A 50,157-nucleotide genomic window follows, 5' to 3' on the forward strand; every position below is an offset into this window, starting at 1 on the left:
GCGCCTGCCCCGAAGGAAGAGGCGTATTCTACCGGCTTTTTTTCATTCGTCAAGCGATTAATTAAGTAATTATTCGTATTGTTATCTTCTTACTTTTTAGAAAAAATAAAATCAAAAGATAGCATGTATCAATTAACTTGCTATTTCTGCACATAAATTTGAAGATTTATTTCTGGATAACATATTTCCGATATGCTCAGCTTCCAAATTTTACCTTATAAAATCATAGTCGTTACTTCATACTGATCTGTAACTAGGAGATAAAATGAATAATAAGAAGTCTATTGAAACAGAAAGCAATATGCGACAGGAATTTATAAGTCAATTAAGCGAAGCGTTCCTTGCAACCAAAGGTTACGGCATCTATGCTTATTTAAACCCAGTAGATGTTAATGACTTGTTTAATCAGTATATTGATCTTGATATTTCCGCCAAAGATTTTGCTCGAAAATTTGTTAAATCAAAATAAGTTAAGGAGCCACCAGCCGCCTTTCACAACATTTTGCAAATCTGATAAAAATAATCGATTAGCGTTTAATCGCAAATCAACAGATCGACTACATTGTTTGCAAATTTTGCAAACCATACTTTGCTATGGAAGCAATTTCCTCATCCTGGTCATGAACAAATTTTTCTAACGCATGCCCTCGCTTCACTAGAATAAAGCGAACATAATCATTTTCGTCCTTAACTAAGGCATCCAGCAGCGTTTTATCATCGCAGTATTTTGCCACTGTCGCACGAACACGCCAATTATCATCATTGACCAATATTTCATGCCCCACCTTTTTGCGAGCTACCGCAGCCCTTACTAACGCAGATTCATCATTGATCAATGTATTTAAAGCAAAACATAAATCGATACATTCTAATTTGATATATTCATCAGACTCTTTCAATATATCTTCTTCGCTGTAACTTCTACCTGAAATTGTCACTGTTTCATAGTTTGCCATTTTTTCGCCGCCATTAACCTCTGCACTGATTGCACATTTTATTTAAAATAGCCCTATAATTCATTAATTTGTAAGTTTTTTGTGAAAGAAATCACTTTTAATTCTGTTCCAATTTTTTAAATCTTATTTTTATCATTTCTCTTTTGGATAATTTTTAATTACTAATAATGAGGAGGCGTCTGATCAATGTTCTCTTCTGTATTTACAACATTTAACAGACTCTTAATGCGTTCATTAAGCAATTTGCAAGTTGATTCTAGTCGACTAATTTGCTGTTGGTGTTGACTAACTATTTTATTTAGCTCTTGAATAAGGTCTTCTTGATAAGCTACTTTTATTTCTAGTTCTATTATTCGATCTTTATGCATAATTTATTTATTGAAATTCCTGATTGGCATTGCAATTTTTCTCCCAATTTATTTGATTCATGAGCTTTATTGCCGAGCTAGAATGAAAGACTTGTACTTTCAAATATGCGCTAAATTACAATAACTTTTTTATTCACATGCAGAGTTAGAGAGATAATTTGCATGATCTAGTCTGCCTGAAAAAAATAACGTTTTATTGAATTTATGGTCAAAGAATCACTCACTCAAGCTCAAAATGACTTAATGTTTTAATCTTAATTTTTGAAATGTCCACTCTACTATTTCGACTTACAAATGTTCCCGAAGACGAAGCCGATGAAATTCGTGCATTATTACAATCAAACGGGATTGACTATTACGAGACATCTGCTGGAAACTGGGGCATATCCATGCCTGCACTCTGGCTGATAAAAGATGAAGATCTTTTCAAAGCCCGGCAATTGCTTGATGAATACCAGCATCAAAGGCTGATCACCGAGCGTGAAAAATATCTGCAACTAAAAAAATCGGGAGCAAATGTCTCATTTATCAGCAGCATCAAAGAAAGGCCATTGCGATTTATTGTTTATTTAGGAGCTATCCTGTTTATTCTATATATCTCCGTTAAGATGGTGTTTGAATTTGGCTTGAAATTCTAGCTTTTATCATTCTCATTTCGCCTGAACTTATTAAGCCTCTGCTTGAATTTCTCTTTATTGGAACAGTGGTACAGTAAAATCAAAAGCATAGGCCAAACTAAAAGAAGCAGTAGTTTAAAAACAGTTCCAAAGCCCATAATCGCCACCTTATTTAGTAGGTCCGAAATCTAGTGCGTTGCGTGCTTCCCCATAAACCTATAAATTTTCAAATCAACAAATAAAAACCTAGACCCACCCATGTCAAGATTATCAACCACCAAGACAACCTCAATACTAATAAAAAACATGCCCGCCAATGCGTTTGATAAATATGTAGTTCCTGTATTTGCTGGCTGTCTAGCTCCGCCAACCCTGCATATTGACTTAAAACTTTTTTAAGTTTTCCATTTAGGCATATAGCGCTACCTTTCTGTTGCCTTCTATACGAATCAATCCTTTTTCGAATACCTTGGACAATCAGTTTGATTTCGCTGGGCAACCGGACCTCCCTAATTTCTTTTACTGCTTCATCCTGAACCTTTCGCGATGGCTCTTGATAATTCTGTCTGATCATAATTTATTGATTTCCCATTCGCTTAATGAAAAAAACAATTTTTACAAAACGAAAATCATCAAAGCAAAGACAAAAGCTATAGTCCAAAATAGAGTAAAAACTCTTTTATTGGCAAGCCCTGCTGTTGCTTGCTTCAACTCGACCGGTAATTCATATTTAGTATGACCCGACCTTATGATTCTTCTACATTGTCCGCGTAATGAGCTTCTTTCTTCCAATGCCAATTCTTCGGCAATAAGCTCTTAAATTTTCGAGCAAAACGCCGTATTCCGAACATTTCAACTCATAGTCACTTCGTCCATGAATACACAATCGTTACTCATCCACCAACTCTTCATAAAACCTTTTTTCACACTCATTTCCTGCCCCTTTAGGCAATTGATACGGTTCCATTTGCATTGATTCAATCCGATATCCTAACATTACAATTTGTCCGTTATATCGCTCATTTCCGGTTGAAGAAAATTCAAACTGAAATAATCGGCACAAATGCATTTTCCCTGTTTTATCTCTTCTTAACTTGAGATCATTTAAAGCAATATAGTCATCTAGCATTTGAACATCCATATCCAAGCAATGCTGCCTGGTCGCTTTAATCGCTATTGATTTTATCTGCTGAGCACTAGACCAGTACAGATAAGCCATGATTAATAAGCTGATTAAAACAATATCAATTACCATGCGCTATGGACAGTTAAAGTTCCGGTATGTTGCGCTCATTATATGAAGATTTATCATAACCTATTGTTTCTGGATACATTATGAAACTCCCTATTACTGGTGGTTGTCTTTGTGGTGCTGTCAGGTATGAAATTTCAGCCAAACCCATAAGCGGTTTTAATTGTCATTGCCGATCATGTCAAAAAGCGCTGGGCGCCCCTTATTTAGCAGCTCTGCTTGTGCCAGCGCCAGCTCTTAAGATAACCGGCAACTATAAAGAATACGCAACTATTGCTGCCAGCGGCCATACTGTTTATCGAGCCTTCTGTCCCGAATGCGGGAGTACACTGTTCGGCAGAAACAGCGTCTTTACCGAATTAAGACCAATTACTGCGGCAACACTGGATGATCCAAGTATTTTTCAACCGCAACGGGATATCTGGGTAGCCGATGCCCAACCATGGGACTACATGAACCCTGATGTACCAAAATTTGACGGCAATCCATGGCATTGATCACTCATTCTATAAATTTACCAATTTTTAGGCTTATCCATATCATTGTCGAGATAATTTATGACTTCTCAGCTTAATGTAATTGAAACATAGCCTAAATCAACTGTTAAATATCTATCTTCACGGTTTAAAGGCATAGCTTGAGATGAAATCATATATCCGCTTTTATGAATCCCATCCTTAGGCAAGCTTGTTGTTCAACAGAGATTCTAACAATTTATGCCCAATAGTTATGGATAAGCCCGTGAAAACCCGAAAAACAGCAATTCAATAAAGCTTCGGGCCTTCACACATTTAAGACCAATTTCCGCAGGTTTTACCTCGATCATAGTATTGAATAAGCGATCCCATATTGAAAATACGGCGCCATAGTTGCGATCATGCTCTTCTCGCCGAACTGAATGATGAGCCCTATGCAAATAGGGAACAATGATAAACTGGCCCAGCCATTTTTCGCCTGGAACTGAAATATCCATATGATGAAATATGACAAATACAGTAATAACAGCTTCACTGATGATCACTACGGCCTTATCCACACCTAATACAATTATATAAAGTGCTTTTATGCCGGTAGTCAGCAACAACTCAACAAAATGCAAGCGAAATGCTGTTGAAGTATTAAAGAAAGGATCGCTATGATGCACTTTGTGAAACATCCACAGGAAGCCAAAGGTATGATTAGCCTTATGCCAGAAATACAAAGTCAAATCGAGAAGCATGAATGACGCCACTATCTTAATAATGGGATTAGAAATCTGGCTCAGCAATCCTCCTGTAGAATACTGATCAGCAATAGTCAATAAAGAGCAAACCGACAAGAGCGACATCACTGCGCTATTGAAAATAAACAGAACGATGTTAGTTAAATAGCTTCGCCGAAAAGTTTTTAACGGCTTCTCACGGGTATAGAAGCCTTCAAATATCAACATGGCGATGAAAGCTATCAGGATCACAAGCAATTGTAGTTGCTCGTAGGTAATTTCAGGTAAGGACAATTGAACAATAGGAAATGAAAGTTCGGAACAAAATTTTCGCAGCATCATATCCTCCTTATATTTTAAGTACGAATAAACTTACAATTTAAGAAAATTTGACGTCTTAACTAACAATTCACTTGATGCTCTAAAGCTATACTAAAATTATTTACCCTTAAAATTCAAAAGGTTAATATTACAAAAAACGCTTAATCTCTTCAATCCCTCTCTTCTACGTTGCGTCATTAATATTACCATTCAATCTAGCAAGCGAACCTTAGTCGCGCCTTATGAGTGAACAGAAAACCTGAATAATTTTTATGCCTTATACTCAAGATGCTGAGGCATAAAAAATGTCCTGCAAATTGACTGCCATTTCATGAAGTTTTCATAATTTGGCAAACAAGTTTTCTATATTCTGCAATTTATCAGTGATTTCTGAGATAAACAGATCTGTCGACAATGGGTGATTCTACAATTGATTATTGCTTTCTAAAGTCAACCGAAACAAGTTAGGAAAATTTTGAGCCTGATTTTATGAAACAACAATCACTCTAAGGCTCAAAAACACCCATTAAGATAACGATATGATCAATTTGCGTTGATTTACCTAGGTATTTGCACCAATTCTACTGCTTCAGAAAATACGCTACATTTTGTCTCAGGAAAAAACTAGAACCTTTGCTTAAGCTTTGGAATTTTTCTACAAGTTCTGGCATTGATTCACTTCATCCAGATTATCTGCATGAAGATTTTTTCCGCTGTATTTGTCAGTTGTGCATAGTTAGGACGAAATTTATGAGAAAAGATAAAGACAACGATAAGGATATCGCTAAAGCAATACCAACCTCGTCGCTCCTGGGCATTGGGTTGATTGCTTTTGATGACTTGGATCGTTGGTTTGACAATCTACTTTCTTGCCGCTGGCCGCAACCGGACCGGAAATTTCCAATTTGGCTGGAAAGAGAATGCTCTCTAAGCCGAAATTTTTCAAGGATTGATATTATCGAGCACGATAATGAAATAAAAGTTCGGGCCGCCCAGTCAAGCGTAAAGAAAGCAAATCCGGACGTTTCAATCAGCAATCAGACTGTCACTATCCGTGCATTTTCCAAGCAGGAAAATGAAACAAAAAACGAGGCTTATTACTGCCAAGCAATAAACCACGGTGAGTTTCAACGGACTTTATCTTATCTACTCGTGTGGATGGCGAGAAAGCTAAAGCATCATGCAAGGATGACATACTTGACATTACCATACCCAAATCAGAACAAAATAAGCGCAGAAACATTGAAATTATGTGATGTCTGCTTACTTTGAGCTGCTTTTTTCGAAAAAACACTTTTTTTAATACTTTAGGATTCTTGAATTATGTCTACTAATACATCATCTACTACTTCTATTACTGGCACTGTTAAATGGTTTAATGCTGACAAAGGCTTCGGCTTTATTGAGCAGGAAAAAGGCCCGGATGTTTTTGTCCATTACAGCAACATTAATAACCCAGGCTTTAAATCGCTCAATGATGGACAAAAAGTACAATTCAACGTTACAAAGGGACAAAAAGGCCTTCAAGCTGAAAATGTAATTGTCATTTGATTTGCAGCCGGGTGCTTTTTATATCCGTTCCGCGTCCGATTTAATGGCGCTAATTTCATCGCCTGAAAGGAGGGTCTGGGTCAGATGGAGACAATAAGAAAAAAAAGCTTATTTATCGCACTCACCCCGACCCGCTCTAGTAGCGAAAGGCAATATCTTCTAGCTGAACGATAGAAAATAGGCGTTGTACCCTGAAGAGAAGATTATTTTATTTAATTCAACTGCGTTATAGGCAATTAATTGAATAGCAACAAAGCTTATCGGCTTTATCTTCTCGAAGGGGGACTTTTATAAAAGACGGCGTTGAATAGATCAACAATAATTACAAGCATCTGCCAATTCCAATAACCGAAGCCCATCGTAAAAGGATTCCTTAACATTTGAAAAAATGGAGTGAAAATGACCCGATCACAATTCATAGGAGTCCCCATTGAGTTAGATGTAGATTTGCATGATGGGGAAGAATTTCTGGGGCGATTCAAAACCAGCGCAATCAGCTTCAATGAAATCAAGCTTGCCACCAGAGAAAAGGTACTAGGCGGTCGCCATTGCGTTGACATTACTTTTACGATTAATCACGGCATCAATAAATATTTCAGGATGAAAGGCATACTTTCACATCAACCGGAAAACAGTCTAAAACTGTCTTTTTCTCGCTCTTATCTGAAATACTTTGAGGCAATTAACCAGTTGCTGATGACTATTGACGAACCGGACGCGCAGCCGGTCATAGAGCCAACCAGAAACTTTGATGTGTGCAAAGACTGCACAACCTATTCATCCTGCCTTATGTCCAGTTTGGAAGCCTCCGATCGCCAACAACTGCAAAGCATCATTTCTCAACAATATTATCTGGACAGCGGCCAACATATCTTTCATGCAGAACAGCCATTTCGATACCTGTATCTGGTCCGTTCCGGCACGATCAAATCCTGGTGTGTTTTCGGAGATGGTCACGAACACATCATTCAATTCCATTTTCCTGGCGATATCATAGGATTAAGTGCGATCAGTTCCGGTTTTTATGACTGTAACGCGACAACGCTGAATACTTGCAGTCTTTGTAAAATACCGTTTGATCAATATCAAAAGCTGGCTGACAACGCCCCTTCACTCGGCCATCAATTTGTCAAGCTGATGAGTCGCGAAATCGTTCAGAACAAGCATTTGATGGAATTACGGGGCAATAGAAGCGCGCCCGCACGCCTCGCCATTTTTTTGAATGATCTGTCTCGAAATCTCAGCGAGCGCGGATTCTCCGCAAACTCTTTCAATTTGCCTATGAGCCGACGTGACATAGCTGATTATCTTGGTCTCGCTGAAGAAACGGTAAGCCGGGCTTTTAGTCAACTTCAGGATGAAGGGCTGCTGGACGTCCAGCGCAAATATATCCGCATACTCAACAATAACAATGATATGAAAAGCTTCAATGTCCAATAGCCGCTCCATAATAAGGTATTAACTGCATACTCCTCATCCTGTTTTGGCCGATTCTTTAGATATATGCCTGGAACAGTTCTTACTTAACTATTGGATTAAATACCGCTCAACTGAGCTGAATCAGCGTATAAATTCTAACGAAAAGCATAATTAATTTAGAATTTTTGCCCGCATACCGGTTCTAATCTTCAACTTAGAATAAATTTGCCACTAGCAATGAGGTACGGAGCAACTATGAAAAAACAGTTTTTCATATATTCCCTGGCAATTGCTCTAATGACGGCAATATCAGCTCATTTACAGGCAATAGATGCATGGGCTCAAGTTCCTATGAGCAATAACCCTCTGCCGGAAATGCTAAAAAAAGTCATTCCGGCTGTCGTCAATATCTCCACTCGTATACGATTCAGTCAAAGAGAAAATCCTTTATTGAAAGACCCTTCCTATCGTCATCTATATGACAAGTCAAACAAAGCGATGGAATGGGAAGTCCAAAATCTTGGATCAGGCGTTATCATCGATGCCAGCAAAGGCTATGTCATTACTAATCATCACGTTATTGACAAGGCCGACCAAATAACAGTGACATTGCAAGATAACCGAAGCTATAACGCGACTGTGGTAGGCAGCGACCCAAACACAGAAGTCGCCTTGATTAAAATCAAATCCGACAAATTAGTCGCGCTTCCCCAAGGTAATTCTGATGTATTGCAGGTCGGCGATATCGTCGTTGCGATAGGCAGCCCTTTCGGTCTTGGCCAGACAGTCACCTCCGGCATAATCAGCGCCTTGGGTCGTTCCAGCCTGGGCCTGGAAGGCTATGAGGACTTTATTCAAACTGACGCATCAATCAATCCCGGAAATTCCGGCGGCGCTCTGGTTAATTTGCAAGGCGAATTGATCGGCATCAATACAGCCATAGTCGGCCCTAATGGCAGCAATGTCGGTATTGGCTTCGCGATTCCTATTAACACGGCTTATCACGTTGTCAATCAAATCATCCAATACGGCAATATTGAGCGAGGCCAGCTAGGGATTCAGATTCAAAGTCTCACCCCGAGCCTGGCTCGGGTGTTTAATATTGATCGACAGGATGGCGCTGTTATTTCGGGTATTGTTCCTGGCTCCCCGGCCGATAAAGCGGGGTTGAGAAAAGGGGATATCGTCATTGCCATTAACGGTCAACCGGTGGATACCTCAACCAAGCTGAGCAACAGCATTGCATTGATGCGAGTGGGCGATAAGGTCATTCTTCATATCTTCCGCCAAGGCGAAGAAAAAACCATAGAAACCCGAATAGCAAAACCCAATAATAAAACGAAACTTGTTGATCAATATTAGGCCTTTTCCTGACCAGACTTACTCACAAGTTGGTTTAAAAATACTAAGGAATCCGGTTATGAAAATAATAGAGCAACGGTCCATGAATATAAACCAATACCTTGAATCAATGAGTGAAGTTCGGAAAAGCTTTCTATTGATGGCCTGCATTTGGTTTATTTTTATGATAGCGAGCGGGGGACGCATGCCGCTTACCGCTCTACTGATTCAGCATAATCGATTTTTTGCGCTCTTTACCCTGTTCCTGGGTAGCGCCATGGATGCGATTCTAATAGTGGAACTGCTGCGATCGGCATTCCCGAGGACCCGGATATGGAGCGACATCAAACACTTCAGCATTATTGTCATTGTCTGGTTGATTTTGTTGCCGTTGTCGGTTCATGTACTGCTATTACACGCCAGGCCCAGCCTTGGCAGATCATCCGGTGCTCTACCGGGTTCAAGCCAGAATACCGGTATCTATTTTGTAGCCCAGCCACACAGCAGCTATTTCTGTCATTCATACTTTATCTGAGCAGGTGAATAATCATGCAAATCCCATTACAGATTACCTTTCGCGGCATACCTCATTCTGAGGCCGTAGAAGCCAGAATCCGCGAGAAAGTAGCCAAACTGGATAGATTCCATAGCCATATCATGAGCTGCCGGGTTGCCGTAGAGTCAGAACACCAGCATCATCACCAGGGCAATCAATACCATATTCGTATTGATATCACGACTCCCCGAAAAGAGCTGGTCATCAGTCGGGAACATCACGATAAGCAAGCCCATGAAGACATTTATGTTGCCATACGGGATGCTTTCAGGGCAGCTGTAAGGCAACTCGAAGACTATGCCCGTGTTCAGCGTGGTGAAGTCAAAACTCATGACCTGCAGAAAACAGGAACGGTAGCGCGCTTGCTGCCGGAGCAGGATCATGGCTTTATCGAGACAGTAGACGGCCGTGAAATTTATTTCCATAGAAACAGTGTTGTGGGTGAATTTGATCAGTTAGAGTTAGGCAGCCCAGTTCGCTATGTATTAGAAGAAGACGATATCGGCCCTCGGGCCAGCACTGTTTACCCGTAAACTACTGTTATTGAATAACCTCCCCTTTTGATCTGATCGGCAGAAATATTTTTAAACAGCCGATCAGCCCTTTTCTTGGCATCTGGCAGTAGCTTATTAAAAATAGGCTTTCTATCTTAACTACTTAACTTTTGAGCTCTTGCCCATCATCTTTACAAACTCGTCATCGTAGAATCTGATTGTCTTGTCTGCTAGTGTAAAAAACTCCGCAGTTTTCATATAAGACAATGCATGGACGCATGCATAAACCCGAAGCAAAATAATTAAACTATGTTAAATGACTTATTTTTTATGCGCCATATCACGCATTTTTATTTAATGTCCCCGATATATCGACTCTCCAGTAAAGGCAAGTGCTGAAAATCAGGGCATATCACACAAAAAACTATTACATTGGCTAAATACCCAAGTCGTTTTTTGAGAGTTTCTACTTATATCATGTGAAAGCGGCCGCTTCTCTACATGCACCAGAGACGTTGCAATCTCGGTATGCTAATCAGTAAAAATCATACAGTTAGAGATTATTACAATCCATTCAGTTGAAAACCGCCCTTCTCCTAATACCAGCAATTCTTATGGCACGTTTTGTGCTTTTATCTTGAAGTACTTTAAACACAAGGCAGACGGAGCGATTCGGTACTTCTGCCTTTCACTAATAATACTATTAACAACAATAAAATGTCCTCGGAGGACTTCAATGCTAAGCTCGACACAATTTAAAAAACTGGCCCTTTGCTCAATGACAACCGCTATATTGGCAGCCAGCCAAAGCGGCTTTGCCCATACGCGGCTGCAAACTTCGACCATTCTTGAAAACACTCGAGTCTACAATAATGTAGTGATTGGACACGGTTGCGGTGAGGCGCCAGTGATGGGCACGAGCGTAGTATTTCCCGACTCAACCGCTACCGTTACTTCCAAACCCGCTGGATCGGCTGCCAATGTTGAACCCAAGGACGCCGGTGCCGTAACGGACTGGATTGAAGGCGCCGGAGAAGGTTATGCCAAGAAAGTCTATAGCAAAGAAATCTTTTCAGCCGAAGGCCAAAAAACTAATCCACAAACAACCAATACGGTCGGATTCTGGACAGGCGGCGGCGCTCTGCCGGCTCACAACTATGTGGGACTGGTCCCCTTTAAGACAGACGCCATCAAGATCAAATCAGCATCTTGCGCCAAGACCGTCACTTTCGTAGTACCTGTCGCCGATGTTTGTAAACTGACCAATGTTGCCGGATTCAGCGACCAAACCGTCAACCTGTGGTCGCCTATGGTTGGTTCTAATTTCGACGGTACAGCGGAACATACCCCGGCTACGCTGAAAGTGGTCAGAAACATAACAGGCACTCCGGCTACCGATACAACTGTTGCAGTTGACCCTAATCCACTGGATCCAAAGTGCGGTGAAGGACTGGACATCACCATCACGCCAACTGCCGACCAGCTTAACCGCGATATGCCGGCTATAGATAACGGCGTGCAAGTATGGCCTGCGCAATAAGGCTGTTTGAGTAACATCCTGTTACCTGCAACCGTACGGCTCAGTTCCTTTATTGCAAGAGCGGTCTGAGCTTTTACCAATCTACGGCGGTGGACATCGCCGTAGATTTTCATTTTAAAGTAAGGCCCTGCCCTTCTTAAAATGCATTGAACTTTTTTCCTGATTTTTCCCTAACGAGGAAAAGAGCCAGATCCTGCGGCCCACGCTACCAAAATTAGCAGCAAGTACAGGTGCTTTATGATTTCATTCCAGTGCTTCAGGCTTTTTATATAATTAGGCATTTGCTCTTTGACGAATAGAGCGTTGTAATGTTTGCCATATTGTGCGAGAGGCTGCCTTGAATTCAACTAAAACCTGGATAACCTGTTTGTTCTTGCTGATTCCCGGAATATTATCAGCTGCCGGGAACGCCAATAGACTGGAAGAGCAAAATATCCGGGTAATCATGACCGAAGACACAGGGGCCGAGCTGCAACTGGAAGCCAGGCAAGCGCCATTGGCACAGGTGCTTAACCGTATCTCAAACCAAACAGGCGTGCGGATAAATTACTCGGTTCTGCCCGAGAGACTGGTGACAGCGACCTGTGTGGGGCCAACCGTAAAACAGGTTCTGGAATGCCTGCTGGCTCGAAAAGCCGACCTTATTTTCCGATACCCATCCCAGGCAGAAAAAACCGACTCGCCCAGACAACCCGCCGAAGCCTGGATTCTCGGAGCGAAATTCGACGCAAACCGGACCAATCCCGAGACGTGCTTATCCACTGAAGCTCAGCAACAAACAATGCTGAAAATGAATGAGGCCAAAACGCATGCTTTCCAGATCGAGCCCGAGCCGGATAAAACCGATGAGCTGGTAAAAATGGCAAAGTCAAAAAACCCGGCGGAGCGGGCAGAAGCTGTCGGGCGTCTGATGGCTGCCGGCCGGAAAGGCGACGCCTCCGTCAAAGAAGCGCTGGAAACGGCGCTCACAGATGAAGATGCAACAGTAAGAGTGCGGGCTCTTACCAGCTTATCGTATCGGGAAGGCGCCGGAGCGGCCGCCGCAGTGCGGGAAGCGATTCACGATAAGGACGAAAGGGTGCGGCTGACAGCTGTCGACCGGGCAGGAGACGATGCCGCACTGCTCCAGCAGGCACTGACTGACGAGGCGGAAATGGTGCGTAAACTGGCCGCAATAAAACTGGAATCGATCTCGAAAACAAATGTTTCTCAATGATTATCCTAATAAACGGCCCTGCTCTTTTCTGAAAACCATGCCCAAACAAACCCATAGTGGATGCAGGAAAATCACATAGGAGAAGAGAAACAAAATAGGTTAGAATCGTCTGTTTACCCATGCCTTTCTATTTTTAAGAAACGATGGGCTATTAAGAACAGAAATGTTTATTTTGAAACAACTGCATTAATCTGCTAAGTCAAAAAATAAACTGTTAATAAATACCAACAATTATTTAACTTTAGTTGGCGGCTGTTGATAGTAGATCACTGGCATTAACATTTCTTTTTTCAATAAGAAATGGATTAAAGGGGCAAAAAGATAAATTCCGGTTGCCCAAACTAATAGATCGGTGACGAAATGAGCAGCACTTGCTAAATTAATTTTCCGCTAGCAGCCTGGCGGCACGAGGAGGATATATGAAATTTGCGTCTTTAAAAAAAGCTTTTATAACGGCATCAATTCTGGCCGCTGCCGGCCACATGGATCTCGCCTTGGCTCATGAATATACGGGTATAACAATAGGTACGGGTACCGTTGATTCAGGCGCATCCGATCTGGCTGTCGTCAATTGTGCTCCGGGTACGGATTATTTTGAAGCCCAGGTCAAAGACAGAACCGACCCGGTGCCAGGATTAATGGTTAATCTCCACATTGTTAACGGCACTCAAATGAAGACCATTGCGGATACCGTATCCGGAGATGCAAACTACACCCCTTTTATCAAAGTTAGAGGCGGCGCAGGCATGTACTACGTAGCAGTCACTACAACTACTGTAGGGACAAGAGTATTCGATTTAAACTACCATTGCATGGCTGATAACGGAGATCATCCAGATACGGATATCTCAGTGCTGCAAGCCCAATAATTGCTAAATTCGGCGGCCCCTTGCCTGACCGCTGGCGCCGCCTTAAATCATTCATTGCCTGAATGAGCAATTGTCCCAACGCCTATAAAGCAAAAAATCAACAGATGAACCAGCGGATATTCACCTTACTCTGCGCCATGCTGGCGCTCGGTCCAGTTCAAAAGGCAATCGCGGCCGAAGCCGGCAACAAGGCGCCTGACTGCACCTTAGCATCGATCGGCGACGGTAAAAGTTACAGCTTGCAGCAATTTCAAGGCAAGGTCCTTTACATCGATTTCTGGGCCTCCTGGTGCCCGCCCTGCCTGAAATCCTTTCCTTTTCTGAATGAACTGGAACAGGACCTCAAAGATCGAGGACTGCAGGTCATAGCCATCAATATGGACGAGTCGGCCGAAGATGCCAAGGCGTTTCTGGCTAAAACCCCGGCACAGTTCATTGTAGCGGCCGATTCAAACGAGCAGTGCGCCAGGAGCTTCGATGTCAAGGCCATGCCCTCCTCCTACCTGATCGACCGCAACGGCGTCATTCGTCATGTCCAGTTGGGTTTCCGGCAAGGAGAAGCCGAGGAGCTTCGAAAACTGGCAGAACAGTTGCTGGCGGAAAGCTCAGAGAAGAAATAACGAAGATAGCTACCAATAAACTGCCTTCATTGCGGGCCGCTCTATCGTCTTCTATGTCCTCGGGTATTGTGGTATAGCTGAATATAAACTCTGACTGTGTTTTATGAACTGGCGGCAGTGCGGTTTGTACAGTTTGATCAGCTGTACCGATCTGATGAGAAACAATAAATGAAAATAATAAAACAAGCGCTACTTCTCGTCGCATGCGCCAGCGTGTCGGGCTGTGCGCAAGTGGCGCCGTGGGAGCGCGGCAATCTGGCGAAACCGCACATGGCGCTGGATCCCACTCCCTTGCAAAGCGCATTCCGGGCACATATCTACGGCAGCCGTGAGGCCGCATCAGGCAGCGGCTCCGCTGAGGGAGGCGGCTGTGGCTGTTATTAAACCCAGATCAGCCAGGAACATGTGCAAAAAACAGCGCAAGCCGTCATCACCCATAAACGCTTCGTTACAGGCACTGACCGCCGCGGCCCTGGCCTTGCCGGGCCTGATGCCCGCATCAGCCAACGCCGCCGAGGAAGAAGCCAGCTTTCAATACGGCCACTACCAGGAAGGCAGGCGTGATCTTGCCGGCGTGAACAGCCGCTTCAATCCTATCGAGGTGGACACCATTCAAGGCAGCGGCAAAATCAAACTGTCCGACCGGATCAAGTTCGCATTCGACTACATCCAGGACACCTGGAGCGGCGCCACGCCTGTCGCGACCGCGCCGCTGTCTTTCGGCGGCAATAGAGAAGGCGGCATAATTGCCGGAGCAACGCCCTTTCTGCAAAACAACACGGTCTACTTTGACAGGCAACTGAATCCGCTCAAACGGGATCCATCAACCGGCCAGTTCACAAAAGACACACAATTAGTTCATACGCTTTCCACCGCCTCGCCGGAAACCCGCAAGCAGGGAAACTTCAAGCTGGGTTATGAATGGGATGAGGCGGCGCTGGACGTGGGCGGCGGCATTTCCACAGAGAGAGACTATGAATCTCGGTTCGGCAGCCTGGCAGGACGTCTGGACTTCAACCAGAAGCGGACCAGCCTGAATCTGGGGTTGAGCTACACCAACAGCGACACCGACGCCATACTCGATCACGATGCCACGCCCTATATCTACGATACAGCCGCGGGTTTGCGCGCCTACAACAGCACCTCCACCAACAGCCAGATCGAACTCGAAGGCGGCAACAAAGTTCTGACCGGCAACCGGCAGGACTGGGCCACGACGCTCGGCTTGACCCAGGTGCTGAACAAGAATGCCCTGATTGAGACCGGCGTAGGTTACACGCGCAGCACCGGCTATTTGGCCAATCCTTATAAAGCTGTGGAAACCGCTTTCATCAATCCCGGACAAACGGGCGATGTATTGAGCGGGCTCTCCATCGGCCTGCTGGAAAAACGCCCCGATGAGCGCGACCAATTGACCGCCAACATGCGTTATGTTCAGTACATTGAAGGCCTGGACGCGGCGGTGCACTTCGATTACCGCTTTTTTCACGACGACTGGGGAATCAACGCCCACACTTTCGAAGCCGACTGGAGCCAGCCACTGGGCAACGGCTGGACTGTTACGCCCAGGATACGCTATTACTCGCAGGACGCCGCCGACTTCTATACGCCTTACCTGGTCTCCCAGCAGGCCTACAGCCGGCCCGCCGTCGACGCGAACGGCAACAGGATTCTGCTGAACGCCAATGCGCCGAACACTGGGCTGGAGTATGTTTACGATGCCGGCAGCGGCAATTACGTCGACCAGAACGGCGGGCGGATTCCTGAATCCCAGTTTAACCCGATACCCAAGACCGCCTATTTTGATCCTAAAAAGCTGCCCGCCCATTACAGCAGCGACCAGCGCCTGTCGGGCTATGGCGCTTTGAGCGGCGGCATCACCGTCAGCAAGCAATTCACCAAAGGCGTCAGCCTTGAGGCAGGCGCCGAATACTATACGCACGCCGGCTCACTGAAACTAGACGGCGGCGGCGAAGGCGCCTATGCAGACTTCGATTTTTATATGGTCAACGCGGCGCTGAAAGTGGATCTGTCGGCGCTTTCCCTGTCCGGCGGCGAACATGCCCACCATCATCACGGCCACCACGGCGGCCACGCGCCGGCCGGCGTCATGTTCGACCACATGCTGAGCAAATCCGGCGACTTCATGGTTGGCTACCGCTACATGTACGGCACGCAGGCCGGCACCATGCTGCATGGCTCAAGCGAAATCAGCGACCCGACCATCGTCAGCAACGGCTGCGAAGGCAATCCCTGTTTTCTTGCCCCCAGCGGCATGAACATGCATATGCACATGCTTGACCTCATGTATGCACCGACCGACTGGCTGAATCTGATGCTCATGCCGCAGTTCGTCGCCATGGATATGACCATGCGCAGGCTGGACGGAGCGCCTGCACCTTCTACCGAGACCCAGCGCGAGCTCATCACGCATCACACCCTGCATCAAAGCGAGACAGGCGGCGTCGGCGATACGGGCCTGTATGCGATGTTCAAACTCTTCGACAGGCCCAACCATCACCTGCATGCGACCCTGGGTCTCAGCGCGCCGACTGGCGACGTCGGCATCAGGCTCAGGGACACCCATCGCATAGAAGCCGGCTTTATCCATTACGGCATGCAGCTAGGCAGCGGCACCTGGGATTTCAAGCCGAGCCTCACTTACACGGGCCAGATGGACAAGTGGTCCTGGGGCGCACAACTTAGCGGCACCAAACGCCTTGAGGACAAGAATGATTCCGGCTTCGCGTTCGGCGACATCTTCCAGTCCACGGCCTGGGGCAGCTACAGCCTGCTGAACTGGCTCTCGGCATCGGTGCGCGGTGTCTACACCATTCAAGGATCGATCCGGGGCCAATACAATGGCGTATTCAATCCGCTGGGGCCGATGGATTCCCCTTCCAGTCATGGCGGGCGGTACTGGGATGTCGGCTTCGGCCTCAACGCCGTCGTGCCCAGCGGCAGTCTTGCCGGCAACCGGCTCGGCGTCGAATGGCTCCAGCCTGTGCATGATGACGTCAACGGCTATCAGCTGCCGCGCGATGGCGCGCTATCCGCCACCTGGAGCTATGCATTCTAATCCGGGTTATCGAGCGCCTTGGCTAGCATGAAATTTCATCACTGCACATTCAAGGCCATGGGCACGCCATGCGACATCCAGCTCTACGCCAAAACGCAGGCAGAGGCCGAAGAGGTTGCGGACACGGCCATCGCCGATGTCCACCGGCTGGAAGCGCGTTATTCCCGTTACCGGGATGACAGTTTTCTGTCCGCGATCAACCGCGCGGCAGCCGCGGGCGGCCGCATTAAGGTCGACGAAGAGACGGCCGGACTGCTGAATTATGCGGCGACCTGCCATGACCAGAGCGACGGCCTGTTCGACATCACCTCCGGCATTCTGCGCCGCGCCTGGCGCTTTGATCAGGACAGCCTGCCGGGCCCGGCGCAGATTCAGGAACTGCTCGAAAAAGTGGGCTGGCGCAAGCTGCGCTGGACACCTCCGGTGCTCGAATTCCCGATAGCGGGCATGGAGATCGATTTCGGCGGTATCGTCAAGGAGTATGCGGTCGACCGTGCGGCGGCGCTATGCCAGGGCGCCGGCATCCGGCATGGCGTAATCAACCTGGGCGGCGACATCAAAGTCATCGGCCCTCGCGCCGACGGCAGCCCGTGGCGCATCGGCATACGCGACCCTCGGTGCAAGGAAGCTGTCATGCAGACGCTCTTATTGCGGGAAGGCGCGTTGGCCAGCAGCGGCGATTACGAGCGCTGCCTCATGGTGGATGGCGTTCGCTACGGCCATATACTCAATCCCAAGACCGGCTGGCCGGTGCGCCACTTGACCGCCGTCAGCGTGGTTGCCGATTTCTGCGTCGTCGCCGGCAGCGCCTCGACTATCGCCATGCTCAAGGAAGAGGATGGGCCTGCCTGGCTGGATAGCTTGGGCCTGCCGCATTTGTGGGTGGATGCGCAGGGCAAATCCGGCGGATCGATTGAGATAAGCAACGACCTCTGAACAGCTTGAACAGCAGACTTTTATCGGCTGGATGACTATCAGGCCTTGGCAGTAAAGCTCAGTATTTTTTCGCCAACCAGAGCCTTTTATCCAAACTATGCCAAATAGCCATCACCGAAGCCCTGCGGTTGGACTGAATCTCACGCCGTTTACGCCACATTTTCGGGATGCCTTTCAGCGAATCCCGCTTGGCCCTCACTATCACCTTGCCTTTCCCATGTATTGAAAAATAAATAATACTGGCAAGATTTAAAAATACATGAACCGGCAGCAAAATCCAAAATAAGCTTCCCGGCATGTTTTTTATATAGGTCCAAACCAGATTCCGGTGGCCGTGATAGACAGAAAAATCACTATGCTGCCCGCCTGTGCTTGCAGACCCGGCATGATACACGACAGCATCAGGCACATACATCGCGCTGTATCCCGCCAACCTTAAACGGAAACCCAGGTCGACATCTTCGACATAACAGAAAAAGTCCTCATCAAACCCGCCTGTATTCACGAGCGCCTCACGGCGATAAAGCGCTGCGCAGGCGCAAGGAGAGAAAATCATGTCCGGAACAGCATCGGCAGCGCGCTCAGTGCGCCCATAACCGTTACGCCACACCAGGCCGGATACATGATAAACATCCCCCAGCCCATCAATTACCTTCGGAAAACGTTGATTCATTTGGCGCGAGCCAAAAGCGGCAACGCCAGGACAGGCTTGAGCAGCATTGACCAAGTTCATCAGCCAGTCCTTGCCGGGCGAGGCATCCGGGTTCAACAAAGCCACGAATTCGGTGTCACATTCGCTCAATGCGCGATTGTTTGCCGCCGCAAAACCGAGATTATCGCCTAGAAAACGAACCGTTATTCCAGGCATTTGCCGGGCGCGCTGAGCGGAACCATCAGTGCTGCCGTTGTCCATCAGTAAAACCTGGGCGGGCGGATAGGACTGCTGTGCCAGGGATGCCAGACACTCATCCAATAAAGTGCCTCCGTTCCAGTTGACAATGATGACGGTAACTTCGCCCATGCGGTTATGACACCTCCATTGACTGCGCCGCTGATTCCCGTCCAGGGCGAGATACCGTTAAGCCTTTCTGCGTTCTTGGCGGCCAGGCCAAGCTGAAATCCTCAAAGTCTAACGTCAAGTTGGGGCTGTAGGCAGGATCGTTTAACAGAAGATTTCCCCAGCGCTGCTTCATATACTGAATCTCTCTGGCGAAGCGCGCCCGTTTTTCAGGCGTGTCCTCGTAGCCGCGTGTTGCAGACTCATGATGAAATAACTCCGCATAAGGAGTCCAGACATTACGATAGCCCGCTTTTCGTACACGCAAGCAGAAATCCACGTCATTGAAAGCAATCTGCAGATTCGTCTCGTTAAATCCTCCAACTTCCTCATAGATAGCCTTGCGAATCACCAGGCAGGCAGCGGTTACAGCCGAAAAAGACTGCATGAGATTTGCGCGCCCGAAATAACCATATTGGTGACGCAGCAGATGCTTATGAGCATGGGATGCCACCCCGCCCACACCTAAAATTACGCCCCCATGCTGAAGAGTATTATCAGGATACCAGAGCTTTGCGCCTACGCTCCCCACATCAGCTTGTAACGCATAGCTGACCATTTCCGACAACCAATCCGGCGAGATGACTTCGAGATCATTATTGAGCAATCCCACAATCTCACCCTGTGCCAGTTTCACGGCGGCGTTATTAAGTGCTGAATAATTGAAAGGACGGTCATCGCGCACCACCTTTATCTTTGTCCCCGCTTCAGCTTGCAATTCATCGAAATAGCGAAGCGTTGCGGGATCATCCGAGCCGTTGTCAACGATCAGGATTTCATAATTCAAATAGGTGGTTTTTTTTCTAATACTTTCTACACATTGCCGGATCAGCTGCAGTCCATTTCTAGTGGGAATAATCAGGCTAACCATAGGCAATGAGTCTGGCAAAGCGTAGCGCACCCGGTACATCCCAAAATCCAGCGGACTAGCTGTAGCATTAATGCCTTGCCGTTGGAAGTGTTCATTCAAGGCCCTTTCTCCTGCAAGCAAAGCATAGGGTTTGGCATTTATGGATTGTGCCGCGCTTTCAGCATGCTTACGCCAGTGATAGAGCACTCGGGGAATATGGTGAATCTGCTTCGGTTGGATTCGCTCAATGCAGCGGAGGGCAAGATCATAGTCCTGCGAGCCTTCCATTCCCTTTCTGAATCCGCCGATTGAATTCAAAAGACCGGTCCGATAGACGCCGAGATGCGAAATCATGTTTTGCGAATAAAACAAATCTACGTTCCAGTCGCATTTAAAATAAGGATCAAATCTTTTGCCGACTTCATCTAGCTTGTCCTCATCCGAATAAATCAGATGCGCATCGGGATTTTGATTGATAGCATCAGCCACCCAGAACAAAGCATGTTCGCTCAGGAGATCATCATGATCCAACAAAGCCACCCATTCTCCGCTAGCCAGTGCAAGCGCACTGTTGGACGCTTCAGAAATATGGCCATTGATTTCGCGGAATGCAACCTTGATGCGAAGATCCTCACTCGCATACCGCTCCAGTACGGAACGAATCGCTTTATCGGTGGAAGCATCATCGGCGATGCACAATTCCCAATGCGGATAGATTTGCTTGCGGACCGATTCTATGGCCTCAATCAGCCATTCCGGTTTAGGGTTATAAGTAGGCATCACTACGGAAATCAAAGGCTGATGAGCAAATTCGGCGATGGATGCATTCATGGTGGCGCGTGTATCATCGGTGAGCGTATCGTAACGTCGAATCCATTCCGCATAATCGTTACGATCAAATCCACCGGAACCCCAAGCCGGAGAAATCTGCTGCGATAAAGCGACAATCCTGAACCCATGCCTGATCCCGGTCAGTCCCTCATGGCGGTATAGATGCATTGCTTTATTGAGCGTGCTTCTTACCCCTCCGCCACGCCGGATAGCCGGCCCAATCAACTCTGCGGCGCGTCGGCCTCGCTTCAGTTGGTGGGAAACGACACGCAACGGCTGTGTAATTCTCCAACTTGTCGTGTTATACAATGCAGCAATATGTGCGTCACGCCCGGCAACCGCCGCATCGCGTTCGGCAACTACCGCATCACGCTCAGCAACCGCCGCATCACGCGCGGCGATGGCTGCATCGCGCTCGGCGATGGCCGCATTCAATTGTGCCTTATGCTCCCGCACATGCGCCATGATATCCAACAAATCTTCACGCTTCCATGCCTTGCGCCACTTTTCAAACAAATCCGCGCTGGCCTGTTGCGCGACCGCAGCATCCGGCCTGACGCCCTGCCCGTACGGCCCCCCAATTCGATAATAAGCGCTAAAGTGCGCTACAAAAATGAAATCACCGAAAGCCGCGGCCTGCAGCCAAAAATCCCAATCCTCATACAAATCAACCGACTCATCCATCCGGCACCCGGCATCCACAATCGACCGTGAAAACAATGCCGAATGGATTGGAAGGTAATTTCCGGCCAGTAATAGCGTTCGATCAAATGGCTGGCAAAAATGGCTGCCGCAGGGCTCCTTTTGTTCATTGACGCCCATCACACAGCTGTAAGCGACTTTTTTGTCCGGATTCCGTATCAGAGCATCCATCAGCATGGCTATATGCTCCGGCATGAACCAGTCATCATCGTCAAGAAAGATCAAATAGTCTCCAGCGGCATTGCTCAAGCCGATATTGGCGGCAAGGCTTCTCCGCAGCATGCTTCCTGTATTCACCACGCGCAACGGAAAATGTCCGCACCATTCGCCGAGCTCAGCATGTCCTTCGCCTTTCGCATTCACCACAATCACTTCGATATTGGGATAGGCCTGCTGGGCAACTGAATCCAGCGCTTCCGATAAAGTGGGCCTGTCCGTGCTGCGGATAATAACAGTCACCAATGGCAAATTCTCGCCCCTGTCCATGGAAAAATCGTTGTTTTTTTGCATAGTTATAGATTATTTGGAATGATTTGAACAAAACGCGGCCGCACCGATCATGGCTTCAGCAGTTTTTCAACATAAGTTCGCAAGGTAAGCAGTCTTTCCGGCATGCCGCGCCAAATGCCATCCTTTTCAGCCTCGACAAAAGCCTCCGCGAATCCGGATTGCCCGTTTCCGGCCAGATAAAGCCCCCGATAGGCGGCCAGGCCCATACTGGCGGAGAGATAATCGCAATGCGCGAGCGGCAGTTCATACCGGGAAAGCGCCGATCGCTTAAGCTCGGCCACGCTGCTGATATCGACTATCCAAGTGGCAGGAAGCGGGCTCCAGATTTCGTAGAAAAAAGCCCTGGCAGTTCCCTGCCAGCTGCGCCAGCAGGCGCATATCGCCTGACCGGCTGCGACATGATCGCGGTGATAATCGAGCATCGAAGGCATAAACAGCCAGTCCGGCTGAAACTGATCCAGCATTGCCATGATTTTCCGCTCGAACTCGGGCGTATTGCGAAAATGACCGTCGGGTTCATCGAGAAACACAATGTCCCCGATGCCGAGCACTGCCAGAGCCGCTATCGCTTCCTTTTTGCGGACAGCTACGGTGCCTTCGGGCAAGCTCCCGGCCCCGCCGCCGTCGGTGACAAAAACCACTTTGATTTCGCAGCCCCTTTGCCGAAGCAATGCCAGAGTCCCGCCGCATCCTATGGTTTCATCGTCCTGATGCGGGGCGAAAACCAGTACCCTGCCGTTTTCGGGCAACGCTAATACTTTCGGCAACGGACACGGCCTCAGCCTGGCTATCCGGGCTTGCCGCCATCTATTGATAAATTTTTTCATAATCATTTGCGATTTCCGCAATGTCCGGCCACGCACTGGCTCTTGCCAAGCCTTTCTGCGCGATTGACTGTCTCAACGCTTTATCGTCCAGCAAGCGCTGCATAGCATCCGTCAGCGCTTCCAGCTCTGGCGGAACCAGCTGCGCACCGTCGCCGACCACTTCCGGCACACCGCCCACCGCCGTGCATAACACCGCCAATCCGGCCGCCATGGCTTCAAACGTGGCAAGCCCGAAAGACTCGGAAGCGGAAGTACTGACATATAAATCGGCTGCACATAAGTACAGGCCAACGTCATCAGTAGCGGCGAATTGAATAGCTCGCGCAAGTCCCTGCTGCCGGCCCATCGCCAGAAGGCTGCCGTACTCGCCTTCCCCCAGGATCACCAGCTGAACATCAGCCTGTTTTTCCAGCCTGGCACAAGCGTGGATCAGCATGGGAAACTGCTTGACCGGCGCAATGCGCCCTACTCCTAGCACATACAGTACATCATCCTGCCAGCCTAACTGCCGCCGCGCTTCTTCGCGGCTGTAGCGGTTCAATGTTGGCCGTGCATGATAGATATGCCGCCATGTCGATGGAACAGGGGCAATATCGAGGCTGAGCATCACCTGTTCCATGGCTTTGCGCGTCGGCGATACGACCCAGGATGCGGCCCGCAATGTGCGCGCCTCCCAGCGCCGCATCCAGTGCATCACACGCGGTCCCATCCGGACGCCATCTGCGCAAATGGCATCCGTATAGCAGCCAAAGCCGTGCTCGGTCACGCCCCAGCGGACATTAAGCCTTGGATAGAAATGCGAAAAGAAGCTGAATCCTGCGGCAATGATAGGATCATGGCAATGCACATGGGTATGCCCATGCTTTGCCGCTATCTTGGCGGCAATCCGCCCCATGTTCCAACGCTCCAGAATCACATGAACTAGTGTTGAAAAATCGGTATCCTTATTAAACTGTGAAAGCAGACCGGATAACAGGCGATGAAGCCTTTGCTGCCATGCCGTAGCCCTTACGCCTAAATCGCTCTGACAGGCGTAATCGACCACGATGTTTCTTCGCTGAAATTCGTCGACTAAAGGCGCAAGGCTGCGCCCGAGTCCATAACGCCTGTCGGCTTGAGTTTCGCGGGTAACCATGAGGATTTTCAAGATTCAGTCCCCAATGGCTGCCGCGACATTATGGCGGCGAGAATGAAATACCGATTTTTTCGTCATCTGAAATCCGTATCGCCGCCCATCAGCCACCAGCGATCCATCACTTTATCGGCAGAAATGCCCGGCGTCCAACGGTTATAGGGAATGACGATTCCGGTCGGGACGATCTCGCCTGTATCTCCGGCCAATGCATGAGCGTGTTGCTTTGTGATCCAGGCATAAGTCCGAGGCTTGCCGAGATTCCAGGTCAGGCGGCGCAAGCAATGTGTCAACGTAGCCATGCGCTGTGGAGGAGCAATAATATCCAGCAGTTCCACAGCATCGTCCAGGACACGGATCACGATGATACCAATAGGGGTTTGTGTGAATCGGGAGGTAATCAGATAGAGTTGATAGGAGATAGTCGGATGCTGCATATAGCGGCGTTGCAAATAAGGCCAATCGCGCACCCCGACGACTTGATCCTGCAAGGCATCGGCCATCTCCAGCCACAGCCGATCAACTGCCGCGCTGTCATTGGTTGATAGCGGCCTAAGGCGCACGCGGTAGCTTGGGCGAGCTTGCAAGGCTGGCCAATTGATCTGCGGAAGTTCTCCCACTTTATCATATAGGCCTAGACGTAAGCCCAAGCGGAAAGGCCTTTCCGATGGAAAGCCAAATGCGAGCGGAAAGGTTTTTCCATGGCCGACAAAGCGTTCGAGAAAGCCCTTAGCGGCCAAGAAAAAAGGACCTTGGCGCGTGAGTATTCCTCGCTCCTCTGGAAGAACCATCACATCGCCGATTTGCACCGCAGTTGCCGGTGAACCGAATAAATGAACAGATCGAGGCATTGCTCCATAGAAAGCGATTGCACGGCCATTATGACGTACTAACGCTCCCAATGTATCAAAGGCATGATACTTCCAGCGCCAAAGTTCGGGATTCATCTGATATCCAAAAGCGGCCCGGAACAAATCTAATAGCTCAGCTTCGTTGGCTTGATGCGCCCAATCTAAATGCAAGATTCTATTTGCGCTCCTAACCTGTTTTGGGGCTAACAATTCCAAGCCCGATTTCGAAATCGATTTTGGTATTTCCCAGGTGAAGTAACTCCACTGTCCATTTGGGTGCGATACTCTTGCCCAGTAGCGCCCAGCACCCAGCAGGCTCCAGACTGACGATGGGATGCTATGAGGGGCAACGGTACTGCTATGATAAGCGGCAGGGATTAACAGAGGATTAGTACTGAGTTCGAGCAGCCAGTTTCCGCTTTGCCGGGTTGGCAGATCAAAGATTGGCGCGGTTGTACAAATGCCAATGTCGTGAAACTTACCGGCTTTTGGCTGAAGTAATTGTTCAAAATTCTGACGCAGCCTATCCATCAGCCAAAAATTTGTAAAATGCTTGCGCATGTAGCGCAAACGCGATTCCACGGTGTATTGCGATTTTATAGGATCGTGCCTCCATTGATGCACCACCTTGGCTTCTGGATCCAGCATCAACTCAAAACCAGCCTTGGTTAAGCGGCGGCAGAGATCTGTATCTTCATAATACATAAAAAAGGCAGGGTCAAAGAGCCCGCCAATGGCATCGATAGCGGAGCGGCGCAGAAACATGTGCCCTCCTGATAACATGCGCTGGCGTACTGGTAAGGAAGCATATAGGCAGCACAGCGCATATGTCCTAAAGCGCATTGAGAGCCAGCGTCCAAAAGCTGGAAATCGGAGTCCAAGCGCAAGCATCCATTCCCAGGCCGGAGTTTGCATTTGGCCAGGCGGCAATAAAAAAGTCCCAGCTTCATCCCATTGAGCCAGCGGCGATAAGGCGCCGATTTTTGGATGACGCTGTAGAGTACCAACCAGTTGTTGCAGGCAATTGGGTAGAATGAAGGCATCGGGATTAAGCAGCAATATCCACTCGCCTGCAGCCTGTTCAAACGCCAGGTTACAGGCGCGTCCAAATCCCAGGTTTATCGGGGCAACCACTAATTCGGCTCTGCTGGGCAGAATCTTGCGCAAATTCTCGGCTTCGATCTGATCATTACTGTTATCGACGACAATAACCTGAGCCGAGGGATCGTCAGCTAACACGCTATGCGCTGCGTGAGCAGTCAGTGTGTGGCAAAAGTAATTAACGATTAAGACGGATATCATGGCAGTAGGAGTTTAGTCGATAGCCTGCGTATGCCAGTGATGCGCTAAATTCACCAGGCCTGGCTCCGGCAAGGAATCTTCAATGTACAGAGTGGCTGCGGCTTGCACACTGTCATAGATATGTATGGCATCCTCGCAGCCAAGATAGACGTGCACGTAATATTCTCCTTTGCGCAAAGGTAGAGAGGGGAAGTCAATAGTCGCTTCGCCTCTGCCACGCTTGCCCCGTTCGATCAGCACGTTTTCGGAGCGACTTACCACACTGGTCAAGGTCACCAGTGAGCCGTAATTAAGGTACACGCCGAGAGTGGGTGCGGGCAGTTGAGGATCGGATTCAAATTGTAAGCGAATGGATAGATCGTTTTCGCCGGCACGGCCTCGCAGCACTCGATCCGTCGTACCGCCTAGCCTGACTTCTACATGAGTAAAGCGAGCATAGCCTCGTGGTGCCGAGGCCAATTGTGGGCTTTCCATCATCGGCGTAGCAAACTTGACATCCTCGCCGTCAAGTAAAAAGACACTATAACGCTGCACCACATCCTGCGGCTCACCCATCTGCATGAGCTCGCCTTGATTTAGCCACAACACTCTGTCGCAAAAAGCTTCCACCTGATACAAGGAATGCGAACAGAATAATATAGTCTTGCCCGCTTTCTTCATAGTACGAATACGGTCGAAGGATTTGCGGGCAAAAGCGCCGTCGCCAACCGACAAGGCCTCGTCTACGACCAGAATATCGGGGTCGACGCTGGTGGCCACCGCAAAGGCTAGCCGCACGTACATGCCGCTGGAGTAAGTCTTGACGGGCTGGTCAATAAAATCGCGGATGCCGGAAAAATCGATGATCTCCTCCAGGCGATCCTGAATTTCCTTTTGCGACAGGCCCAGGATAGTGGCGCTCATGAATATATTCTCGCGCCCGGTGAATTCCGGATTGAAACCGGCGCCCAGCTCCAGAAGCGCCGCCACGCGCCCTCTGACTGAAACCTCACCGGTAGTCGGCGTCAACGTGCCGCAGATCATTTGCAGCAGCGTGGACTTGCCCGAGCCATTACGGCCGATGATGCCCACCACTTCGCCTGGCATCACGTCGAAACTGATGTCCTGCAGGGCTGAGAATTCCCGAAAATACTGGCGTTTGCCGCGGAACAACAGCTGCTTCAGGCGATCGCTTGGCCGCGCATAGAGCTGATAACGCTTGCCCAGATTTTTGACGCTAATAGCCGGATCAGAGGACATTGGCCAATCCTTTGCGTTTATTCTCAAATGCAGACGGACTTATCCGGCCAATAACGATAAATAGGAAACGGGAGGTTGTCGGTCGTACTGCCATCATTCGGATATCATGCCGTTATCGATTTCTTCATCAATTAGCCATGATAATTGAAGACTCATAGGTAGCTCAACAGCCACTAAATTAGCTGGATTTATATAACGCGGGGAACTCATCAGCCTGCTTTGCCTAAAATGTCGATCCCGAATTATAGCAAAAAAGAATCAAAAAGCTGGGCAGTAACCCAAACTCTTAATGCTCTCTCATCCATTCCGACGCCAGTCTCTGGGCTTCGCTTATTTGTGCGGGTGTCATTTTCTCAGCCACGATATCCCGGTTTCTTTGCGCCGGCTCATCACCGTTGGCACCGGCGATATTAAAAAACATATGGGCTTTAACATAATCCTGAGGAACGCCTTCGCCGCTGAAATACATATTGCCCAGATTAAACAGCGCATCAACGTTCCCTTGCTCCGCCGCTTTTGTATACCACATGATGGCCTGCGCGTAATCCTGTTGCCTGCCTTGTCCGTTGGCATACATGGTGCCTAAATTGAATTGCGCACCGCTATTCCCTTGTTCCGCCGCTTTCAGATACCATTCGATGGCCTGAGAGTAATTTTGGGGAGTGCCCTGCCCGTTGGCATACATGTTGCCCAAATTGAACTGTGCGCCGGCATTGCCTTGCTCGGCCGATTTGACATACCAGTTGTAAGCCTGCGCATAATCCTGCGGCGTACCTTGTCCATTGGCATACAGGGTGCCCAAATTTAACTGCGCCTCGGCGAGATTTTGTTCCGCCGCTTTGGTATACCACTTCAGTGCTTGAACGTAATCCTGATCCGCACCGTGACCTTCGGCGTACAGCAAGCCTAAATTGAACTGTGCGCTGGCGTTATTCTGTTGCGCGGCTTTGATGTACCATTTGAGCGCTTGAACGAAATCCTGATCGGTGCCCTGCCCATTGTCATACATAATACCGACATTAAACTGCGCGTCGCTGTTCCCTTGCTCTGCCTCTTTCTTGCAGGCGATAAAATTGGCCCGATCATCCTTGTTTTCGTCATAACATTCCCCCCAGACATTGATGGAGAATAATGCCAAAAGCAATGCTAGCAATGTTTTCTTCATCGTTTAAACATCATAGTGAGTCTAAGCATCAGTGGATTTCTACCTAAATTGGATTGGCAAAAGCTGTTAATCGTATTTATCAAAATGACGGGCAGATATCCGATTAAAGCACCTGCGCCAAATCTCATCATGCTTTATGTCCCACTATTCGTCATCAGTTCTAGGTAAAGAATAAGGTTAGGCAAATATTGTCTAACAAGCTCCCTGAGCGCATTTTTCAGGGCATGTCTGGAATTTGTGGAGAAATATTTAACCTGAAGCCAAACAAAATCTGATTACCAAGCTTGAATTAGACGAAAAACCACATTCATTCATTCAAAACTAATCGCATTAATTGTCGGACATAAAAAAAGAGCTGTACAGTACACTGCAAGCCCTTTATCTGATTATGGTGCCTCGGGCCGGAGTCGAACCGGCACGGTGTTACCACCGAGGGATTTTAAGTCCCTTGCGTCTACCAATTTCGCCACCGAGGCATCGATAACGATTGTGAAGCGCGTATTATATAGAAACAAAAAAAATAAACTAGCTCTGGATTGAATTTTTTTTATAGAAAGTTCAATTTTTTTAAAATTATGTTGTTGGAGGCGCTGCCGCATGACATTTTATGGGAATAGCTACAGCAGAGAACGTATATTGCGCATGCAGACGCATGATTTTTTCTTATGCCAATCGTTAATGCGCGGTATCGGATTACTTATGAAACTGCTACAAAGCATGTGCGGCGCCGGTAAACTTTCAGCCTGCCTGGCCTTGCTGTTCTCATCCCCTGCGGCGGCGCAAGATTATGAAAAGCTCATGGTCGGCGATTTTTCCGCCGGCTCGCTGGCGCAATGGCAAAGCAAGGCATTCAAAGGCCAAACTGAGTACCGGCTGGCTGAAACTGATGGAACGAAAGCCTTGAAAGCGGTCAGCGACGGCAGCGCTTCGGGGCTGTTCAAAGAGCAGCGCATCGATCTCCGGAAAACACCATTCATGAACTGGCGCTGGCGCATCGAGAACCGGCTCGGAAACATCAATGAACAGGAAAAATCCGGCGACGATTATGCCGCGCGTGTTTATGTCGTCATCAGCGGCGGTTTGGCGTTCTGGCGAACCAGAGCCATTAATTATGTCTGGGCAAGTACGTCGCCTAAGGGTAGAATCTGGCCCAATGCGTTTGCCGGCGACCATGCCGTCATGATCGCGCTCAGATCGGCCGATGATCGAACAGGCGTCTGGCATACCGAAAAACGCAATATCCTTGCCGACCTGAAACAACAGTTCGGCGAAGACATCCAATATATTGATGCCGTTGCCATCATGACCGATACCGACAATGCTCAGGGCAAAGCAACGGCCTATTACGGCGACATTTATTTCAGCAAAGAATGAACACCATGCACAAACCCTTACCGCACATGGAACAGACTGACTTTCCTGCCATTACCAGAAACACGCTGGAAATACTGCAGGTTAATCTGGGCTATCGATGCAACCTGAGTTGCACGCATTGCCATGTCAACGCCGGGCCCAAGCGCACCGAATCGATGGATAAGGCCACTATAGACCAGGTTCTGAACTTTATTGAAAAAGAAAACATCCGCACGCTCGACCTGACCGGCGGCGCGCCGGAGATGAATCCGCATTTCAAATATCTGGTCAAGCAGGTGCGGGCCATGAACGTTACCGTGATCGACCGCTGCAATCTGGTCATCCTGCAGGAATACGGTTTCGAAGACCTGGCCTTGTTTCTTGCCGACAACCAGGTTGTCATTACGGCTTCGCTGCCTTGCTACCTGCAGAATAATGTCGACAAACAACGCGGCAAAGGCACGTTCATGTCCAGCCTGGCGGCGCTGAAAAAACTGAACCGTTTCGGCTACGGCCAACCGGACAGCGGCCTTCAGCTCAATCTGGTCTATAACCCCCAAGATGCGAGCCTGCCGCCTGAACAGCAGTCGCTGGAACAGGCCTATAAAAAACACCTCAGCGAAGACTACGGCATCGTCTTCAACAAACTGTTCACCCTGACCAACATGCCCATCCAGCGCTTTGGCACTGCACTCGCCAGAAAAGGCCGGCTTAACAGTTACATGCAGCTGCTCAAGGATAGCTACCGCTCAGAAAACCTGGACAGCGTCATGTGCCGCAATACCTTGAGCGTAGACTGGCAAGGCTATGTCTACGATTGCGACTTCAACCAGATGCTGCAACTGCCGCTAGGCGCAAACCCGGACGGCAAAACCCGCCTGAGCGATTTAAACTGCCGCCCTCTGGCCGGCTCGCCCATTACCGTAGGCCAGCATTGTTACGGCTGCACAGCCGGGCAAGGCAGCAGCTGCGCCGGCGCGTTGAGCTAAGCCCTTTAGTCCAGGGTACGCATTGCGTACCCTGGACAAACGATAAACACACTATAACTGCGCAACATCAGCTTCTTATTGGTTTTTATTGTCTAATGCAGTGCAGAAACAAAATATCGACTTTGCCGGTTGAGCAAAGGCCCCATCCCTATTTAAGGAGGCAACATGAGCGACCACGAAGAAGAATTCAAACGGATAATCAGCACGATTGTCTATGATTATAAAACCGTTGCCACCTTGCCCTGCCTTGATCAATACGTAGGCACGGCCATTTATCAAGGTCCCGGACAGGGCTTTAGCTATGAAAACCCGCAAAATGAAAACAATTTCACCCAAAGGCTCGATCTGCCCGAGCACCTGAGCCAGTCAACCGGCCCGCGACTCATCATTGTTCTGGAAAGCCCGCACAAGGATGAGTTCAACAAGCTGACCAAAGCCCCTATCGGTCCCGCCAACGGCATTACCGGCGAAAACATCCGCGTTTTTCTGGCTTACGCAACCAAGAACCTCAATGTTCAGAACTTTTCCGCACAGCAGCCGTTCGACCTGATTCTGATGAATGCTGTCCAGCATCAGTGTTCGCTGGGCAAGCCGCCGCAAAAATACCGCACCGAAGTCTTTATGAAATGCTGGGACAATCCGGTCATCGGCAAGCGCCATTTCGTCAAACGGCTCCGCGACTGCCTGAAGGAGACCGAGGCTGTCGTGATCAACAGCTGCACTGCCTCGGTCAGAGATCCGGTCGATGAAGCCATCTCCGATGCCATAAAAGCCTCGAATTATTTCCGCCTGTGCCATCCGTCCAGCCCCTGGTGGTCGAGCGGCAAGTCCTGGCTGCCTAAAAAACGGAAAAAAACGTCCTAACCCTGATTGGCAAACTTCCGGCAAAAACCGAGGCTGGAATTAAATATGCCAATGCGCGTTCAAAAACGTGACATCAAGCGAAATATGCGCCATCCAACAAGCAATAATAACGGACCGGACGATATGGCAGACAAAAAGCCCGCAGACAAGATCTCGCGACCGCAAAGCCAGCCGCAACAGCCGGCCGGATGGCACTTTCTTTTGTGGCTCTTGGTAGTGCTGGTGTTTTCGTGGTATTGGGCCGGCCTCGGGCAAATCCAGCACTCATCAACGCTCTCTTATACGGACTTTAAAAGCAAGGTGCGCGCCGATGAAGTCGCGCAGGTGACATTGGAGGGCGATCAGGTCTATGGCATCTTACGCCAAAGCGGCACCGAGAGCGCGCCCAACAAACAACAGGCGCCTAACCGCTTCACAACTACGCTGCCGCCGATAGACGATCCGGAGCTCATCCCCTTGCTTGAAAAACACGGCGTGGAAATGATCGCCAAGTCCGAACAGGCTAATTGGTGGGGACGGGCCTTGATCGGCCTGCTTCCCTGGCTGTTGATCTTCGGCGTGTTCTGGTATTCCAGCCGCAGGATGCAGGAACGTATGGGTGCGGAAAATGGCATTTTCGGCTTCGGCAAATCCAAGGCCAAGCGCTTTCAGCAAGGGGAATCCCATGTAACGTTCGACGATGTCGCCGGCCTGGAGAACGCCAAGCGCGATTTGCAGGAAATCACCAGCTACCTCAAGAATCCGGAGCGCTACCGGAAGCTGGGCGCCAATATCCCCCGCGGCATTCTGCTCATGGGGCCGCCGGGCACAGGCAAGACCCTGCTGGCCAAAGCGGTGGCCGGCGAGGCCGAGGCGTCGTTCTTCAGCATCAGCGGCTCCGAATTTATCGAAATGTTCGTCGGCGTCGGCGCTTCCCGCGTGCGTGACATGTTCGAGAGCGCCAAAAAGGAAGCCCCGTCCATCATCTTTATCGATGAGATCGACTCGGTAGGCCGGGCGCGCGGCACCGGACTCGGCGGGGGACATGACGAACGGGAACAGACTCTGAACCAGATACTGGGCGAAATGGACGGCTTCGAGGCCCATGAAACGGTGGTCGTGCTGGCCGCCACGAACCGCCCCGATGTGCTCGACCCCGCGCTGCTTCGGCCCGGCCGCTTCGACCGCAAAATTACCCTGGATCTGCCGGACAAAAAGGCGCGCGTCCAGATTATGAAAATTCACACCAAAGCCGTGCCATTAGCAAAAAACGTGGATCTGACCCGGCTGGCGGCGCTCACGGCAGGGTTCTCCGGCGCGGATCTCGAAAACATGACTAACGAAGCCGCCTTAATGACCGGGCGTGAAGACAAGGAACAGGTCGATATGGCAACGCTACTGAATGCGCGGGACAAGGTCGTACTCGGCGGCATACGCGAAATGGTCATCGAAGACAAAGAGAAAAAACTGATCGCCTATCACGAGGCGGGGCATGCGGTGACAGCCTGCCTGCTGCCCAACACCGATCCCCTAGACAAAGTGACCATCATCCCGCGCGGGCAAGCCTTAGGCGCGACCGAACAGATTCCCGGCGAGGAACGGCACAATCTGTCGGAAAGTTACCTGCGCGACCGCATCGGCGTGATGCTGGGCGGCCGGGTTTCCGAAAAGCTGATTTTCGGCGAATTCAGCTCCGGCGCCGAGGAAGACCTCAAGCAGGCTACCCGACTGGCCCGTCACATGGTGTCGCATTGGGGCATGAGCGAGAAGATCGGCCCGGTCGCATTCCGCCGGGGCGAGGAACATATTTTTCTGGGCCGGGAAATGACCCAGCAGAAGGATTTCAGCGAACATACCGCGCAGATCATCGATGATGAGATCCATGCGCTGATCAGCGACATTGAAGAAAAGGTGTCAGAGTTGCTGAAAACGCATCGCCCACAACTGGAGGCACTGGCCGGGGCTCTGCTGGAGAAAGAAACCCTGGAGGCCGCCGAGATTCAGGCCATCATTGAAGCAAAGACCCAAGCGATTCAATAAAGACGGGCAACCGCGGCGGGAGCGATGCCCACATCGCGACTTGCCGGGCGATTTTAAATCGCGATGTAGGCATCGCTTCCACGGGACGGCAATTGGGGCCAGAAAGAGCCTTAACCTGAAGAAATATCGGAAGTTATTTTTTAGCGAATCCTTAATTTGCAACTAAAAGCCCTGATGTTATTGAGTCCCCGTTTCTAAGCAACATCAAGCTGTTCCCCTGCTTCATGCGATACCTAGATGCCGGCAGCCATTCTTCATCCATAAAACAAGCACCCGCTCCTCGATCAATTATGCTTAAATCCACCAGCCCAAATAAAAACAGACTTGCATAACCCCCCTCGCCTTCCCTATAGTGCACAGCTTTTCCGTATTATTCTTCCGCCCGCAGTCAATGGGCCATGATTCATGAACAACCCTAAACAACTGTCCCTTTCCGCTATACGCCACGCATGCAGCGAGAGTTCTTACGAGCGCGGCCGCAATTATTATTTGAAAGGCCAGGTGGTTAAGCTGAGTATCAGCAGCGAAGGCGCTCTCTTCGTACAGATCAATTCGTCTGTCAAAGGCAGCGTAAAGACCCCGTATAACCAGAATATCCGCATCGTCTGGCGCCCTGACTACAGCGCCGCGACGATTGAAGGCGACTGCTCCTGTCCGGTCGGCTATAACTGCAAACATGTGGCGGCGGTCTGCCTGATGTATCAAGACTCCATTCAAACAGCCCCTCCGGCCGTGGACTCGAGCTGCCTGGACTGGCTTGCCGGCCTTGATAAACCGGAGCAAGCGCCCCAGCACGATGCCCATCAGGAATTTATCGCTTATGTCCTGAAGCCCGGCAGACAGCCCTATGAATTCATGATGGAATTTTACCTCACGAAGGAAAAAAAGACCGGGGGCTTGAGCAAAGGCAGGCAAACCACACTGAACAATCTGCGCTACAGCTATATGCATATGCCGGCCATTCAGCCGGAAGATGTTGAAATTACCACCTTGCTGTTCGCGCTGAGCAATGCCCATATCGGCGAGCCGCCGATCAGAGGCGCCGCAGGTTCGATCGCCTTGTCGAAGCTGGCGCGGACAGGGCGTCTGTACTGGCGGGACTTTGAACAGTCATCGCCTCTGAAAGCAGCCGACGCGCGGGAATTAAGCCTGGACTGGAAACAGCAACAGGACGGCGCCTGCCAGTTGGAAGTCGCCGTCGAGCCTGAAGCCTTGTTGATACTGACCGATCCGCCTTATTATCTGGACACCGAACTGGGTAGCATAGGCACCGTTGATACGCACAACTTGAGCGCCGACCAGCTCAAGAAGGTTTTATCGGCCCCGCAGGTGCCGCCCGAGCACGTCGAAGCATTCAGCGAGCGGCTGATCGTTGAACACCCCGGCCTGCCGCTGCCGCCGCCGAAAAAAATCGAATTGATCGAGGTGAATGACCTTACGCCTACGCCCCGGTTGACATTGCAGGGCCGGCCCATCGATGACCATTACGTACATTTCATGGTTCTGGAATTCGTTTACGGCCAATGGGCGCTGCCGGCATTGGCCCATGAGCCCTACAGCGTGGTAAAGGCCAACCGGAAATTCCTGCGCATCCAGCGCGATACGGCCGCCGAACAGCTGGCCTTCGATCGACTGGCTGAACTGGGGTTTGGCGATGCCGGCGTCGCGCATCCGCGCGAGAGAGTGTTCTTCAGCCGCGCCAAATCCCCGCTGGACATCGCGGCCCATTGGGGCGACTTTCTGCTCAATGTATTGCCCGAACTTGAACAGGAAGGCTGGTTCATCGACACGGACGAGAGCTTCAGGCTTCATTTCCAGGCCGCACAGACTTGGGATGTCGAGATCAGCGAAAGCCCCTATGACTGGTTTGAAATGCGCTTTAACGTCGACATCGACGGCCAGTCGTTGCCTTTGCTGCCGCTGATCATGCCGGTTCTGGAATATTACGATCTGGAAGACCTGCCCGAACGGCTCAACCTGCATATCGGCGATCATCGTTATCTGACCTTGCCGTCCGAGAAAATCAAGCCGTTCCTGGCGATTCTGATCGAACTGTTCAACAGCAACAGCGCGCTGGCCAACGACGGTGCGCTCCGGCTGTCGCGCTTCAATGCCGGCAGCCTCGTCGACATGGAAATGCACAACTACGGCCTGTTCAGGCTGTCCGGCGGTGAAGCGCTGCGCGAGCTGGGCCAGAAGCTGAAGAACTTTGCCGGCATCGAGAATGTTGCCCCGCCCGCAGGTCTGAAAGCGGAGCTGCGCAATTACCAGAGGCACGGACTTAACTGGCTGCAATTCCTGCGTGAGTACCGGTTTGGCGGCATTCTGGCCGATGACATGGGGCTCGGCAAGACCGTGCAGGCGCTCGCCCATCTGCTGCTGGAAAAACAGAGCGGCCGCATGACGGCGCCCTGCCTGATCATTGCGCCGACCAGCCTGATGGGCAACTGGCGGCGCGAAGCCGAACGCTTCGCGCCCGACCTGAAAGTGTTGACCCTGCAAGGCTCCGACCGCAAGCAATATTTCGACGAGATCGGCAATTACGACCTGATCCTGACCACGTATCCGCTGCTGCCCCGCGATGAGCAGGCGCTGCTCGAACGGGACTATTACTACCTGATTCTGGACGAGGCCCAGGTCGTCAAAAATCCTTCGGCCAAAGCCGCTCGGATAGTCCGCGAAATCAAGGCACAATACCGCCTGTGCCTGACCGGCACGCCGATGGAAAACCATCTGGGCGAACTCTGGGCGCAATTCGATTTCCTGATGCCGGGCTTTCTGGGCAGCAATGTCATCTTTAAAAAATTGTATCGCACGCCGATCGAAGTCCACGGCGACAGCCAGCAACGCACCCGGCTGACGCAGCGCATCGCGCCGTTCATGCTGCGCCGCACCAAGCACGATGTCGTGACCGAACTGCCGCCCAAGACCGAAATCATCCGTTCCGTGCCTTTGGGCGAAAAACAGGCGGCGCTGTACGAAAGCATCCGCCTGACCATGGAGAAGAAAGTCCGCGACGCGATCGCCCTGCGCGGCCTGTCGCGCAGCCATATCACTATTCTCGATGCCCTGCTGAAGCTGCGCCAGACCTGCTGCGACCCGCGCACGCTGCCGCTGGAAAGTGCGCAAAAAGTCAAGCAGTCGGCCAAGCTCGACCTGCTGATGGAGATTCTGCCCGAACAGCTGGAAGAAGGCCGGCGCATACTGGTGTTCTCGCAGTTCACCAGCATGATCGCCCTGATTGAAGATGAACTGAACGCGCGCGCTATTGCCTACAGCAAACTGACCGGCCAGACGCGCAAGCGCGAGGAAGCCATCGAGCGGTTTAAAAGCGGCGCCGTGAACGTGTTCCTGATCAGCCTGAAAGCCGGCGGTGTCGGCCTAAACCTGACCGAAGCCGACAGCGTGATCATTTATGATCCGTGGTGGAATCCGGCCGCCGAAACGCAGGCCGCCGACCGCGCCTACCGGATTGGCCAGGATAAACCCGTGTTCGTCTACAAACTGATCACGGAAAATACGGTCGAAGAAAAAATCCTGGTCATGCAGGAAAAAAAGCGCCAGCTGGCCGAAGGCATTTACAAAGGCGGCGGCGAAGAATCGCTGCAACTGACTGCCGACGACCTGACGGCTTTGTTTGAGCCGTTGTAATGGATTGCAGCTCTGGCAAGGTACGCAATGCGTACCTAAAGGCTTGTTTTCGATTCGAATAACTAGGGTGGGAGCGATGCCCACATCGCGATTGTCCGGGCAATTTAAATCGCGATGCGGGCATCGCTCCCACTCTCAAGCGGGACAGAGTTTGTAACTCCGTCTCCGACGTTTCTGCAATGCCTGAGCTAAATGGCCGAACTTAATCATCGCAAAACATTCGAACGGGGCAACATGCCCCGTCCGACTGCACTACCCGACACAGCACATACCCTGTTTTCAATCGCATGATATTGTTAACATTAACCACCGTACACTGTACTAGCGACTGCCATGAAGTTTTCGATCATCATCCCGGCGCTGAATGAGGCACAAAACATCCAGGGCTGTTTATCGGCCCTGCAACCTTTGCGCAATGACTGCGAGCTTATTGTCGTCGACGGCGGCAGCACCGATGGCACTCCCGCTATTGCCGAACCGCTGGCCGATCAGGTCATAAGCGCACCCAAAGGCCGCGCCCGGCAAATGAACGCCGGCGCCAGACAGGCAACGGGCGAAGTGCTGCTGTTTTTGCATGCCGATACTTTCCTGCCCGACAATGCCATTCAACTGATTCGGGAACAGATCAACAGGCCCGCGCCCTGGGGACGCTTTGACATTCGCTTGAGCGGTGATCATTTCATGCTCAAAGTCATCTCACAAATGATGAACTGGCGCTCCCGGCTGACCGGCATCGCCACGGGCGATCAGGCGATCTTTGTCACACATGAAGCGTTCACGGCAGTCGGTGGCTATCCCGACATCAGCCTGATGGAGGACATCGCCCTCTGCAAGGCGTTAAACAAAATCAGCCCGCCATTATGCCTGAAAGCCAAGGTAAACAGCTCGGGCCGGCGCTGGTTGCAATTCGGCCTGTACAAAACCATACTGTTCATGTGGAGCCTGCGCCTGCGTTACTTTTTCGGCGCCGACCCGAAAACACTGGCCCGGCTTTACAGCGGAGGACACTTATGGAAGCCCTGATTCGCCTGTCGGCATCGATCGGCATCTTTTTAACCATGATCGGCTGGGAGCGCATCAGCCCTCGAAGAGGGCTGAATATCAGCCTGCGGCAGCGCTGGTCCGTCAATCTGGGACTGGCCCTGTTCAACATGATGATCATGAGCCTGACGCTGGGCGGCATTGCCTATCTGAGCGCAGTCCATGCCGCCGACAGTTCCTGGGGGCTTCTGAACCAGTGGCGCGCGCCGGTCTGGCTGTCGAGCATCGTCACGCTGCTGTTTCTCGATTTCGCGCTCTATTGCCAGCACATTCTTACGCATAAATGGCCGCCGCTCTGGCGCCTGCACCAGATCCATCATACCGATCTGGAATTTGACGCGACCACGGCCGTGCGCTTCCATCCGCTGGAAATCATGCTGTCGATGCTTTACAAAGTGGCCTGCATTTATCTGATCGGCGCCCATCCCATGACCGTAGTCGCCTTTGAGATCATCCTGAACGGGGCGGCAACGTTCAACCACAGCAATGTCTACATTCCGCCGGCCATCGACAGGAAACTGCGCTGGCTGATCATTACGCCCGACATGCACCGCGTGCATCATTCCACCGTCCCTGTTGAAACGGACAGCAATTACGGCTTTTCCATTTCTTGGTGGGACAGGCTCTGCAAAACCTATACGCCCGACCCCAGATTCGGGCAAACGACCATGCCGATTGGTCTGAACGCCTACCGTCGCCCGAAGGATTTGAGTTTCTCGCGCCTGTTGCTGTTGCCATTCAAGCCGCTGAAACGCGGTTAATCCTATGATTTACAAATACCCGGATACCGTATTGATGATCTTCTGCAAGGCGCCGATTCCGGGCCAAGTCAAAACGCGCCTGATACCGGCATTGACCGCCGAACAGGCGGCCGACCTTCATGTTGAGCTCAGCCAAAGAACGCTGAAGCTGGCGGCGCAAAGCCGGCTATGCCCGGTGCAGCTTTGGTGCGCGCCATCGATCGATCATGAATTCTTCACTGCCTTGGCGGCTATTTATCACCTGGAGCTAAAACAGCAACAGGGCGCCGATCTGGGCGAACGCATGCATCTGGCCTTTGAAGCGGCGCTGGCTGATTACCCGCACGCCCTGCTGATAGGCTGCGATTGTCCGTCATTGAACGAAACCGATCTGGAAGAAGCCATCACCGCATTGCGCGAAGACCATGACCTGGTTCTGGCGCCCGCCGAAGACGGCGGCTATGTCATGATAGGCCTGAACCGGCCCTGCCCGCAATTGTTTACTGACATGGCCTGGAGCACATCGGGGGTATTGGCGCAAACCCGCGCCCGCATCAATCGACTGCATCTTCTTCATCACGAACTGAAGGAGCAATGGGATCTTGATACGGTAACAGATCTGGAGCGTTATCGCGCCTTGCTATTGATTAACTGATGTTGCGCAGTTGTAGGATCGAATTCATTCGACCTGGGATAAAATCGAGATAGACAAGCAGCGCGAATGAATTCGACCTTACACTGCACTGACCTATCTATGGGGGCGACTTAAGCCGCCCTTTCTCCTTTGGCCGCTATTTTCCGGCTCCAGGCAAATCCCAACCCCAGCAATAAAAAACCAGCTAGAACTGCCAATATTTTCTTGACCGGAATGCCCACTAAAAATACAAAATACTGATGCCGAAGATGGCCCGCATCGTCCTGCATGATCACTTTCAAGGCATAAACGCCGCGTTGCTCGATGGTTTGTTGAATCGAAACAAGCCCTGCCCCGAATTGTTTGGCGGGCTGTTGCTTGATGACCGCAAAAGCCTTTTCGGCATTTAAAAGCCAGTCGGTCCATGAAGACAGCTCTAGCAATTCCAGCGCGATCTGCCTGTTTTCCAGGCCTTCTTGCAGCGGTTCGACCGCGATAATGATCTGCCCGAGCTCAGGAAAAACACGGCAAAAATGCTCGTTCTCCAGCCCCGGCTGAAACTGGTAGCCGCTCAGCCGAAGCCGGGCATCGCCTACATCGGCAAAACAGTTCTGGCTGTGATGCTCGCCGGCATGCGCAAATACGGTCCCGGACATCACAAGACCGCACAGTGCGGCCATAAATAACTTTGCTATCAAACGCGTCAACATACCCATCATTCAATCAAAAAGGCCAGTGTACCATTTTTAGCCTCCCCTAAACCCCTGCCGGCAAAATTTGATTGGGCCGGGCGCGCAAAATGGTAACATTTCGGTTATTTTCATCTTATCGCCGGAGCAGGTATGGGACCTCACTATCTAAGCCCTTTTTTCACGCCCAAGACAGCGGCTATCGTGGGCGCATCCGAACGCGAGAACAGCGTCGGCTACCGCCTGCTGCTCAATATGCAGGAGGCGGGCTTTGAAGGCGGACTGTATCCGGTCAACAACAAACGCGAAACGGTGCTGGGTTTAAAAGCCTATCCGGATCTGATCGCCGTTCCCGAAGATCTGGATCTAGTCGTGATTGCAGTACCGGCCGCCGCTGTGCCGGACATCATGCGCCAATGCGGCGAAAAAGGCGTCACCTCGGTCATCATCATAACAGCAGGGTTCGGTGAACTGGGCACTGAGGGCAAGCGACTGCAACAGGAAGTGCTCGATATCGCGCACCGTTACGGCATCCGCATCGTAGGGCCGAACTGCCTGGGCATCGTCCGGCCCAGCGGCCATCTGAACGCGACCTTCGGCGAGGGACCGGTCAAAGACGGCCGGCTGGCGCTGCTGTCGCAGTCGGGCGCCGTCTGCACGGCTATTCTGGACTGGGCCAAATCCCAGGCTATCGGTTTTTCCACGGTAGTTTCGATGGGTGCAGCCGCTGACGTCGACTTCGGCGAGGTGCTGGATTATCTGGCCATGGACGCCAAAACGACCGGCATTCTGATGTATGTGGAAGGCATACGCGATGCCCGCCGCTTTTTAAGCGGCCTGAAAGCCGCCGCGCGCCTGAAGCCGGTAGTCCTGATCAAATCCGGCCGTCATGAGGCGGGCAGCAAGGCGGCCATGTCGCATACCGGCGCGTTGGTCGGCGGCGATAATGTTTTTGATGCGGCCATTGAGCGGGCAGGCGTCGTCAGGGTTTACGGCATCGCCGAACTGTTCTCGGCGGCGCGCGTGTTGGCCAATAATTACATAGTTCGCCAGGATCGGCTGGCGATCATCACCAATGCCGGCGGACCTGGCGTCATGAGCACCGACCGCGCCGAGGATGTCGGCATCAAGATGGCCGAGCTGGGTCCGGAAAGCCTGGAAGCATTGAACGCGGCGCTGCCGGCGCACTGGTCGCATGCCAACCCTATCGACATTCTCGGCGATGCCACGCCCGAACGTTATAAGCAGGCGCTGGACATCTGCCTGAAAGACAAGAACATCGACGGCGTGCTGGTCATTCTGACGCCGCAGGCCATGACGAATCCGACGCAGGTCGCCCAATATATTATCGAAGGCGCCAAGTCCAGCCAGAAGCCGGTGCTGGCTTCATGGACGGGCGGCGCGCGCGTGCAGGAAGGCCGGAACCTGTTCGGTAACAGTAAAATCGCCCATTTCAACACGCCGGAAGTTGCGGTCGATGCCTTTTCGTTTTTGGCGACCTATAACCGCAACCAAATTCTGCTCAAGCAAATCCCTTCGCCTTCGGATGAACTGGCGCATCCCGATGTGATCGGCGCACGGCTGATTATCGAGCGCGTGTTGTCGGAAGGCCGTCAGGTTTTGACGACGCAGGAGTCGAAAGCGATACTGGCGGCCTTCCATATTCCGGTCACGCAGACCATCAAGGTAGCCAGCGCCAAGGATGCCATGATTGCTGCTGAAACGCTGCGGTTTCCGGTGGTGTTGAAAGTCAACATGGCCGAATTCAGCCACAAGTCCGATATTGGCGGCGTCAGGCTGAATATCAACAGTGCACTGGAGGTTTCCCGCAATTTCACGGAAATGGAATCGGCCATCAAGCGCAAATATCCTGAGATTACAGAAGTCGGCATGACGGTCGAACCCATGTTCCGCTCACCCAGCGGCCGCGAACTGATGATAGGTGTGGTCAGGGACCCGGTATTCGGCCCTGCCATCAGTTTCGGCCTGGGCGGGACCATGGTTGAGATCGTGCGGGATTCCGCCGTCGCGCTGCCGCCGCTCAATGCCTACATGGTCGAGCATTTAATCGCCAAAACCAAGGCGGCCAAATATTTGCAGGCTTTCCGCCAGTTGCCGCCGGCCCACATGAAAGCCCTGATCGATGTGTTGTTGAATATATCGGTCATGGTCAGCGAACTGCCAGAAATCCTGGAGCTGGACATCAATCCGCTGATTGTCGACGAGCACGGCATCATGGCCGTGGACGCGCGCATCAAGGCCGAAGTCTCGCATCAGCTCATGCCCTACTCGCATATGGCGATCCATCCCTATCCGCATGAATTGACGCAGCATTATCAGTTGCCCAACGGCATGAACATTACCATCCGCCCTATTCGTCCCGAAGATGCGGATATGGAAAAGGATTTCGTGCACCGCCTGTCGGAGCGCACCAAGTATTTCCGTTTCATGCAATCGCTGCAGGAATTGACACCGGAAATGATTGTGCGTTTTACGCAGATCGATTACGACCGCGAAATGGCCTTTGTAGCCATCACCGAGCATGACAATATGCCGGCCGAGCTGGGTGTAGGCCGTTATATGATGAATCCTGATGGCCATTCCGTGGAATTTGCGCTGGTGGTCTCCGATGACTGCCAGGGCATGGGCATAGGCACTCGCATCATGAAAACGCTGATGCAGGCGGCCAAATACAAGGGCATGTCCTTCTTTGAAGGCGAGGTGCTGGCGATCAATAAACCCATGCTGTCGCTGATGAGAAAGCTGGGCTTCAGCATCGAAGCCATTCCCGGCGATAGTGAAATCGTGCGCGTGGTTAAGGATTTAAGGCAATAAACATCTTGCACCGGCATTTATGCCGGTGCAGGAACGTAAATTTCATTCAGATCATCAACGTCTCAGTCTGGGTTCTTCGCCTTCATTCATGATAACGACTTCCACCCGCCGGTTATTTGCACGTCCGGATGAGGTGCTATTAGTATCAACAGGGTACTCTTCACCATACCCGACATCAGTTATGCGCGAACTTTCCACACCGTTGGAAATTAAAAAGTTTGCCACGGATTGAGCGCGCATCTCTGACAAACGCTGATTTCTATGGCTTGAGCCGACACTGTCCGTATGCCCTTCAACGACGACCTTGCGATTGGGATTTTCTTTTAAAAAGGATACCAGTCGGTAAAGGTTCTGCGATGCCTCTGGCTTGAGATCGGCTTGACCTGTCTGAAAGAGCGTATCGCCCAAGGTGAGGGTTTGAGCCTTCAAGTCCGTAAGCTCTCTTGTCCTGGCATCCAACTGCATTTGCTTACTCTTACCGCTTAACTGCTCGAACTCATCATTGCTTATCTTTTCCTGGGCGTTCGCCTCGGCAATCTTTATTTGCTGGTTTGCCATATAAGCCAGATGATCAATATATTCTTCATCTTCATCCTCTTCCCAGGCTTCATGGGCTCTATTAATAGTCTGCTCGGCGTCATACAAGGCAACCTGCGCATTATTGGCTATTTTCGGATCCTGCTTTGCCCGATTCAGATTCTGTGTTGCCTCCTCTAACCCTCTATGCGGCTCTGTAGCACACCCTGCCAGCATGAGTACAGCACCTATCAGAATTCCCGCCTTACAATAAACTGCAGCTGCATTCCACTTTCTAGTTGACATAGTGTTACTCCTTAATCAAGGTTAACTACCTAACGTTCAAGAACAGTCGCTTGACGGTTTATTTACTCCATTTATTGCATTTGCCTTTGAGCCCCTATTTCATGGCGTAATGAACTAATGCTTTTCTTTAACTCTTCCAGCTTTGCCGTGGATCTGGCAGCATTCACTTTCGCGGAAGCCAGCTTGGCATTAATCATTGCCTCGTCAGCCAGCGCTGCCGCTTCTTCATAGTCCTCATCATGCATTTCCGCATGGGCTTTGCTCAATTTTTCCTGAGCAACCCGCATTTCTAACGGAGCATACCTATCGCCCTCATCTGCATTGGCCTGATTAAACGACTGCTGTGCAGTTGCCATTTTATCGTTGGGAGGATTACCTGCACAGCCGCCAAGCAGGAAGGCAATGGACAGCAGTAACAGGGGTTTAAATGGGTTAAATTGTAAGGATTCATGTGTCATTGATATTCTCCTTAAATTCATGCTTAGAAAAATTTCCAGATGAAGGGAGGGAATGCTGAACATCACTCCATATGTTTCCCTCGGTTCATGACATGCATACATTCATTTATACTCAGAAAAGAGTTGGATAAAATTCGTATGAGTACTTATCGTAATGCTTTGATATTGCCGCGATTTTATTGCCGGCTAAAAACTGCTGTGCCCATAGCTCATGTTTGTAATCCCGATATTGCCTTGTGCCAGGTATAATTGCTGTTATTCAGCAACGAACTATTGTCGAGTTTTGGGAACAAAAAACCGGCATGTGGCCAGCCGGTTATGGGATTGCGGAACAGGCAATTGATCTGTTTTTCAAGAAGGCAAGGCCAGGAGCGGTAACAGAACCAGAACTGTATGGGTACATCTGCTTATCTCATCGGCCTGTCGTGCCCCATCGGCCCGCCCGTGTTGCGTTCGTGCCAGCTCTTACTGGACCTGGCTGAGCCGGAATCGCCACAAGCCCTTGCCTAGCGCCTTGGTCCACCTGTATTACCCTCGTATCAGCGCTTGCCGGGCTGAAGTCAGACTGGACCGGAACAATCACAGGCCGCCTGCTCATCTCACCGGCTAGCCTCTGTTGTGTTCGTACCAGCTCCCGCTGGATTGCCACATTGCGTTGAGCGGCTTCAACTTCAGCGGCTTTTAAGTGGGCTTCCCATCGCTCTTTCGCAATTTCCTCTTTCAACGCTTCTTCCTCCGCCTTCCTAGCCTGCCAATTGCGCAGTCTTTCGGCCGCCGCAGCTTCTTCCGCTACGCTACGGTTTTTCATCTCAATCCGCCGCTCGACGGCAGCGCCGACACAAGGCTTCGCCTGATACAGGGCTCGCTTGGTTTGAGGATCGGTGCATTTGAATACGTCGGCTTGGGCTATGGAGGAACAGATAAATAATAATGTAATGAATCGAATATTATGAGTCATGGCACAGTCCGTAATTGAGGGTTGATTTTTGTTATTCTTAACTCGAAATCTAGCCCTTTACCTGAATTTAAGATGAATATTCAGCTTCAAGCTGAGCGGTATTTTTAGCATTCAGGGCTTACGCAAACCTGTTGGTGTTTTTCTATCAGATGCAGCCAGTGATTTAAACGAGCGTCATAAGTACCTTGAACTGTGTTCAAAAGGCAGCTTTTCAGCCCAAAGCCGATTCCAGCCTCTCACAGTAGCTTTTCAGCACCTTGATGCGGGCGTATTTTTTATCATTGCCTTCAACCAATGTCCAGGGCGCTGTCTGGGTACTGGTCCGGACAATCATTTCATTGACGGCCAATTCGTATGCGGCCCATTGTTCGCGATTGCGGTAGTCTTCATCGGTTATTTTATATTGTTTATAGCTGATCTGCTCGCGTGACTGGAACCGTCTCAATTGCTCGTCCTTGTCGATATGCAGCCAGAATTTCAGGATAATGATGCCGGCACGCATCAATTCTTCCTCAAAGTTGACGATTTCCGAATACCCGCGCTGCCATTCACATTCTGCCGCAAAACCTTCGACACGTTCAACCAGTACGCGCCCGTACCAGCTCCTGTCATAAATCGTGATTTTGCCGGCCCTTGGAATATGGCGCCAGAATCGCCACAAATAATGCCGGGAGCGTTCTTCATCGGTGGGTGCGGAAACAGGAATCACGCGATAGTTCCTCGCATCCAGCGCATGGATTAAGCGCCTGATGACTCCGCCTTTGCCGCCGGCATCCCAGCCTTCGAAGACTAATATACTGGAGCGCTTTTTCTGACGCGCCAGCCTTGCTAATTTGCTCAGCTTGCCCTGGTAAAAACGCAGTTGCTCATGGTAGGTTTTTTCCTCCAGTTTAAGCGTCAGGTCGAGCGTATCAAGCAGATTATGCTGCGCAATGTTAATGACGCAGGGTGCGGCTGACTTTTCGATGCCTCCGCTGTCTGCGCCTCTCTGTTCAATATGCCTGCTGATGCTGTCCAGCACGTGCCGGCCTATCGCTAAGCGGCGGTAATGCTTGTCCGTACCGTCGATGATCAGCCACGGCGATATGCCGGTGCTGGTTCCGGACAGCACTTTTTCTGCCGCACTGATAAACTCGTCATAGGTTTCCAGATGCTTTTTATCGCGGCTGGTTACCCGCCAACTGGTTTCCGGATTTTTTTCGAGTTTTTTCAAACGTTTTTTCTGTGCCTCCCGGCCAAGATGCAGCCAGCATTTGATGATCAAAACGCCATCATCTATCAGCAGTTGCTCCAGTTGTCTAATATGCATGAGCCCAGCCTGCAGTTGTTCATCGTTGATTTCCTGATGGATACGCCGCGATAACGGCTCGCTGTACCAGGAACCGGTATAAATGCCGATGGCGCCTTTTGCCGGCAAGGTGCGCCAGAATCGCCAGAATTCGGGCCGCTCCTTCTCTTCATCACTGGGATCATCGAAAGCATTGGTTTGCACATAGTGCGGATCCATCCACTCGTTCAGCAAATTGATCGCCTCGCCTTTGCCGCCTCCATCTACGCCCGATATGAGGATAATGACAGGAAAGTCCATTTGCCGGAGCTTCTGCTGAATTATCAGCAATTGCCTTCGTAGCTCAGGCAGTTGCTCATCATAATCGGATTTCTTCAAGGTATGGCCCAGTTCCCCGATTTTTTCAAACATTCTGACCTTCCTTCTGCCTCGTCACTGTGAGTTTTTAGTCAACTAAACACCACCTCATGCCTAAAAATATGTTGCAACAGTTTTTCAGGCACGCTGTGGAATAAAAAAATAAATTTTTTTATTATCAATAGCTTATTTATAGAATATTAAGAAATTTACGAAAAAAAAAGGTCAATGTGCAAGCTCAAAAAAACAGCAATCAAGATAATTTTATTTTAGTTTTGACACAACACCTTATCTCGTGATAAAAATTAACCCGTCGTTTATAAAAACTTCGACGATCGATTCGGTGATTAAAATAATTACTGAGTTACCCCTTTGAGGAGAGGGGACAAAAAATCATTACTACAATAACTATATGAGGATTTAAAAATGGCTGAAGAACAACAAAGAGATAATTTCTGGCTGTATATCGGCGGAATCATCGTTTTAACTATCGTATTAGTTGTCATGCTCAAATCTAGAGAAACTGAGCATCTGAAAAGCGGCGCCGTAGCTGAGCTTCAAAAAGAAACTTTCCAGCAAATTGACGCAAGAAAAAAAGCAACTAGCAATAAAGCAGAATAATCTGTAAAAGATAACTGCTATACCCCCTCGTATATTGCGAGGGGGTATGTTCAGAACTGTTATTAAGCTAGATAACAGTTCCTCTTCCAAATATCCCTATCAGAAGTTTTGACATTGCTGGAGGAATAACCTCCTCAATGAGCGCCCTCAACGGCAATATTCGTTCGCCCCTAACCTGAATATTTCACTACGAAGGGTACGAAAGCTTTGAAATTCAAATGTTTGCCCATGTTTCCGGATGAACTCATGAAGTGACAGGAATAAAATAATAAGACCTTGATTTTCTTCGTGTTCTGGATTGCTGTCTCAAATGCAATTCTACCTCCCGCATAAACCACATGGATGGGGTGAATGTAGATATTGCAAGAGCAAATATCTGCCCTGAGATCGTTCGTGTTCTTCGTGGTTTTATAAAATATCCGAGCTAAATTCCCTCAAACGTATCGGCTATTCATCCTTCTCAAGAAGGCTGAGCCTCTCTTCCAGGACTTTCACTTTCTTCAATAGCTCAGGCAGCTTGCTGATAGCAACCTGTTCCTTATAGGCTTCTTTCTTATCTTTGGCAGGACTGCCGAATACCTGAGCACCGGCTTTAACATCGCCGGCTATGCCCGAGCGCGCCAGAACTATGGCGCCACGACCGATCGTAACATGATCCGCAACGCCTGCACTGCCGGCCAGAATGGCGTAATCTTCAATCGTACAGGAACCTGATACACCGACTTGACCGCACATAATCACGTGCTTACCGACTTTATTGTTATGCCCTATCTGCACCAGATTATCAATTTTGCTGCCCATTCCGATAACCGTGCTGCCCAATGCGCCTCTGTCGATACAGGTATTGGCGCCGATTTCGACGTTATCTTCGATAACGACATTGCCGACCTGCGGCACTTTAACATGAGCGCCATTGCGGAATTTGTAACCGAACCCCTCGGCACCGATAATCGCGCCGGAATGTATAATGACATTATCGCCTATTTCCACATCGTCATAAATGACGGCATACGGATGAATGCGGCAATTCCTGCCTATTTTTGCGTTTTTGCCGATATAGACGCCAGCCAGGATATCGCTGCCATCTCCGATCACCGCATTTTTACCTATCACGGCATACGGGCCGATATACAGCTCACTGCCTAATGCGACATTATCTTCAAGCACAGCCTGTGGCGAGATTTGCCGGCGGTAACTCTTGGCTGGATGCAGCAGTTCAACCGCTTTAATAAAGCTGATCTCCGGGTCGGCGCAGACTAATAACGCCATGCTTGGCGGGACGTTTTCAACAGCAAAACCTTCCGCAATAAAACAAGCGGAAGCCGTTGAATTTTTGATATGCCCGGCATATCGACTGTTAGTCAGCTGTGTGACTTGTCCATTTTGTGCAGCCATGATATCCGCTGCAGAATGAATTAATGCCGATGCATCTCCCCCTTCGATACGGGCTCCGCATAAATCGGCAAGTTCTTTTAATATAACCGGCATATTGTCCCTGCTATTATTTAGTTATAGCGCCAAACTATATGGCACATAGTTACTGAAAAGAATAGTTTAGCAAAAACTTATAATTCAGTATGACAAAATGCCTTTTTGATAGAAAAAATTCCTCGGTATTCAAGGTTGTTTTATTGCTTTCAGTGTTTTGTCGATTTTAACGACCAGATCCTCCACGCCTTTTAAGGTCAATTTTTTATCGCTGCCTTTAATCTCTGAAATGTAGTTTCCTACTAACTGGCTGTCACGCGCGCGAACCAAATGCCCCATAAGATAGGCAAACAGGAAACTGGGCTTATGCAGACGCCCGACCAATATATAGTCGGCGCTGGCCTGTCTGGCCAGCTTGGCCGCCACATCGTCATGATCAAAAAGATACCCGACACCGGCATTAGCGCTTTGCTGGGCCTCCGAGCTTACCGTTACGACTTCATGCCCGGCTTTCACCAGCTCGTTTTCCAACATGGCCTTTATGCCGGCCGTACGTAAGCGTCCAGTCCGACCATCTGTGCTAACGCCGCCAAACCAGTCATCCTTAT

At 50.0% G+C, this 50,157-nt stretch carries 45 protein-coding genes, 1 tRNA gene and 1 pseudogene; 26 read left to right on the forward strand and 21 right to left on the reverse strand.

The window, feature by feature from the left end:
- The first annotated feature begins 265 nt into the window (after window positions 1-265).
- Complete coding sequence (locus IT781_RS12490) at window positions 266-469, forward strand: hypothetical protein (protein WP_194970496.1); 204 nt, start codon at window positions 266-268, stop codon at window positions 467-469.
- 88 nt (window positions 470-557) lie between these two features.
- Here IT781_RS12490 and IT781_RS12495 read toward each other — a convergent pair whose 3' ends face one another.
- Together IT781_RS12495 and IT781_RS12500 are read right to left on the reverse strand one after the other, a co-directional pair.
- Window positions 558-956 (reverse strand): HEAT repeat domain-containing protein, encoded by a 399-nt coding sequence (locus IT781_RS12495; protein WP_194970497.1) that lies wholly within the window; start codon window positions 954-956, stop codon window positions 558-560.
- A gap of 161 nt (window positions 957-1,117) precedes the next feature.
- Window positions 1,118-1,324, reverse strand: a complete 207-nt coding sequence (locus tag IT781_RS12500; RefSeq protein ID WP_194970498.1) for a SlyX family protein — start codon at window positions 1,322-1,324, stop codon at window positions 1,118-1,120.
- Between the two features lie 266 nt (window positions 1,325-1,590).
- Between IT781_RS12500 and IT781_RS12505 the strand changes: the two genes are divergently transcribed.
- Window positions 1,591-1,962, forward strand: coding sequence for a DUF6164 family protein (locus IT781_RS12505; protein ID WP_194970499.1), 372 nt, complete (start codon window positions 1,591-1,593; stop codon window positions 1,960-1,962).
- 205 nt (window positions 1,963-2,167) lie between these two features.
- Here the strand turns inward: IT781_RS12505 and IT781_RS22865 are convergent, their stop codons facing one another.
- Entirely contained in the window at window positions 2,168-2,515 is a 348-nt protein-coding gene (locus IT781_RS22865; RefSeq protein WP_194970500.1) for a DUF2956 family protein, read from the reverse strand.
- Window positions 2,516-2,830: 315 nt separating this feature from the next.
- Entirely contained in the window at window positions 2,831-3,196 is a 366-nt protein-coding gene (locus IT781_RS12515; RefSeq protein ID WP_194970501.1) for a DUF3301 domain-containing protein, read from the reverse strand.
- 80 nt (window positions 3,197-3,276) lie between these two features.
- Here IT781_RS12515 and IT781_RS12520 point away from each other — a divergent pair, with 80 nt between their 5' ends.
- The gene (locus IT781_RS12520; protein ID WP_194970502.1) at window positions 3,277-3,690 is read left to right on the forward strand and encodes a GFA family protein; all 414 of its coding nucleotides are present in this window, start codon (window positions 3,277-3,279) and stop codon (window positions 3,688-3,690) included.
- Window positions 3,691-3,920: 230 nt separating this feature from the next.
- Here IT781_RS12520 and IT781_RS12525 read toward each other — a convergent pair whose 3' ends face one another.
- Window positions 3,921-4,736, reverse strand: a complete 816-nt coding sequence (locus IT781_RS12525) for a sterol desaturase family protein (protein ID WP_228779125.1) — start codon at window positions 4,734-4,736, stop codon at window positions 3,921-3,923.
- A 729-nt stretch (window positions 4,737-5,465) separates the two neighbouring features.
- On the opposite strand from IT781_RS12525, the pseudogene IT781_RS12530 reads away from it, so the two are divergent.
- The 9 genes and pseudogenes from IT781_RS12530 to IT781_RS12570 all read left to right on the forward strand — a co-directional run bounded on the left by IT781_RS12530 (window position 5,466) and on the right by IT781_RS12570 (window position 13,701).
- Window positions 5,466-5,971 (forward strand): annotated as a pseudogene (locus IT781_RS12530) (Hsp20/alpha crystallin family protein).
- A 67-nt stretch (window positions 5,972-6,038) separates the two neighbouring features.
- Entirely contained in the window at window positions 6,039-6,266 is a 228-nt protein-coding gene (locus tag IT781_RS12535) for a cold-shock protein (RefSeq protein ID WP_194970503.1), read from the forward strand.
- Between the two features lie 399 nt (window positions 6,267-6,665).
- Complete coding sequence (locus IT781_RS12540) at window positions 6,666-7,706, forward strand: helix-turn-helix domain-containing protein (RefSeq protein WP_228779127.1); 1,041 nt, start codon at window positions 6,666-6,668, stop codon at window positions 7,704-7,706.
- 234 nt (window positions 7,707-7,940) lie between these two features.
- On the forward strand, window positions 7,941-9,047 hold the full coding sequence (locus IT781_RS12545; RefSeq protein WP_194970505.1) for a Do family serine endopeptidase: 1,107 nt from the start codon (window positions 7,941-7,943) through the stop codon (window positions 9,045-9,047).
- Between the two features lie 58 nt (window positions 9,048-9,105).
- Window positions 9,106-9,561, forward strand: coding sequence for a hypothetical protein (locus tag IT781_RS12550; protein WP_194970506.1), 456 nt, complete (start codon window positions 9,106-9,108; stop codon window positions 9,559-9,561).
- Between the two features lie 14 nt (window positions 9,562-9,575).
- Window positions 9,576-10,115 (forward strand): HPF/RaiA family ribosome-associated protein, encoded by a 540-nt coding sequence (locus IT781_RS12555; protein ID WP_194970507.1) that lies wholly within the window; start codon window positions 9,576-9,578, stop codon window positions 10,113-10,115.
- Window positions 10,116-10,812: 697 nt separating this feature from the next.
- Entirely contained in the window at window positions 10,813-11,616 is an 804-nt protein-coding gene (locus tag IT781_RS12560) for a hypothetical protein (RefSeq protein ID WP_194970508.1), read from the forward strand.
- A 337-nt stretch (window positions 11,617-11,953) separates the two neighbouring features.
- A complete protein-coding gene (locus tag IT781_RS12565) occupies window positions 11,954-12,832 on the forward strand; it encodes a HEAT repeat domain-containing protein (RefSeq protein ID WP_194970509.1) in 879 nt (292 codons plus the stop codon).
- A 419-nt stretch (window positions 12,833-13,251) separates the two neighbouring features.
- Entirely contained in the window at window positions 13,252-13,701 is a 450-nt protein-coding gene (locus tag IT781_RS12570; protein WP_194970510.1) for a hypothetical protein, read from the forward strand.
- Between the two features lie 47 nt (window positions 13,702-13,748).
- On the opposite strand, the gene IT781_RS22870 is transcribed toward IT781_RS12570, so the two are convergent.
- Complete coding sequence (locus tag IT781_RS22870; protein ID WP_370526995.1) at window positions 13,749-13,802, reverse strand: hypothetical protein; 54 nt, start codon at window positions 13,800-13,802, stop codon at window positions 13,749-13,751.
- Window positions 13,803-13,805: 3 nt separating this feature from the next.
- On the opposite strand from IT781_RS22870, the gene IT781_RS12575 reads away from it, so the two are divergent.
- The 4 genes from IT781_RS12575 to IT781_RS12590 all read left to right on the forward strand — a co-directional run bounded on the left by IT781_RS12575 (window position 13,806) and on the right by IT781_RS12590 (window position 18,336).
- Window positions 13,806-14,321 (forward strand): TlpA disulfide reductase family protein, encoded by a 516-nt coding sequence (locus IT781_RS12575; protein ID WP_194970511.1) that lies wholly within the window; start codon window positions 13,806-13,808, stop codon window positions 14,319-14,321.
- Window positions 14,322-14,489: 168 nt separating this feature from the next.
- Entirely contained in the window at window positions 14,490-14,705 is a 216-nt protein-coding gene (locus IT781_RS12580) for a DUF4266 domain-containing protein (protein WP_194970512.1), read from the forward strand.
- Window positions 14,692-17,400, forward strand: coding sequence for a DUF3570 domain-containing protein (locus IT781_RS12585; RefSeq protein ID WP_370526994.1), 2,709 nt, complete (start codon window positions 14,692-14,694; stop codon window positions 17,398-17,400). Before IT781_RS12580 ends, IT781_RS12585 begins: the two co-directional genes overlap by 14 nt.
- Window positions 17,401-17,427: 27 nt before the next feature.
- Window positions 17,428-18,336, forward strand: coding sequence for an FAD:protein FMN transferase (locus IT781_RS12590; RefSeq protein ID WP_194970513.1), 909 nt, complete (start codon window positions 17,428-17,430; stop codon window positions 18,334-18,336).
- Between the two features lie 58 nt (window positions 18,337-18,394).
- On the opposite strand, the gene IT781_RS12595 is transcribed toward IT781_RS12590, so the two are convergent.
- The 8 genes from IT781_RS12595 to IT781_RS12630 form a co-directional block, all read right to left on the reverse strand.
- A complete protein-coding gene (locus IT781_RS12595) occupies window positions 18,395-19,357 on the reverse strand; it encodes a glycosyltransferase family 2 protein (RefSeq protein ID WP_194970514.1) in 963 nt (320 codons plus the stop codon).
- Between the two features lie 4 nt (window positions 19,358-19,361).
- Window positions 19,362-22,286 (reverse strand): glycosyltransferase, encoded by a 2,925-nt coding sequence (locus tag IT781_RS12600; protein ID WP_194970515.1) that lies wholly within the window; start codon window positions 22,284-22,286, stop codon window positions 19,362-19,364.
- Between the two features lie 47 nt (window positions 22,287-22,333).
- Window positions 22,334-23,113, reverse strand: coding sequence for a PIG-L deacetylase family protein (locus IT781_RS12605; protein WP_194970516.1), 780 nt, complete (start codon window positions 23,111-23,113; stop codon window positions 22,334-22,336).
- Entirely contained in the window at window positions 23,094-24,248 is a 1,155-nt protein-coding gene (locus tag IT781_RS12610) for a glycosyltransferase family 4 protein (RefSeq protein ID WP_194970517.1), read from the reverse strand. The genes IT781_RS12605 and IT781_RS12610 overlap by 20 nt, the downstream gene beginning before the upstream one ends.
- A 74-nt stretch (window positions 24,249-24,322) precedes the next feature.
- Entirely contained in the window at window positions 24,323-26,398 is a 2,076-nt protein-coding gene (locus IT781_RS12615; protein ID WP_194970518.1) for a GNAT family N-acetyltransferase, read from the reverse strand.
- Between the two features lie 12 nt (window positions 26,399-26,410).
- Entirely contained in the window at window positions 26,411-27,637 is a 1,227-nt protein-coding gene (locus tag IT781_RS12620; RefSeq protein ID WP_194970519.1) for an ABC transporter ATP-binding protein, read from the reverse strand.
- A gap of 286 nt (window positions 27,638-27,923) precedes the next feature.
- Window positions 27,924-28,802, reverse strand: a complete 879-nt coding sequence (locus IT781_RS12625) for a tetratricopeptide repeat protein (RefSeq protein WP_194970520.1) — start codon at window positions 28,800-28,802, stop codon at window positions 27,924-27,926.
- A gap of 389 nt (window positions 28,803-29,191) precedes the next feature.
- Window positions 29,192-29,278, reverse strand: a tRNA-Leu gene (locus IT781_RS12630).
- A 223-nt stretch (window positions 29,279-29,501) separates the two neighbouring features.
- Between IT781_RS12630 and IT781_RS12635 the strand changes: the two genes are divergently transcribed.
- The 8 genes from IT781_RS12635 (at window position 29,502) to IT781_RS12670 (ending at window position 40,114) form a co-directional block, all read left to right on the forward strand.
- Window positions 29,502-30,176, forward strand: a complete 675-nt coding sequence (locus tag IT781_RS12635) for a DUF3047 domain-containing protein (protein WP_228779126.1) — start codon at window positions 29,502-29,504, stop codon at window positions 30,174-30,176.
- Window positions 30,177-30,181: 5 nt separating this feature from the next.
- On the forward strand, window positions 30,182-31,144 hold the full coding sequence (gene arsS, locus IT781_RS12640) for an arsenosugar biosynthesis radical SAM (seleno)protein ArsS (RefSeq protein WP_194970521.1): 963 nt from the start codon (window positions 30,182-30,184) through the stop codon (window positions 31,142-31,144).
- A gap of 165 nt (window positions 31,145-31,309) precedes the next feature.
- The gene (locus IT781_RS12645; RefSeq protein ID WP_194970522.1) at window positions 31,310-32,008 is read left to right on the forward strand and encodes a hypothetical protein; all 699 of its coding nucleotides are present in this window, start codon (window positions 31,310-31,312) and stop codon (window positions 32,006-32,008) included.
- 123 nt (window positions 32,009-32,131) lie between these two features.
- A complete protein-coding gene (gene ftsH, locus IT781_RS12650) occupies window positions 32,132-34,027 on the forward strand; it encodes an ATP-dependent zinc metalloprotease FtsH (RefSeq protein ID WP_194970523.1) in 1,896 nt (631 codons plus the stop codon).
- A gap of 405 nt (window positions 34,028-34,432) precedes the next feature.
- The gene (locus tag IT781_RS12655) at window positions 34,433-37,678 is read left to right on the forward strand and encodes an SNF2-related protein (RefSeq protein ID WP_194970524.1); all 3,246 of its coding nucleotides are present in this window, start codon (window positions 34,433-34,435) and stop codon (window positions 37,676-37,678) included.
- A gap of 333 nt (window positions 37,679-38,011) precedes the next feature.
- On the forward strand, window positions 38,012-38,701 hold the full coding sequence (locus IT781_RS12660) for a TIGR04283 family arsenosugar biosynthesis glycosyltransferase (protein ID WP_194970525.1): 690 nt from the start codon (window positions 38,012-38,014) through the stop codon (window positions 38,699-38,701).
- Window positions 38,689-39,480 (forward strand): sterol desaturase family protein, encoded by a 792-nt coding sequence (locus IT781_RS12665; protein ID WP_194970526.1) that lies wholly within the window; start codon window positions 38,689-38,691, stop codon window positions 39,478-39,480. Before IT781_RS12660 ends, IT781_RS12665 begins: the two co-directional genes overlap by 13 nt.
- Window positions 39,481-39,484: 4 nt before the next feature.
- Entirely contained in the window at window positions 39,485-40,114 is a 630-nt protein-coding gene (locus IT781_RS12670; RefSeq protein WP_194970527.1) for a TIGR04282 family arsenosugar biosynthesis glycosyltransferase, read from the forward strand.
- Window positions 40,115-40,224: 110 nt separating this feature from the next.
- On the opposite strand, the gene IT781_RS12675 is transcribed toward IT781_RS12670, so the two are convergent.
- The gene (locus IT781_RS12675; RefSeq protein WP_194970528.1) at window positions 40,225-40,773 is read right to left on the reverse strand and encodes a hypothetical protein; all 549 of its coding nucleotides are present in this window, start codon (window positions 40,771-40,773) and stop codon (window positions 40,225-40,227) included.
- A gap of 162 nt (window positions 40,774-40,935) precedes the next feature.
- Between IT781_RS12675 and IT781_RS12680 the strand changes: the two genes are divergently transcribed.
- On the forward strand, window positions 40,936-43,617 hold the full coding sequence (locus IT781_RS12680) for a bifunctional acetate--CoA ligase family protein/GNAT family N-acetyltransferase (protein ID WP_194970529.1): 2,682 nt from the start codon (window positions 40,936-40,938) through the stop codon (window positions 43,615-43,617).
- A gap of 54 nt (window positions 43,618-43,671) precedes the next feature.
- On the opposite strand, the gene IT781_RS12685 is transcribed toward IT781_RS12680, so the two are convergent.
- The 4 genes from IT781_RS12685 to pap all read right to left on the reverse strand — a co-directional run bounded on the left by IT781_RS12685 (window position 43,672) and on the right by pap (window position 47,554).
- Complete coding sequence (locus IT781_RS12685; RefSeq protein ID WP_305076257.1) at window positions 43,672-44,439, reverse strand: OmpA family protein; 768 nt, start codon at window positions 44,437-44,439, stop codon at window positions 43,672-43,674.
- A 71-nt stretch (window positions 44,440-44,510) separates the two neighbouring features.
- The gene (locus tag IT781_RS12690; RefSeq protein WP_194970530.1) at window positions 44,511-44,897 is read right to left on the reverse strand and encodes a DUF4398 domain-containing protein; all 387 of its coding nucleotides are present in this window, start codon (window positions 44,895-44,897) and stop codon (window positions 44,511-44,513) included.
- A 412-nt stretch (window positions 44,898-45,309) separates the two neighbouring features.
- A complete protein-coding gene (locus IT781_RS12695) occupies window positions 45,310-45,855 on the reverse strand; it encodes a hypothetical protein (protein WP_194970531.1) in 546 nt (181 codons plus the stop codon).
- Window positions 45,856-46,066: 211 nt separating this feature from the next.
- Window positions 46,067-47,554, reverse strand: coding sequence for a polyphosphate:AMP phosphotransferase (pap, locus tag IT781_RS12700; protein WP_194970532.1), 1,488 nt, complete (start codon window positions 47,552-47,554; stop codon window positions 46,067-46,069).
- Window positions 47,555-47,926: 372 nt separating this feature from the next.
- On the opposite strand from pap, the gene IT781_RS12705 reads away from it, so the two are divergent.
- Window positions 47,927-48,121: a hypothetical protein gene (locus IT781_RS12705; protein WP_194970533.1), complete on the forward strand. Its 195-nt coding sequence runs from the start codon at window positions 47,927-47,929 to the stop codon at window positions 48,119-48,121.
- 447 nt (window positions 48,122-48,568) lie between these two features.
- Here the strand turns inward: IT781_RS12705 and lpxD are convergent, their stop codons facing one another.
- Together lpxD and IT781_RS12715 are read right to left on the reverse strand one after the other, a co-directional pair.
- On the reverse strand, window positions 48,569-49,609 hold the full coding sequence (gene lpxD / locus IT781_RS12710) for a UDP-3-O-(3-hydroxymyristoyl)glucosamine N-acyltransferase (protein ID WP_194970534.1): 1,041 nt from the start codon (window positions 49,607-49,609) through the stop codon (window positions 48,569-48,571).
- 129 nt (window positions 49,610-49,738) lie between these two features.
- On the reverse strand, window positions 49,739-50,157 hold a 419-nt coding region (locus tag IT781_RS12715; RefSeq protein WP_194970535.1), incomplete at its 5' end, for a DUF2380 domain-containing protein.

The sequence above is a fragment of the Methylobacter sp. BlB1 genome (assembly GCF_015476545.1).
In the GTDB taxonomy this organism is placed as follows: Bacteria; Pseudomonadota; Gammaproteobacteria; order Methylococcales; family Methylomonadaceae; genus Methylobacter.

Excerpts from the sequence above, each read along its gene's own strand:
- IT781_RS12635 (WP_228779126.1), top strand. The coding sequence starts at position 29,502 with ATGAAACTGCTACAAAGCATGTGCGGCGCCGGTAAACTTTCAGCCTGC.
- IT781_RS12670 (WP_194970527.1), top strand. The coding sequence starts at position 39,485 with ATGATTTACAAATACCCGGATACCGTATTGATGATCTTCTGCAAGGCG.
- IT781_RS12560 (WP_194970508.1), top strand. The coding sequence starts at position 10,813 with ATGCTAAGCTCGACACAATTTAAAAAACTGGCCCTTTGCTCAATGACA.
- IT781_RS12600 (WP_194970515.1), bottom strand. The coding sequence starts at position 22,286 with ATGCAAAAAAACAACGATTTTTCCATGGACAGGGGCGAGAATTTGCCA.
- IT781_RS12625 (WP_194970520.1), bottom strand. The coding sequence starts at position 28,802 with ATGAAGAAAACATTGCTAGCATTGCTTTTGGCATTATTCTCCATCAAT.
- IT781_RS12500 (WP_194970498.1), bottom strand. The coding sequence starts at position 1,324 with ATGCATAAAGATCGAATAATAGAACTAGAAATAAAAGTAGCTTATCAA.
- IT781_RS12595 (WP_194970514.1), bottom strand. The coding sequence starts at position 19,357 with ATGGGCGAAGTTACCGTCATCATTGTCAACTGGAACGGAGGCACTTTA.
- IT781_RS12685 (WP_305076257.1), bottom strand. The coding sequence starts at position 44,439 with ATGTCAACTAGAAAGTGGAATGCAGCTGCAGTTTATTGTAAGGCGGGA.
- IT781_RS12490 (WP_194970496.1), top strand. The coding sequence starts at position 266 with ATGAATAATAAGAAGTCTATTGAAACAGAAAGCAATATGCGACAGGAA.
- IT781_RS12545 (WP_194970505.1), top strand. The coding sequence starts at position 7,941 with ATGAAAAAACAGTTTTTCATATATTCCCTGGCAATTGCTCTAATGACG.
- IT781_RS12665 (WP_194970526.1), top strand. The coding sequence starts at position 38,689 with ATGGAAGCCCTGATTCGCCTGTCGGCATCGATCGGCATCTTTTTAACC.
- IT781_RS12605 (WP_194970516.1), bottom strand. The coding sequence starts at position 23,113 with ATGAAAAAATTTATCAATAGATGGCGGCAAGCCCGGATAGCCAGGCTG.
- IT781_RS12580 (WP_194970512.1), top strand. The coding sequence starts at position 14,490 with ATGAAAATAATAAAACAAGCGCTACTTCTCGTCGCATGCGCCAGCGTG.
- IT781_RS22865 (WP_194970500.1), bottom strand. The coding sequence starts at position 2,515 with ATGATCAGACAGAATTATCAAGAGCCATCGCGAAAGGTTCAGGATGAA.
- IT781_RS12570 (WP_194970510.1), top strand. The coding sequence starts at position 13,252 with ATGAAATTTGCGTCTTTAAAAAAAGCTTTTATAACGGCATCAATTCTG.
- IT781_RS12675 (WP_194970528.1), bottom strand. The coding sequence starts at position 40,773 with ATGGCCGCACTGTGCGGTCTTGTGATGTCCGGGACCGTATTTGCGCAT.
- IT781_RS12520 (WP_194970502.1), top strand. The coding sequence starts at position 3,277 with ATGAAACTCCCTATTACTGGTGGTTGTCTTTGTGGTGCTGTCAGGTAT.
- IT781_RS12680 (WP_194970529.1), top strand. The coding sequence starts at position 40,936 with ATGGGACCTCACTATCTAAGCCCTTTTTTCACGCCCAAGACAGCGGCT.
- IT781_RS12535 (WP_194970503.1), top strand. The coding sequence starts at position 6,039 with ATGTCTACTAATACATCATCTACTACTTCTATTACTGGCACTGTTAAA.
- IT781_RS12525 (WP_228779125.1), bottom strand. The coding sequence starts at position 4,736 with ATGATGCTGCGAAAATTTTGTTCCGAACTTTCATTTCCTATTGTTCAA.
- IT781_RS12550 (WP_194970506.1), top strand. The coding sequence starts at position 9,106 with ATGAAAATAATAGAGCAACGGTCCATGAATATAAACCAATACCTTGAA.
- ftsH (WP_194970523.1), top strand. The coding sequence starts at position 32,132 with ATGGCAGACAAAAAGCCCGCAGACAAGATCTCGCGACCGCAAAGCCAG.
- IT781_RS12590 (WP_194970513.1), top strand. The coding sequence starts at position 17,428 with ATGAAATTTCATCACTGCACATTCAAGGCCATGGGCACGCCATGCGAC.
- pap (WP_194970532.1), bottom strand. The coding sequence starts at position 47,554 with ATGTTTGAAAAAATCGGGGAACTGGGCCATACCTTGAAGAAATCCGAT.
- IT781_RS12660 (WP_194970525.1), top strand. The coding sequence starts at position 38,012 with ATGAAGTTTTCGATCATCATCCCGGCGCTGAATGAGGCACAAAACATC.
- IT781_RS12575 (WP_194970511.1), top strand. The coding sequence starts at position 13,806 with ATGAACCAGCGGATATTCACCTTACTCTGCGCCATGCTGGCGCTCGGT.
- arsS (WP_194970521.1), top strand. The coding sequence starts at position 30,182 with ATGCACAAACCCTTACCGCACATGGAACAGACTGACTTTCCTGCCATT.
- IT781_RS12515 (WP_194970501.1), bottom strand. The coding sequence starts at position 3,196 with ATGGTAATTGATATTGTTTTAATCAGCTTATTAATCATGGCTTATCTG.
- IT781_RS12540 (WP_228779127.1), top strand. The coding sequence starts at position 6,666 with ATGACCCGATCACAATTCATAGGAGTCCCCATTGAGTTAGATGTAGAT.
- IT781_RS12555 (WP_194970507.1), top strand. The coding sequence starts at position 9,576 with ATGCAAATCCCATTACAGATTACCTTTCGCGGCATACCTCATTCTGAG.
- lpxD (WP_194970534.1), bottom strand. The coding sequence starts at position 49,609 with ATGCCGGTTATATTAAAAGAACTTGCCGATTTATGCGGAGCCCGTATC.
- IT781_RS12620 (WP_194970519.1), bottom strand. The coding sequence starts at position 27,637 with ATGTCCTCTGATCCGGCTATTAGCGTCAAAAATCTGGGCAAGCGTTAT.
- IT781_RS12645 (WP_194970522.1), top strand. The coding sequence starts at position 31,310 with ATGAGCGACCACGAAGAAGAATTCAAACGGATAATCAGCACGATTGTC.
- IT781_RS12615 (WP_194970518.1), bottom strand. The coding sequence starts at position 26,398 with ATGATATCCGTCTTAATCGTTAATTACTTTTGCCACACACTGACTGCT.
- IT781_RS12655 (WP_194970524.1), top strand. The coding sequence starts at position 34,433 with ATGAACAACCCTAAACAACTGTCCCTTTCCGCTATACGCCACGCATGC.
- IT781_RS12705 (WP_194970533.1), top strand. The coding sequence starts at position 47,927 with ATGGCTGAAGAACAACAAAGAGATAATTTCTGGCTGTATATCGGCGGA.
- IT781_RS12695 (WP_194970531.1), bottom strand. The coding sequence starts at position 45,855 with ATGACTCATAATATTCGATTCATTACATTATTATTTATCTGTTCCTCC.
- IT781_RS12690 (WP_194970530.1), bottom strand. The coding sequence starts at position 44,897 with ATGACACATGAATCCTTACAATTTAACCCATTTAAACCCCTGTTACTG.
- IT781_RS12495 (WP_194970497.1), bottom strand. The coding sequence starts at position 956 with ATGGCAAACTATGAAACAGTGACAATTTCAGGTAGAAGTTACAGCGAA.
- IT781_RS12610 (WP_194970517.1), bottom strand. The coding sequence starts at position 24,248 with ATGGTTACCCGCGAAACTCAAGCCGACAGGCGTTATGGACTCGGGCGC.
- IT781_RS12505 (WP_194970499.1), top strand. The coding sequence starts at position 1,591 with ATGTCCACTCTACTATTTCGACTTACAAATGTTCCCGAAGACGAAGCC.